Raw genomic sequence first — 40625 nt, forward strand, 5'->3', positions numbered from 1 at the left:
CCGTCCAGTGTTTCGGATTTTTTGGGTCGTCGGGGGGGCTGCCTTAATGGTGGGGCGGGGCCGGGGCTCGGGGTGGGGCCAATAATCCGGTGGGGGGGCCGGGGTTGGGGGGGGACTCGACCGGGTTTTTGCATGCGTCCTTAGCGGACGCTGGCGACCGCGTCGGAGCGGCCGTCGTTGATCGTTACCCAAGCGCCCGAATTCTGGCTCGATTGGCGCTTCAGGTAGGTGTAGTCGGTGGCGGTCCAGGACAGCACCCTGGTTTCCAGATTGTCGAGGATGAACTCTCCGAGGCTGGTGCGCACGGTCAGCACCGCGTGGCCGTCTCCGTTCGGCTGGCGCGCAACCGTCATCAGCAGGTCGCCGGCCGGAACGCCGATGCTCATCAGGGCGCGGCGCTTCGCCAGCGCATAGTCCTCGCAGTCGCCGAACCCGCTGCTGGGATAGGACCAGACTTCTTCCTTGCCCCACAGTTCCATGTCGGTGCGCGGTGCGATCTTGCTGTTGACCGAATTGTTGATGCTTACGATCTTCGCCCACAGCTTGCGGGTCAGTTCGATCGGCGCCTGCTTCGGCGTCCGCTGATTGCATTCCTGCGGAATCTGCTGACAGAACTCGTAATGGCCGACCGGCTGTGTGGTGCGGCTGCCGGTGTGCATGAAGGCAGGTCCCGCTGCGTACGCCGTTCCCCAGGCGGTAAGCTGCATCGCCATTGCCAAGAGCAACAGCTTGCCCCTCGTCTTCTTCATCGTCCAGTCTCCCCGTTTGAGGAGACAATGACACGATTGGATTTATTCGACGCAAAGGCACGAAGTAGACATTAAGTAAAACGCCTATAGAATAAACATAAAATTTGAATCGTTTCAGTATAAAATTGTTCAGGCGATTTTCGCGGGAGCCGTGTCGGTCAATGCAGGTCGACAAAAAACCGGCTGAAATGGATCGCACAATCGCTTGAGGCGACATCGACAACGGATCGCCTTCACGCCAATTGGACGCCATCGTTTGTCTGAAGCGATTGCCCTGAGAAATGGGCCGGTTTGCTGTTTGTCAGGTGCCGGATGCGTTGAATTCGGAATCGAGCGTTTCGGGCCGCTGGATGACGGCGAACTCGATGGCGACGCCGTCCTCGAAATGGCGCACCACCTGGCCGCGCATCGTGCCGAGCATGACCTGGATGCCGATTGCCGGCTTGACGTCGATCTCGACCGCGGCGCCCGAAAGCGACAGGTCGATGATGCGGCACTGGTACTGGCGCCCATCACTGAGCTGAAGCACGCTGGTCGGATTGCGCGGTGCCACGCGTTCGTGACGACGATCTTCCGGCAGATCGAGCTCGTGCTTGTTGGCGAGCCAGGTCAACTGCGCGGCAAGCTTGTCCTTCTTGCGTTCCGAGGCGATGACCGTCATCGCGAAACCATCCTGCAAGATGCGGGTAACGACGCCTTCGATGCGGCCGATGTGATCGATATAGGCGATGACTTTCTCGCCCGGCATGCCGATGCGCTCGGTGCGAAGCGCTACATTGCCCGGCGACATGTCGACTACCTGGCACGGGTGTTCGGTGCGATCCTCCAGCATGAAGCGTCCGTAGATCTTCACGCGAACGCGCTGAAAGTTACGCCTTTCAGCTCGGGACGGCGCGGTGTCGACCGCCGCTGACCTCATGACTGCCTACACCCCGTCTGGCATTCCGCGCGTTGATGCGAGGAACTTCGTCAGAAAGCTACAGCGAAGCGGGTTAACAAAGGGGAAAGCCTGACACCGCTACTTTAGGATTTTACATTATTCCCCGCGCCCGCCGTCGAACACGACCAGATGGCGGATGCGGCGCGCCTGGCCGAGCGCCGAAATCGTCTGGGGCGGATCGAGTTCCGACGGGACAAGCGAGGGAACGTCGATGGCCGGCCGGTTCTTGAGGAATGTCGGTTCATTCTCTGGATCGACCACACGGATCGTATCGATCATGGCGTCGGCGATCGGATCCGCGCCCAGCCAGAAGGGTTTTTCAGCGGCGCTTATCACGCCGAGGCAGCGCGGATTTTCGACGCCGCCGTCGAGCGGCAGGGCGAGCAGCTCGAACTTGCTGGAACGGTCGGTGCGGCTGAAACCTTCATAGGTGATGAGCACTACAGATTTCTGATCGAAGACGCCATGGATCAGTTTTGAGACAAGCCGCTGGTCCTTCTCGCGCCACAGCGAGGGAAAGGAAAACCCCTTGAGTTCACGGCCATAGACCGCGCAAAGCCTGGTGCCGGCGAGCCGGAATACCGCTTCGCCGCGTGTATCCTTTTCCAGGATGAATGTGTCGGCCAGCAGCGACTTGATGTCGGCCGGCTCGACTTCCGAACGCTTCGGGGCAGGGCGCCCGTCACGCAGCCGGTTCCAATAATGGAACAGCGTGATCGATCCGTTCTGGTTCATGTTATGCTGCTCCGCGCAATCTGTCGTCTGATGTCCCATCGGTGAACAGAAGGGCGCCCTCCGAGGACCTACATGCGTTGCGGAGCAGGATGCGTGCCAGCATCGTTAACACTTGTTCACGGCTCGGGGTCGTTAAGGTTAACAAGTGGTTTACGTTGCGCCCCGCCTACGCCCGTGGCACGCTAAAACCACTCCAGAAGCGGTCGTTTCGCAGCGATCGGCAGCAGTTCAGTCAAGAGTTTGGGGGAGCATGGGGGCTCGACCAGCCGTTCAAGGGCAACCTTGGACGGCTTCTTTTTGATTCGCGCCAATTTTGATTCGCCCCGGTTTTGAATTGCATGGGGCGATTCGCCCTTTGTGAATCGGGTGACTGTGATCTACATGCTCGCGAAGTCGAGTCCAGCGACTGAGTGCGAGCCATATGAGCGAACCAGCAAGCCCATCGGAAATCGAACAGGGCGAGGGCGGACCTGTCGGCGGCGAGCCGGAGCGTCGTCGCGAGCCGGTATTCAATATGCCTCCGGTTGTGCTGGCGCTGATCGGCATCTGCGTCGTCGTTCATCTGATCCGGTTCTACTGGCTCACCGAGGACCAGGATTTCTCCCTGCTGATCCGGACCGCCTTCATTCCGATCCGCTATTCCGGTCGCTTCGACCTCGATTTCTACGCGTTTTCGAGCCCCTTCACTTATGCCTTCCTGCATGGCGGCTTTGCTCATCTTGCCGTGAACATGGTGTGGCTGGCGGCTTTCGGCTCACCGTTGGCGAACCGCTTCGGCGCGCTTCGTATCAGCCTGTTCTTCGCGGCGACGGGGCTGGCAGCGGTGGTGCTGTTCTGGGCCGTGCATCCGCTCGGCCAGGCGCCGCTGGTCGGCGCATCCGGGGCGATTTCCGGCATGATGGGGGCCGCCGCCCGCTTTGGCTTCCGCACCGACCGCTCGTCCGGCAAAGCCGCCTTCGCCGGCGCGCCGCTGCCGATGGCGGCGGTGTTCCGCTCGCGCGGCGTTGTGACTTTTCTTGCCGTCTGGATGGTGATCAATCTCGCCACCGGCCTCGTTGCCTTCGCGCCCGGCATCGACAGCCAGATCGCCTGGGAGGCTCATATTGGCGGTTTCGTCGCCGGCTTTTTCGGGCTGCGCGCTTTTGATCGACGGCAGCAGCCGGATGAGTTCACGGCTTAAGGCTCGCCGCACTTGAAAAGCAATCGATCGCGGCGCACGATGTCTGGCACTATCGAAAGCCGGTCAGGGCAGGAACCGGCAAGTAAAACTGAGGAGGACGCCATGACTGTTAAGGCAATTCTCGAGCAGAAAGGCCATGACGTGTTGACGCTCGGGCCGAACGAAAAGCTGAGCGAGGCCATTCGCATCCTGGCCGAACACAGGATCGGTGCGCTGGTCATCACCAATGGCGATCACAAGATCGTCGGCATTCTTTCCGAGCGCGATGTCGTGCGGGTCCTCGCCAGGGAAGGAGCCGCCGCACTGGATATCGCGGTGCGTTCGGCAATGACGCCCAAGGTGAAGATCTGTAATGAGAACCACACCGTCAACGAGGTCATGGAGATCATGACCAGTGGCCGTTTCCGCCATCTGCCGGTGGAAAAGGACGGCCTGCTCGACGGCATCGTGTCAATAGGCGATGTGGTCAAGCGGCGCATCGAGGATGTCGAGCGCGAGGCCGCGGAGATCAGGGCCTACATCGCGACGGCGTGACGCCTTATTTCTTAGCCGGCCGGCTGGATTCGATGTGAAGCGTCGGCTTCGGCTTTGCGCTTGTCTCTTTTGGTGGTTTGCACTAGCGAGTGACGGAATTCACGTTGGGAATTGAATTCCGTCACCGATAACTCGCAGGCCATTATGACCCTCATCGATACCCGCACGCCCGACGCCAAACGCCTGATATCAGGCGCCACCGACGACTGGGAGATCATTATCGGCCTCGAGGTGCACGCGCAGGTGACCTCGCAAGCAAAGCTGTTCTCCGGCGCCTCGACGGCTTTCGGCGCGCCGCCAAACGTCAATGTCAGCCTCGTCGATGCCGCGATGCCGGGCATGCTGCCGGTCATCAACGAGGAATGCGTCAAGCAGGCGATCCGCACCGGCCTCGGGCTGAAGGCCGAGATCAACCATAAGTCGGTCTTCGACCGGAAGAACTATTTTTATCCCGATTTGCCGCAGGGCTACCAGATCTCGCAGTTCAAACAGCCGATCGTCGGCGAGGGCAAGGTGATCGTCTCCGTCGGCCCGGACCGGCAGGGCGAGTTCGAGGATATCGAGGTCGGCATCGAGCGCCTGCACCTGGAGCAGGATGCCGGCAAGTCGATGCACGACCAGCATGCGACGATGTCCTATGTCGACCTCAACCGCTCCGGCGTGGCGCTGATGGAGATCGTCTCCAAACCCGATATGCGCTCCGCCGACGAGGCCAAGGCCTATGTCACCAAGCTGCGCACTATCGTGCGCTATCTCGGCACTTGCGACGGCAATATGGACGAAGGTTCGCTGCGCGCCGACGTCAACGTCTCGGTGCGTCGGCCCGGCGGCGAATTCGGCACGCGCTGCGAGATCAAGAACGTCAACTCCATCCGCTTCATCGGCCAGGCCATCGACTACGAGGCGCGCCGCCAGATCGCCATCCTTGAGGATGGCGGCAAAATCGACCAGGAAACGCGGTTGTTCGACCCCAACAAAGGCGAGACGCGCTCGATGCGTTCCAAGGAAGAAGCGCACGACTACCGCTATTTCCCGGATCCCGACCTTCTGCCGCTGGAATTCGACCAAGCCTATGTCGATGCGCTGGCAAAGGATCTGCCTGAACTGCCCGACGCCAAGAAGGCGCGGCTGATCTCCTCGCTTGGCCTGTCGACCTATGACGCCTCGATCCTGGTGTCGGAAAAGGCGGTCGCCGACTATTTTGAGAAGGTAGCCGCTGGTCGCGACGGCAAGCTCGCCGCCAACTGGGTCATCAACGATCTGCTGGGTGCGTTGAACAGAGCCGGCAAGGGCATTGAAAATGCTCCGGTTTCGCCCGATCAGCTCGGCGCGGTCATCGACCTGATCAAGGAGGGCACCATCTCCGGCAAGATCGCCAAGGATTTATTCGAGATCGTCTGGAAAGAGGGCGGCGATCCGCGCCAGCTGGTCGAAAGCCGCGGCATGAAGCAGGTGACCGACACCGGCGCCATCGAAAAGGCGGTCGACGAGGTGATATCAGCCAATCCGGACAAGGTCGAGCAGGCGCGCGCCAAGCCGAGCATGGCCGGCTGGTTCGTCGGCCAGGTGATGAAGGCGACAGGCGGCAAGGCCAACCCGCAAGCGGTCAACGACCTCGTCAAGGCCAAGCTCGGGATCGAATAGGATGATGTTCGTCCGCACCGCCGGCGAGCGCGATCTTGCCGCGGTCCGCGCGCTGCTGGTCGAAACCTGGCACGCCACCTATGACGCCATCTATGGTGCTGCCAAAGTCACCGAGATCACTGACGAATGGCATTCGATCGCCTCGCTCCAGGCGCGGCTGACACGACCGAATTCCGAATTCCTGGTCGCAGACGACGGCAATCGCATCGGCGGCATGGCTTTCGCCGCAGCCACCACCGATGCCAAGATCGTCATGCTGAACCAGCTCTACGTGCATCCGGCCTGCCAGAGACAAGGGATCGGCCAGGCGTTGCTAAAAGAGGTCGAGGCCAGCTTTCCGGAAGCGCGGACGCTGCGTGTCGAAGTGGAAGAGGCAAACGCTTCGGCCGTCGCCTTCTACCGCTTGAAAGGGTTTTTGCCCGCCGGCAACACCGCCGATTGCGGCGGTGGTTCAGGGCTGCCGGCGCTGATTCTCGAGAAGGCGATCGGATAGATTTGCCTGCCCGGATATGTCGCAGTCGGTTGCGTTTTACGGGCAGCGCCGGTCGGTTGCGGCGCGTCAATGTTGTCCCCTAAGGACGACAAGATAGCCTCGCTCGACGTGAAGGCGGAAAGCGATTTGCTCCGACGTGCCAGGGTCTTTAGATTTGTCGATGACATAGCCGCCAGGATGCGAGCGCAGCCATTCCTCGGCATTGTCGGTGCTTTCCAACGGCTTCTGCAACCGGGCGAGGAAGCCGACCTCGTCCTGGTAATCGAAGGCGACAGCCCAGTCGGCATTCTTTCGCCCATCGATGAAGTTGGCCAGTGGCATGAGATCTTCGCGTTTGAAAGCTGTCGCTGATGCTACGGCATGACCGATGCCGAAAATGGCGAGCAGGGCGAAGGCCGAGTTTCTGAGCCTCGCGAGTGGAATCTCCGCCATGAAATATCCGAAAAGAATGGTCGCAAATGGCAACATCGGCACGACATAGTGAGGCTGCTTGCCGGATATCGCGCTGAAAACCAGTAAAATCGCGACGAACGAAAACGACAGCAGGCGCAGCGCGCGCAGGTCCGGCGATCTCGTATCGATAAGGCCACGTATCCGGGCGCCCAGCTTCAGCCGCCACATTTCGGGTATGAAGATCCACGGCATAAGCATGATCGGCAGCAGCACGACATAGAAATAGAACGGCCGGCCGTGGGAGTTGTGCAGGTTGCCGGTGACACGCCCTGCCGACTGGTTCCAGACGAGATCGTAGACGAAGTTGCCTTTCGTCTGGATGGTTGCCGGCACCAGCCAGATCGCCACTGGGATCAATGCGGCGAGAATTGCCAGACCCGCCCCGGCGAAGAATTTCGGCGTCGCCAGCCCGGCCTGCCGATCGCGCCAGAACGGATAGAGCAGGACGGGGGCGCCGACATGGATGAGCACCACCGGACCCTTCGTCAAAACACCCAGTCCGATGAACAATCCTGCCAGCACGGCGTGCCAACGGTTGCCGCTTGTGGCAAAGGCAAGCAACGACAAAAGCGCGGCGAGCACGAAGACCGTCAGCAGCATGTCGAACAGAATCAGCGTCGAATAAATGACGAAGATGGTGCTTCCGGCGACGAGCCAGGGGATACGGCTTGCGATGTCGTCGCGCCCGGGAAAGAGGGTTTTTGCCAGACGCGTCGTCAGCCAGATGACGAGCGACGAGACGACGAAGATGACGAGCATCGCGGCAACCCGGCTTGCGCCGAAAATGTCCCAAGCCAGATCGATAAGCCAGAACAGCAGCGGCGGCTTTTGCAGATAGGGCGCGAAATTCATCGTCGGAACGAAGATCTGCCCGCTCAGATACATCTCCCAGGTGACGCTGAGATATCGCGTTTCATCGACAGGCAGCAGCGGCCGGAAGGCGACCGCGATGCAGATCAATGCAAGCAGGAACAGATAGGGGAGCAGCCGCTCGACATGTGCCGGTATCAAGATTAGGGGTCCGCGCGCCAGGAATCGTTCTCTTCCAGCCGAGCACGATGCTGCGCTCCTGGAGCGCGCAGGACCGCACCATGATTTTGGCCGAATTGTAGCGGAGCCGACTTGGTAGCTTGGATTCTGAAGATGTCATCCACAAAGGTCTGAAAATATGCGGATTGCCTGAACTAGGTCGCAACCTCGAAGCTTGGAACTACGGTGACAGTGCACTTTTCTCAGCTGCCGTCCGCAAAACACACCCGCAGGCATGAATTCAGTAGTGGCAAACGCTGAGGCAAAAAAGGCATGGTGCGACGCACAAAAATATTGCAATGCACTGCAGATGCCGTAACGTCAGGCTGCTAGATGAACGAGACGGCTTTTCTACAAGGTCGCCCACCGCAAAGGATGGAAACTATGACCAAGACCGCTGATAAAACTGCTGAAATCATCGAGAACGCAGGAGTCCCGACCGAGGCAACCGATCAGTTCCGCGCTGTCGCCGAAAAGGGCGTCGAGCAGTCGAAAGAAGCCTTATCGAAATTGGCGACCGGCGCCGAAGCGACCCAGAAGGCTCTCGAAGCATCCTTCGAAACAGCCAAGACCGCTGGCAATGAGCTGTCGCTGAAGACCATCGCCGCGCTGCGCGCAAATGCTGAGGCCAGCTTTTCTCACCTCGAAGCCCTGGTTGCCGTGAAATCGCCCTCCGAGTTCATCGAACTGCAGACTGCCTTCCTGCGCATGCAGGTGGAAAAGACCGTCGAGCAGGGCAAGGAGTTTCAGGCGGCGGCGACGAAAGCCGCCGAAGACTTATCCAAGCCGATCAAAGATGTCTACGAGAAGGCGATGAAGGATCTCAAGGTCGCCTGATTGGCCTAATGCGCGTCGCGCAAAAGCATGCCCTCGGGCCTGACCCGAGGGTGCGCAGCGGTTTTGCAATAATGACATGCACAACAACAAGAACTTAAAGCGTGTCGCATGAATCCATCCAAACGCGACGCGCTTTAGGCTGAGGGAACTTCCACATTGTCGATGAGCCGGGTCTTGCCCAGCCAGGCGGCTGCGAGCAGGCGTGCGTCATGGTTCCGTCGCCACGGGGCAAGCGTCAGGCTTTCGCGCGCCGCGACATAGTCGACCTTGTCGAAGCCGGCCCTGACGAGCGCGCGGCTGGCCTCGGCGGTCGCGCTGCCTTCATCCGCGCCTGCCGCTAGTGCCGCCGCCGTCCGGCGCAAGATGGCGTTGAGCTGGCGCGCCACCTCGAGCTCGGCTTCGCTCAGATAGGCATTGCGTGAGGACATGGCGAGGCCATGTGCGTCGCGTACCGTTGGCGCGCCGATGATTTCCACCGGCAGATCGAGGTCGCGGCAGAGCTGCCTGACGACGCAAAGCTGCTGGTAGTCCTTTGCACCGAAGACCGCATAGTCGGGCGACGCCTGCAGGAACAGCTTTGCCACGACCGTCGCGACGCCGTCGAAGAAGGTCGGTCGGAAATCCGATTCCAGCCCGGCGGCTGGCCCGCCGACCGAGATCCTGGTGGCGAAGCCGGCCGGGTACATCTCCGCCACACCAGGGGTGAAAGCGAGTTGTGCGCCGGCCTCGGCCAGCCGGTCGAGGTCGCGGGCGAGCTGGCGCGGATATTTGTCGAGGTCTTCGCTCGGCGCGAACTGCGTCGGGTTGACAAAGATTGAGACAACGCAGCGATCGGCCTTTTCCAGCGCGATCCTGATCAGCGAGACATGGCCGTCATGCAGCGCACCCATGGTCGGCACCATGGCAACGCTCAGGCCATCGCGACGCCAGCCACGGATTTGCGCACGAAGGGCGGCGACGCTGTCGACGACGAGAGGCCGGCTCATGCTTCGTTCTTGTCGGCTGCGGCGGAAAAGACGTGGCCCGGGCCGGGGAATGTCCGGCTTCGCACCTCCGCTGCATAGCTGGCTGCCGCCTGCGATATGACGCTGCGCAGGTCGGCATATTGCTTGACGAATTTCGGCACCCGGTCGACGGTCAGGCCGACGATGTCGTCGATGACCAGGATCTGACCGTCGCAGTCGCCGCTGGCGCCGATGCCGATGGTTGGAATGGAAATATGCCGGGTGAGGTCGGCGGCGACGGTCTCGACGGTGCCTTCGATGACCACAGAAAACGCGCCGGCCTTCTCGACCGCGTCGGCGTCGCGATAAAGCGCCGTCACATTCTCCTCGGTCCGGCCTTTGATCCTGTAGCCGCCGTCGCTTTCCACCGATTGCGGCTGCAAGCCGATATGTCCCATGACCGGAATGCCGGCCGCGACGATCGCCGCGATTTGCCCGGCAACGGTGACGCCGCCCTCCAGCTTGACGGCCTGGCAACCGGTTTCGCCGGCGATCCGCCGCGCCGAGGCGACGGCCTGCGCGGCCGAACCCTCATAGCTTCCGGCCGGCATGTCGACCACCACGCAGGCCTTGGCTGAACCTCGCATCACCGCTTGTCCATGGGCGATCATCATCTCCAGCGAGGCGCCCAGCGTGGTCTTGTGGCCATGGAGAACCATGGCGACGCTGTCGCCGACCAGAAGCAGGTCGACATGCTCATCGAGCAGGCGAGCGACGGGATAGGTATAGGCGGTGAGGCAGACGACCGGGACGCCGCCCTTGCGCAGGCGAATGGAGCTGGCACTGATCCGCAGCTCAGGGTCGGATGCATCCGGGGCCATCTTTACCTCCCTCAACCGTCAATCAAGCTGGGTACCTGCATGGACGCGCAGAGCTTTAGAAAGACGAGGCAGCCTTGGCAAGGCATGCCTCGACAAGACGCGAAAGGCTTGCCACGGTGCATCGGTTTTCCGACGGCCATTTGCGCGGCTCTTGCGGCAAAACCCTTGCCTTAGCGATGACCTGACGCCATAAGCAGGAAACAGGCGCCGCTGCTGCCGCCGCGAGGATTTGGATGAAGACTTTCCTTCTGCAGTTTTTCACCTGGTGGAACAGCCAGACGCTGGGCACGCGCTTCCACACCTGGCGGCATGGCAAGAAAGTCGGGCAGGACGAGGCCGGCAACGTCTACTACGAGGGTGGTGTCGATTCGGAAGGCCGCACCCGCCGCTGGGTCATCTATCGGGACTATTCGGAAGCCTCGATGATTCCGCCAGGCTGGCATGGCTGGATGCATCACCGCGTCGATGCCGCGCCGCCGAGCGAAAACTATCAGCCACGCGACTGGCAGAAGCCGCATCAGCCGAACCTCACCGGAAGTGCCGCCGCCTATCGCCCCAAGGGCTCCATACTCACCAATCAGCACCGCCCGCAGGTGACGGGCGATTACGACGCCTGGACGCCGGGGTCGTAACCGCTCGCCGAGGCGGATCGGTCCTTTATCGCCACAATTGGCGTTTAGCTGCTTGCCGATCTGACAGCAGCGACTAGCCTTGGGCGCGACAGAATCGCCCCGGCGCAAACCACCGGACCCTTGCATGAGCATTTTCAGCCGAATCTCGATGGGCGGACTGACGATCGCCGCCGCTTTTGCCGCTTGCGCCATGGCCGCCGCACAGACGCTTGAGGCGCCAGTGGAACCGGGGGCACCGATGGAGCTGGAGGCGCCAGTGGAACCGGGGGCACCGATGGAGCTGGAGGCGCCAGTGGAACCGGGGGCACCGATGGAGCTGGAGGCGCCAATGGAACCGGGGGCGCCAGTGGAACCGGAGGCGACAGTGGCGCCGGCGGCACCGGCGGCACCGGAACGCATCACCAATCCCGTCGCCGAATTCGCCGGCATCGACAAGATCACCGGCCGCATCATCACCTTCGATGTTTATATCGACGAGACGGTGCAGTTCGGTGCTTTGCAGGTGACGCCCCGCATCTGCTATTCGCGGCCGCAAACCGAAGAGCCGAAGACCGATTCCTTCGTCGAGGTCGACGAGATCACGCTGGATCGCAAAATCCGCCGCATCTTCACCGGCTGGATGTTTGCCGAAAGCCCCGGCCTCAACGCCGTCGAGCACGCGGTCTACGATGTCTGGCTGAAGGGCTGCAAGCAGAGGTCGGAGGTGCCGGCACCCGACGCGGCTAAATCCAATTAGAGCGGGCGCGCGGGGATCTCCTGTTCGGGATCACATACTGAGCCTCCGGAACCGCCTTATTCTCCGTGCGTTGGTCATGGCTGGCGGTACGGAGATGTTCCCATGATGGCCAACAAGGACGAACTGCTCGACCTCGAAAGAGGGTTCTGGACCGGCGACGCTGCCTATTTCAAAGCCAATGCCGACACCGAATGCCTGGTGGCTTTCCCACAGATGGCGCAAACGATGAGTAACGCCGATCTGGCCGAAACCGCGACGGACCCGAACCGCTGGCGCGATCTCGACATCAACCTCAAGGGCATCATCGAGCCGGGCAGCGACATTGTCATGCTGACCTATGAGGCCCATGCCACTCGCGAGAATGGCGAGCCTTATGCGGCGCTGGTCAGCACCGGTTATGTCCATCGCGTCAATGGCTGGAAGATGATGTTCCACGCGCAGACGCCTCTTGAGCCTGCCGCAAAAAACTGACCCTGGCGCAGATCATGGGAAAAAGACCGCTTCGCCCTTCAGCGCGTCGGCCAGCATCTTTTCATACTTGCCCCTCGGCACGTCGACCGCGCCGAAACGTTTGAGGTGCTCGGTGGTGAACTGCGTGTCGAGCAGCGCAAAGCGCCGTTCCTTCAGGCGCTCGACCAGATGCACCAGGCAGACCTTCGACGCGTCCGTTTCCCTGGCGAACATGCTTTCGCCGAAGAACACCCGGCCGAGCGACACGCCGTAGAGGCCGCCAACCAGCCGACCCTCGCGCCAGGCTTCGACCGAATGGCAATGGCCCATCCGGTGGAGTTCGACATAGGCCTCGCGGATCGGCGCATTGATCCAGGTCGACCGGCGTTCCTCGCGCCTCTCGGCGCAGCCATCAATGGTCGCCTCGAAGTCGAAATCGAAACGGATATCGAACAGGTTTTTCCGGATCGCCTTCCTCAGGCTTTTGGGCGTATGAAAACCATCGAGAGGGATGATGCCGCGCGTCTCTGGCCGTACCCAGAACACTTCGGGATCGGTGGCGCTTTCGGCCATCGGGAAGACGCCCGAGGCATAGGCCTTGAGCAACAGGTCGGTCGGAATGCGATAGCCTGGTGCGTAGGGACGGGTCATCGCGACATTATATTCTATAAGTTCACGACCTAATCCTCTTCGGCCAGATATTTTTCCAGCCAGTGGATGTCATACTCGCCATTGGCGATGTCGGCATTGCCGACGAGATCGCGAAACAGCGGCAGCGTCGTCTTGATGCCGTCGACGACGAATTCGTCGAGCGCCCGCCGCAGCCGCATCATGCATTCGACGCGGTTGCGGCCGTGCACGATCAGCTTGCCGATCAGGCTGTCGTAGTAGGGCGGGATCCTGTAGCCGGAATAGACGCCGGAATCGACACGGATGCCGAGGCCGCCCGGCGTGTGGAAGTGAGTGATCGTGCCGGGCGAGGGGGTGAAGGTGCGCGGATCCTCGGCATTGATGCGGCATTCGATGGCGTGGCCCTGAAAGCGGATCTCTTCCTGGCGCATGGAAAGCCCACCGCCCGAAGCGACGCGGATCTGCTCATGCACGAGGTCGATGCCGGTGATCGCCTCCGTCACCGGATGCTCGACCTGCAGGCGCGTGTTCATCTCGATGAAGTAGAACTCGCCGTTCTCGTAGAGGAATTCGATGGTGCCGGCGCCGGAGTAGCCGAGATCGGCGATAGCCCTGGCACAGACACCGCCGATATGCGCGCGCTCCTCGGCATTGAGCGCCGGCGAGGGCGCCTCTTCCCAGACCTTCTGGTGGCGGCGCTGCAGCGAACAGTCGCGTTCGCCGAAATGCACGCCGCGGCCGGCACCGTCACCGAACACCTGGACCTCGATGTGGCGCGGCTTTTCGAGATACTTCTCGATGTAGACGGCGTCGTCGCCGAAGGCCGCACCGGCTTCCGAGCGCGCCGTCTGCAGCGCGACGACAAGATCGGCTTCGCTGCGCGCCACTTTCATGCCGCGTCCGCCGCCGCCGGCCGACGCCTTGATGATTACGGGATAGCCGATCTCGGCGGCGATGCGCCTGGCTTCCTTTTCCTCGGTGACCGCGCCGTCGGACCCGGGCACCACCGGAATGCCGAGACGCTTTGCGGTGCGCTTGGCCTCGATCTTGTCGCCCATGATGCGGATGTGATCGCCGGACGGGCCGATGAAGGTGATGTTGTGCGCGGCGAGAATATCGGCGAACTTGGCGTTCTCCGACAGGAAGCCGTAGCCCGGATGCACCGCGTCGGCGCCGGTGATCTCGCAGGCCGCGACGATCTGGTGGATGTTGAGATAGCTGTCGCGCGACGGCGGCGGGCCGATGCAGACGCTCTCGTCGGCAAGCCGCACATGCATGGCGTCGGCGTCGGCGGTCGAATGCACCACCACCGTCTGGATGCCGAGCTCCTTGCAGGCGCGCAGTACCCTCAGAGCGATTTCGCCGCGATTGGCGATGAGGATTTTCTGGAACATTTTGCGGCTGTTCCCGGCTCTACTCGATCACGACGAGCGGCATGCCATATTCGACCGGCTGCGCATCCTCGAACAGGATCGCCGTCACCGTGCCGGCACGGGGCGAGGGGATCTGATTCATCGTCTTCATCGCCTCGATGATCAGCAGCGTCTGGCCTTCCTTGACCTGCTGGCCGACCTCGATGAACGCCTTGGCGTCGGGCGACGGCGCCAGGTAGGCGGTGCCGACCATGGGGGAGGCCACCGCATTCTTGGACACGTCGGCCGCTGCCGGGGCGGCTGCGGCAGCCGGCTGCGCTGCCGGCGGCGCATAGGCGGGCTGCGGTGCGGCGACCGCATGGACGGCCGGCGCCTGTCGCGACACGCGCACCTTCAAGTCGCCCAGCTCGACCTCGATCTCGGTGAGGTTGGTGTCGTTCAGTATGCCCGCCAGATCGCGGATAAGTTGCTGGTCAACACCATTCTTCTTTATCGACATTTTCGAGCCTTCTGTTTGTTGGCCGGTCATAGGCGTGCGGCCAGCGCCTGCAGCGCCAGTGTGTAGCCGAGCGGCCCGAACCCGCAGATCATGCCGACGGCGACCGGCGAGACCATGGAGACGTGGCGGAATGATTCCCGCGCATGGATGTTGGAAAGATGAACTTCGGCGACGGGTAATGGCGCGACCGAGCGGATGGCGTCGTGAATGGCGATCGAGGTGTGGCTGTAGGCGCCCGGATTGATGACGATGCCGACAGCCTTGTCAGCGGCTTCCTGTATCCAGTCGACGAGGTCGCCCTCATGGTTCGACTGACGGAAATCGATCTCGAGCCCAAGTGCCGCACCTGCCTGCTTGCAATCGTCGGCGATCGAGGCAAGCGTCTTGCCGCCATAGATGCCCGGCTCGCGCTTGCCGAGCGCGTTAAGGTTGGGACCGTTCAGGACGAAAACCGTTTTCAAAATGCCGACCTTTCCCAGTGTGATTTTGAATCCGAAATTCGCAATACCTTGGAGCAGCGCTTTGAACGAATTTCGGATTCAAAGCCACACTGGCAATTTATACATTTCTGATGTGGTGGATTTGAAGTTCCTGAACGCTGATGCCACCAAAGTAGCAGGAACTTCAAATCCACCACATCAGCGCCGGCATCAGTCGGCGCGCCGGTCCTCTATAATGGGCTTAGACGCCTGCGAAAAGAGCGCAAGTGGGTTCTTTCGCTGTCCACAACAGGCGGAAAATGGCTTGCGCCGAAAGCCAGCGGGCGATCAGAGTGCGGCCTTGGCCGCCTCGATCTTCTCCGCCAGCACTTCCTGGCCGAGCGCCCCGAACACCACCTCGTTGCCGACCACATAGGAGGGCGTTCCGGTGATGGCCAGCTTGTTGGCAAGGTCATAGGTCTTGGAGAGGGCCTCGGCGATCGACGGGTCCTTCATCTTCTCGCGCAGCGTTGCTTCGTCGGCGCCGAGCGAAAGCGCTACCTTGATGGCCGCCGCTTCGGTGGCGCGTCCCTGGGCGCCGAGCAGCGCGTTGTGGAACTCGCCGTATTTCTCCGGCATCATTAGGTGGAAGGCCATCGAGACGACGCTCGCCTTCTGCGAATCCGGGCCGAGGATCGGGAACTCTTTGAGCACGAAGCGCAGGTCCGGATCGGCTGTCGTCAGCGTCTGCATGTCCTCCATGGCGCGTTTGCAGTAGCCGCAATTGTAATCGTAGAACTCGACGATGGTGACCTTGCCGTTCGGATTGCCGACGACGCCGTCGAAGGCCGAGTTGAAGATCTGGTCCTTGGCATTTTTGATGATGGCGAGACTGGCGAGGCGCTGCGCCTCCTTCTGCTTGGCCTCGAGCGCTTCCTGAGCCTCCAGCAGCACTTCCGGGTTCTTCAGGAGATAGTCGCGGATGATGCCTTCGACTTCGGCCCGGTCGATCTTGGTGTCGGCGGGCGCCGCCTGGGCGATCTGCACGGCATCGGCCTTTGCCGTCTGCGGACTTCCGGTCACGAACCCGAAACCCAGCATGGCGAGAGCCACCGCCACTCCCGTGGTGCCCAGCAGAATTGCCTTGTTCATCGTCCCTAATCCTCTTGCCTGGTTTCCGGCCCGACCCGATTGGCCACTACATGTCGCCGCGCACGGCCGGAAGGTTCACTTTTTCTTGCCGGATGGTGCGTAGTTTATGATGTCCTGCGCCCGGATCCAGCCCGGCTCGCCGCGCTTCATTTTCATCTGTGCGCGCATTGCGAAGATCTTGGCATCCTTGTAGGCGCCGGAATAGAAATGGCCTTCGGCGGTTGCAAGATCCGCGGCCGGGATGTTGCCGAGTTCGCCATAGGCCTGCGCCAGATGGCGGTAACCGACGGCGTTTTCCCGGTCGCGCCCGAGGCCCTTGTTGATCTGCACTACCGCTTTCTCCAGGGAATCGGGCGTGCCAATGGCCATCAGCGCCTGGCCGTAGGAGACCGACAGCAGCCCGGATCGCGCCGGATCGAGGCTGACCGCCTTGGCATAGGCTTCGGCGGCAGCCTTCGGTCTGTTCGCCTTCATCAGGATGTCGCCGCGCAATTCCTGGAAATAAGGATTTTTCGGCTGTGCCTTGATCAGCGCGTTGGTCTTGGCGAGCGCCCCGGCCAGATCGCCGAAAAGATAGCTCGTCTGCGCGTCGCCATATTGCGAGGCGAGGCTGCCCGGGTTCTTGCGCATCAGCCGCGATGCGGCGGCCTTGCCTCCCATATAGGCGGCGATCTTGATCCGCATCATGTCGTGCCGCTGCTGCAGTGCCGGCGTATCGACCTTGTCGACGTAAGGGCTCTGCTTGACCAGCACTTCGAGATTGGCGATGCGTTCCCGCGGCAGCGGATGGCTGATCCGGTAGGGATCGACCTGCGCCCCTGACAGCGAGAGCGCGCTCTGAAAGCGGCCGAAGGTCTTCAGCATGCCCAGGCCGGATTGGCCGGTGGCATTGAGATAGGTTATCGCCGAACGGTCGGCGGTCATCTCTTCGGTGCGCTGATAGGCGAGGATACTGCGCTGCGCCATCTCGCCCCCGCCAGCCGCGACCCCCATGCCGGCGCCGGCGAGGCCCCGGCTTTTGGTGGTGGCGCCGGCAGCGATGGCACCAGCGCCAAGCAGCGTCGCGATGATAGCCATCGTTTTGGCGCGTTCGATTTGGTTGCGCAACTTTTGCTGGTGCCCGCCGGCAATGTGGCCGGCTTCATGGGCGATGACGCCGATGATCTCGTTGGGCGTCTCCGCCGACATCAGGGCGCCGGTGTTGATGAACAGGCGGGACCCGGCAACGAAGGCATTGAAACTCTGGTCGTTGACCAGCACGATGTCGACGCCATCTTCCGGCAGGCCGGCGGCCCTGAAGATCGGCCGCGCATAGTCGCGCACCAGCGCTTCGATCTCGGCATCCCGCACCACCGGCACGTTTTGCGCGAAGGCGCTGGCCGTGGCGGTCACAGCGACCGTCGCGGCAAGAGAAACCGTCGCGAAGGCGCGCGCTGCCCTGGCTATCATCGATTTGGGTCGGCTCAACATGGCAGGTCCACTGGTAGACGAGCGGGCGAAGGATGAAAAGTCGGCACTGAAACTTTACCGAACTTGTGATCCTCACATCAATCGGGCATTTGTGCGGCGCGGGACGCCAAGCTCGGCGCCGGCAGCCGGCAAGGGCCGACCCAAGGGCCGACAAGGAACGAGGTCAAATGGTTGTATCGCTTTCGCGTCGCGGCGACGTCGAGCCGTTCCACGCCATGGACATTCTGGCGGAAGCGAATCGGCTGAGGGCAAAGGGCATACCGGTCGTTTCCATGGCCGTTGGCCAGCCGTCCGATCCGGCGCCGGCTGGGGTCAGGGAAGCGGCGACGAACGCTTTGAAGATGGGGCGCATCGGCTACACCGACGCATTGGGTCTTGCGAGCCTGCGCGAGGCCATCGCGCAGCACTATGCGGACCACTACGGGCTTGACGTCTCGCCCAGCCGGATCGCCGTCACCACCGGATCGTCGGCCGCCTTCAACCTGGCCTTTCTGGCGATGTTCGATCCAGGCGATCGTGTCGCCATCGCCGCGCCCGGCTATCCGGCCTATCGCAACATCATGGCCGCGCTCGGTATCGAGATCGTCGAGATCGAGCTCCACGGTGATGCCTATCTCCACGCCGAACATCTGAAGGCCGCGCATCGCGAAAAACCGCTGAAGGGCGTGTTGTTCGCCAGTCCGGCCAATCCGACCGGGGCAATTATCCCCGCCGACGAGCTGTCGGCGCTGGTGACGACGGCGCAAGAGCTCGGCATCGCCGTGATCTCCGACGAGATCTATCACCGGCTGGCTTACGCTGCGCCTGACACCACGGCGCTTGCCTACGACCAGGACGTGACGGTGATCAATTCCTTCTCGAAATATTACTGCATGACCGGTTGGCGCATCGGCTGGATGGTGCTGCCGGAACCATTGGCGCGGCCGGTCGAGCGCATCGCCCAGAGTCTCTACATCTCACCGCCGGAACTGTCCCAGATCGCTGCGATCGAGGCGTTCAAGGCGACCGGGGAATTGGAGGCGGTGAAGGCGCGCTACGCGGGGAATCGCGAGCTTTTGATCAAACGCCTGCCCGAACTCGGCTTTGCGCTGGCGGCACCGATGGACGGGGCGTTCTACGCCTTCTGCGATGTCACCAGGCACACCAACGACAGCATGGCCTTCGCGCGCAAGATGCTGGCCGAGGCGCATGTGGCTGCAACGCCCGGCCGCGATTTCGATCCGCTTCAAGGCCATCGAACCATGCGCTTTTCCTATGCCGGCAGCCACGATGAGATGGTCGAGGCGATGATGCGCCTCGAACGTTGGCTGAAGTAGCGCGAATGCCGGAACTCGAACAGGCTTTGACCGAAATTGCCGCCGAAATGGCGGAGCGCACGGATCGCGGCGAAGTCGCGACCTACATTCCGCAACTCGGCAAGGTCGATCCGAAAAAGTTCGGTATTGCCGCTGTGACCAATGACGGTCGCGTGCTGATGGCGGGCGACGCCGATGAGCCGTTTTCGATCCAGAGCATTTCGAAGGTGTTCACGCTGACATTGGCGCTCGGCAATGTCGGCGACGCGCTGTGGCAGCGTGTCGGGCGCGAACCTTCGGGCAACCCGTTCAACTCGATCGTCCAGCTCGAGCACGAGAACGGCATTCCGCGCAATCCGTCCATCAATGCCGGCGCCATCGTCATTTCCGACATTCTGCTCGCCGGCCACCAGCCGCGCGAGGCGATCGGCGAAATCCTGCGCTTCATCCAGTTCCTGGCTGACGACGAGACCATCATCATCGACCGCGAAGTCGCTGCTTCGGAACGCGCCACCGGTTTTCGCAACTTGGCGCTCGCCAACTACATGAAATCCTTCGGCAATCTCAACCACGCGCCGGACCTGGCGCTGGGCGTCTATTTCCATCATTGCGCCATCGCCATGAGTTGCCGGCAACTGGCTTTGGCAGGACGTTTCCTCGCCAATGGCGGCAAGAACCCGGCGACCGGCCATTCCGTGGTGTCAGCCGAGCGCGCCCGCCGCATCGGCGCGATGATGCTGACCTGCGGTCACTATGACGGCTCCGGCGATTTCGCCTTTCGCGTCGGCATTCCCGGCAAGAGCGGCGTCGGTGGCGGCATTTTGGCGATCGTGCCGGGCGTGGCCTCGCTTGCCGTCTGGTCGCCCGGCCTCAACGCCAACGGCAATTCCAGGCTGGGGTCGATTGCGCTGGAAAGACTGGCGAAGATGATGAACTGGTCGGTCTTCGCGCCGTAAAGCTTGTGGCGCTTCAGACAAGAAAAATCCCGCGCTGTCGACAGGACAGCGCGGGATTCTTTGGTCAAAACATCAGGCTAAACCGCCGAAAAGCTTAGAAGAAGCCTTTCCGCTGCCACCAACCGGCACGCTTCGGCTTTTCCTCGGTCTTTTCCTCTTCGGCAACAGTCGAAGACACGATCGGCTCAACCGGAGCATCTACCGGCACAGGCTTGCGTCGCGATGGGCGGACCTTCGGTTTGTCGTCGACGGCGGCGACGGCTGTTTCCTCCGGAACAGGTGCGGGAGCCTCGGTAGAGGTTTCCGGCTCGGCTACCGGCGTCTCGGCGATGACGTCCGCCGCCGCCTTCTTCGGCTTGGCGGCGCGGCGCGGCTTCTTCGGCTTCTCGACGCCCGGCGTGTCGTCATTGGCCGGAGCAAGGTCCACAGGCTCTTCGACCGGCGTTGCTGCTACCGGCTCGCTGGAGACGGCTACGCCCTCCAAGACTTCGCCTTCAGGGCTGTCAGCCGATTCTGCAGTGCCTGTATCGACCTCGCCTTCGCCGTCTTCACGGCGATTGCGCTTGCCGCCGCGCTTGCCGCGCCGGCGCTTCTTGCCCTGACCTTCATCCGCTCCTTGACCGTCATCCGACGTTTCCACCGCCTCGATGCCGACCGGTACCTCGTGCTGTGCTTCGACGCCTTCATCGCTTGAGGCTTCGGAGACGCCATCGGCACTGGCCGAGAGGGACGCGCCTTCCACGGGGGCGCCATGCTCGCGGTCGCGATCCTTGCCGCCGCGCCGTCTGCGGCGCTTGCGGCGCTTGCGGTCGCGGCCTTCGCCATCCTCGCTTGGCCTTGGCTGCTGTGGCTGCTGAGCTTGGCGCGGTTGCACCGCCGGTGCAACGGCCTCGTCTTCTTCCTCCTCGACGACGATTTCGTCGGCGGGCTCTTCCGGCTCGACATAGGCGGGCAAGGTGCGCACCTCGACGAAGCCTTCAGGCTTTTCAGCCAGCGCGCCGCGGAAGATCGCATAGTGTTGGGCGCCGACCGTGTCGTCGGCTTCGACGGTGATGGTCAGGCCGAAGCGGCTTTCGAGTTCCACCAGCGTGCCGCGCTTGTGGTTGAGCACATAGAGCGCGGTCGCCGCCGGCGTCCGCACCGTGATGTGGCTGCGCGAGTCCTTGAGCAGGAATTCCTCGATCGCCCGCACCACCATCAGCGCGACAGACGAATCGGACCGCACATGGCCGGTGCCCCCGCAATGCGGGCAAGGCTTCATCGTCGATTCCAGCACGCTGGCACGGATGCGCTGGCGCGACATCTCCATCAGGCCGAAATGCGAGATGCGGCCGACCTGGATGCGGGCGCGGTCGTTCTTGAGGTGATCCTTCAGCCGCTTCTCGACGGCGCGGTTGTTGCGGTTCTCCTCCATGTCGATGAAGTCGATGACGATCAGGCCGGCAAGATCGCGCAGCCTCAGCTGCCGTGCGACTTCTTCGGCCGCTTCCAGGTTGGTGTGAAGCGCCGTGTCCTCGATCGAGTGCTCCTTGGTGGAGCGGCCCGAATTGACGTCGATGGCGACCAGCGCTTCGGTCTGGTTGATGATGATATAGCCGCCGCTCTTCAGCGTCACCTGCGGCTGCAGCATGCGGTCGAGCTGCGCCTCAATGCCATTGCGTACGAAGATCGGCGTGGTGTCGCGGAACGGCTGCACGACCTTGGCGTGGCTCGGCATCAGCATGCGCATGAAGTCCTTGGCCTCGCGATAGCCCTCTTCGCCGGAAACAAGGATCTCGTCGATGTCCTTGTTGTAGAGATCGCGTACCGAGCGCTTGATCAGGCTGCCTTCCTCGTAGACCAGGGCAGGGGCCGTGGACTGCAGCGTCAGATTGCGGACGTTTTCCCAAAGCCGCATCAGATATTCGTAGTCGCGCTTGATCTCGGCCTTGGTGCGGCTTTCGCCGGCTGTGCGCAGGATGACGCCCATGCCCTGCGGCACTTCGAGATCGGCGACGACCTCCTTCAGCCGCTTGCGGTCCTGTGCGTTGGTGATCTTGCGCGAGATGCCGCCGCCGCGCGCCGTGTTCGGCATCAGCACCGAATAGCGGCCTGCAAGCGACAGGTAGGTGGTGAGCGCCGCGCCCTTGTTACCGCGTTCTTCCTTCACGACCTGCACCAGAAGGATCTGGCGGCGCTTGATCACTTCCTGGATCTTGTACTGCCGGCGCACCGGCTTGCGGCGGTCGCGCGCTTCTTCGAGTGCATCCTCGGCACCGACCGATTCGACCTCATGGTCGTCCGGGTGCGAGGACTGCACCTCTTCCAGCATGCCGCGATCATTGTCGGTGGACGTGGCTTCGCCGGCCGACTCCGCCTGCGCCACGGCTTCGGAAATCACATCCGCTTCGATGCTGGCGGCGATGGAACTGGGACCGCCTTCGGAAGGCCCACTCTCATCATGGCTCGTCTTGTCATGACTCGCCTCACCATGACTGGCGACATCCTCGAGATGTTCCGAAGTATCGGAGGGCGTGTCCACATCTTGGGAAATGGCATCGACGTTCTCCGCGACCGCATCCTCGCCGTGTTCGCCGCCCTCATTGGAACCGCTGTCGTTGGACTCGACAGAATCGTCCGAATCGGCCGCACCTGCATCACGCTTGTGCTCGCCTCGATCGCGGCTCTTGCCGCCGCGCCGGCGTCCGCGCCGCCCGCGATCGCGGCTCTGGCGGTCGTCGCTTTCGCCGTCCTCATCGTCCTCGTCTTCAGCCTCCTGCGCTTCCGCGCGCAGCAGCGCCTGACGGTCGGCGACCGGAATCTGGTAGTAGTCGGGATGAATTTCACTGAAGGCGAGGAAACCGTGACGGTTGCCGCCATATTCGACAAAGGCTGCCTGAAGCGAGGGTTCGACGCGGGTTACGCGGGCGAGGTAGATATTTCCTTTGAGCTGCTTCTTGTCCTGGGATTCAAAGTCGAATTCTTCAATACGGTTACCGCGAACGACGACAACACGTGTTTCCTCCGGGTGGGAGGCGTCTATCAGCATCTTGTTGGGCATTATTTCGTTTCCCCCCGGCAGCCGTCAGCCGCAGCTTGCGGGGCAACGCCCGCCGCTGTGAGTGTGGATGAACATGGGTGCCGGGCAATTGAATGTCCGCCGGCCGCTGCCTGAGCGCCATGGCGGTGCCGCCCGCAGCCATAATGGCGCGGTTTGCTGCGGACCTTTCCATGATTGCGCTTGAAGCCATCGTAACCAGCAGAACCTTTTTGAACCAAAGCCCGGGAAAACCGGACCAGCTTGTTTGCTCGTACAGAGCCGGCGCGGGACAATCCCGGCCGTTTTCCTCACGCAGGCGCTTCCCCCGCCACGGGCTCGCACCTGCGAAATTCGTCGCGATCACCTGATACCTTTTTCGCCTGAAGCGAAAGGAGCCATCGTTCATCTGAGCTGTAGCAGGAAGCTGCGGAGAAGGACGGTTCCAGGATTGCAGTGATCCACCATCGCTTTTATGATTTGGCGGGTTGGAAGGCAACCCCGATTTCCGATGCCGGCAAAAAGCAGTTCCGCAACGGAAGCACGGCTTTAAGCGTTGCATGAAAAGGCTTGGTTAACCTTCTCTGGATACCAATCGTTAATTGAGTTCGCGGCCTAACCGGCACTTCGACAAGGCGCCGACACTCCGACAAACAAGATTGGCCGACAAACAAGATTGGGCGCCTAGCGCCAAACCGGAGCGACTGTAAGAGATGGGACTGGCAGTCTTCACGCACAAGGGTGGTCGCGCCGGAGGCACTTTCTTCTACGTCGCCTACTTCCGCGCTGCCCAATTCCGCGATGCTTGTCTGCTGTCGCTGGTTGTCGCTTGCCTGGCTTTTTCGCCGGTTTCCTTTGCTGCCGACGCGCCGCTCGCCGCGACGAGCTACAAAATGGCGGGTGACGCCACCAAGATGCGCATCGTCATAAATTTCGATCGCGAACCCGACGTCAAATGGTTCCTGCTGCGCGGCCCCCACCGTCTGGTCGTCGACCTGCCAAGCACAAAATTCGCCATCAATGCCAAGGATGTAAAGGCGCGCGGCCTGGTCAGGAGCGTGCGCTACGGCGATCTCAGCGAGGGGGTTTCGCGGCTGATCCTCACAAGCAAGGGCCCATTCGCCGTCGACAGGTTCGACGTGCTCAAGAATGATGACGGCAACGGCTACCGCATCGCAATCGACATGTCGGCGGCGTCCGTGCGGGAGTTCGACGCCGCTCTTGCCAATCAGGCGCTGACCACCGGCTCGACGGTCTCCTCCGACAAGGGCGGCAGGGTCGGCACCGGCCCGGTCTCCAATCCAGGCCATCGCTTCACCGTCGTCATCGATCCAGGCCATGGCGGCATCGACGGCGGTGCCGAGGGTCTGAACGGCACGGTCGAGAAGAACGTCACGCTCGCCTTCGCCACCGAATTGCGGGAAAGACTTGCCGCAGTCGGCAAATACGATGTGTTCATGACGCGCGAGACGGACCAATTCCTGCGGCTGGACGACCGCGTGCGCATAGCCCGCCAGCACGAGGCCGATCTGCTCATTTCGATCCACGCCGACACGATCAGGGTCAAGGGCCTTCGTGGCGCAACCGTCTACACCGTCTCCGACAAGGCTTCCGATCCCGAAGCACAGGCGCTCGCCGACCGTGAAAACCTTTCCGACCAGTTCGCCGGCATGGAAATCAAGGACGACAACAAGGAAGTGACCGACATCCTGATCGACCTGATTCGCCGCGAGACGCATAGTTTCTCGATGAGTTTCGCCCAGACTTTGGTCGGCCAGCTTTCCACCAGCGTCGGCCTCATCAACAATCCGCAGCGTTCGGCCAGCTTCAAAGTGTTGAAGGCGCCGGATGTCCCCTCCGTGCTGGTCGAACTCGGCTATCTGTCGAACGCCAAGGACGAGGCGCAACTGCTCAGCGCCGATTGGCGCGGCAAGGCGGCCCAGAGCATAACCAATGCCATCGCCCTGTTCGCTTCAGCCAAGGCCGGAGCCGGAACCGGAGGCTGAGATCCCAGCCGCGCTACAACCAGAGGCAGCGTTGCACGACGACAACACCCTGCACTTATTTCGGCCATTCGAAGCCGAAATTCCAAGCTGCCGCATTTTGCCCACATGGTGGCGACATGGGTTTTCGATTACCGGTCGGGAACGTCTCGAAAGCTTGCGCGAAAGGCGGCTTCGGTTAGGCAATTCCCGAACCAAGGACTGGAGCGGGCATGATTCGTCTCATTGGCTATTTCTTCGGCATCGGCACGGCGCTGGCCCTTTTGGTCGCGGCGGGCGTGGCGATCTATATCAGCCATTTGTCGAAGGATCTGCCCGACTACGAGGTGCTGGCCAAGTATGAACCGCCGGTGACGACCCGCATCCATGCGTCCGACGGTGCGCTGATGGCCGAATATGCGCGCGAGCGGCGCCTGTATTTGCCGATCCAGGCGGTGCCGGATCGTGTCAAGGCGGCCTTCCTGTCTGCCGAGGACAAGAACTTCTACAATCACCCCGGCGTCGATATGACCGGCCTTGGCCGCGCAGTCATGGTCAATCTGCAGAATTTCGGCTCGGGCAAGCGCCAGGTCGGCGCCTCGACGATCACCCAGCAGGTGGCGAAGAACTTCCTGTTGTCCTCGGACCAGACCTACGAGCGCAAGATCAAGGAGATGATCCTCGCCTTTCGCATCGAGCAGGCCTATTCGAAGGATCGCATTCTCGAGCTCTACCTTAACGAGATTTTCTTCGGGCTCGGCGCGTATGGCGTCGCCGGCGCAGCGCTCACCTATTTCGACAAGGCGGTGAATGAACTCACCGTGGCGGAGGCAGCCTATCTGGCGGCTTTGCCGAAGGGTCCCTCCAACTATCACCCCTTCAAATATGCCGACCGCGCCATCGAGCGCCGCAATTGGGTCATCGACCAGATGGTCGACAACGGCTACGTCACGCAAGAGGAAGGCGCCAAGGCCAAGGCCGAGCCGCTCGGCGTCAAGCCACGCCGCTCCGGCACCTATCTGTTCGCCGGCGAATACTTCACCGAGGAAGTGCGTCGCCAGATCAGCGCGCGCTACGGCGAGAATGCGCTCTACGAGGGCGGCCTGTCGGTCCGTACGACGCTCGATCCCAAGATGCAGCTCATCGCCCGCAAAGCCATGCAGAACGGCCTGATGAAGTTCGATACGCTGCGCGGCTATCGCGGGCCGGTGAAGACCATCAGCGTATCCGGCGACTGGGGCGTTCCTTTGAGCGAAGTCAAGGGACTGGACGACGTGCCCGAATGGTCGCTCGCCGTCGTGCTCGACAGCTCGGAGAGCGGCCTGTCCATCGGCCTTCGGCCGACCCGGCAGATCTCGGGCGAACTTGTCAAGGATCGCATCGAAGGCACCGTCAGCCGCGAGGACATGAGCTTCGCCATGCGTCATGTCGTCGGCGGCAAGACCGTCAAGGCCAAGTCGCCGGCGGACGTGCTGAAGCCGGGCGATGTCATCTTCGTACAGAAGAAAGAGGGTACGGACGGGGCCTATATCCTGCGTCAGGCCCCCGAAGTGGAAGGTGGCATGATCGCCATGGATCCGCATACCGGCCGTGTTCTGGCCATGGTCGGCGGGTTCTCTTACTCGCAATCCGAATTCAACCGTGCCACGCAGGCCATGCGGCAGCCGGGTTCGTCGTTCAAGCCGATCGTCTATTCGGCCGCCCTCGACAATGGCTATACGCCGGCTTCGGTGATCATGGACGGCCCGATCACCATCAAGAGCGGCAACACGACTTGGACGCCGAAGAACTACGATGGAAGGACAGCTGGCCCGGCGACTTTGCGGTCCGGCATCGAGAGGTCGCGCAATCTGATGACTGTGCGCCTTGCCAATGACATGGGCATGAAGCTGGTCGCCGAATATGCCGAGCGCTTCGGCGTCTATGACCGTCTGGCACAGTACCTGCCGATGGCGCTGGGTTCGGGCGAGACCACCGTGATGCGCATGGTCTCGGCCTATTCGATCATGGCCAACGGTGGCAAGTCGATCAAGCCGACTCTGATCGACCGCGTCCAGGATCGCTACGGCAAGACGGTGTACAGGCAGGACGAACGCGGCTGCGAAAATTGCAACGCCGCCGAATGGCAGAACCAGCCTGAGCCGGAACTGGTCGACAATTCCGAGCAGGTGCTCGATCCGATGACCGCCTATCAGATCACCTCGATGATGGAGGGCGTCGTCGAGCGCGGTACCGGCGCCACCGTTGCCGAACTCGGCCGCCACATCGCCGGCAAGACCGGAACGACAAACGACGAGAAGGATACCTGGTTCATCGGCTACACGCCCAATCTCGTTGTCGGCCTTTATATGGGCTACGATCAGCCGAAAGGTCTTGGCAAGGGGGCGACCGGCGGCGGCCTTGCCGCGCCGATCTTCAAGGACTTCATGCGCGTGGCGCTGGACGGCACGCCCAATGTCGATTTCCAGGTTCCCGAAGGCATGAAGCTGATCGCCATCAATCGCAAGACCGGCATGGCTGCCAACCCAGGCGATGCTGGCGCCTTTATCGAAGCTTTCAAGCCGGGCACCGGCCCCGCCGACAGCTATTGGGTGATCGGCATGGGTGCGGACGGCTCCAACGCCTCCGGCGGCGCGCTGTCGCCACAGGCCAACCAAGCCATCCAGTCCGGCGGCGGCGGGCTATATTGATATAGGACATGGTGTTCTGGGCCGGCTTTCGAGCCGGCCCATTTCGCTTTACAGGTGGCGGTGCGGTCCCTATGTATCGCGCCAACCCAGCTCTGTTTAAGCAACAGGGCACCATTTCAGCACAGGACAGAACGACCAGCCATGCGCGCGGAAACGCAGAACATTGTCGATGAAATCAGGCAGGCGATTACCCTGCTGAGGAGGCATCTTTGACTGGGATCAAGCCATAAAGCGGCTTGAATACCTGAATGTGCGTGCCGAAGATTCGAGTCTCTGGAACGAACCGCTGGAGGCGCAGAAGCTGATGCGTGAGCGTCAGGGGCTCGAGGAAGGCATCGCCGCGGTCAAAGGCCTGACCCAGGCGCTGGAGGACAATATCGGCCTGATCGAGCTTGGCGAGGAAGAGGGCGACGAGAGCGTCGTCGCCGAGGCGGAAGCGGCGATCCGCTCGATGCGCGGCGAAGCAAAGGCCCGCCAGATCGAGACGCTGCTTTCGGGCGAGGCTGACGCCAACGACAGCTATCTCGAAGTCCATGCCGGCGCCGGGGGCACCGAAAGCCAGGACTGGGCCTCGATGCTTCTGCGCATGTACACGCGATGGGCCGAGCGGCGGCGCTTCAAGGTCGAGGTGCTGGAGGTGCATGACGGCGAAGAGGCCGGCATCAAATCCGCCACGCTGCTGATCAAGGGCCACAATGCCTATGGTTGGCTGAAGACGGAATCCGGCGTTCACCGTCTCGTGCGTATTTCGCCCTATGACAGCAATGCGCGCCGCCACACGTCCTTTGCCAGCGTCTGGGTCTATCCCGTCATCGACGATACGATCGAGATCGACGTTTCCGAATCGGATGTCCGCATCGACACCTATCGTTCGTCCGGATCGGGCGGCCAGCACGTCAACACCACCGATTCGGCGGTCCGCATCACCCATCTCGCCACCGGCATCGCGGTCGCTTGCCAGGCCGAACGTTCCCAGCACAAGAACAAGGCGAAGGCGTGGGAGATGCTGCGCTCGCGGCTCTATGAGGAAGAGCTGAAGAAGCGCGAGGCGGTGGCGAACGCCACCGAAGCGTCGAAGAGCGATATCGGCTGGGGCCACCAGATCCGCTCCTATGTTCTGCAGCCCTATCAGCTGGTGAAGGATCTGCGCACCGGCGTCGAGAGTACAAGCCCGTCGAGCGTGCTGGACGGCGACCTCGACGATTTCATGGAGGCCTCGCTGTCGCAGCGCATCGAGGGCGGCGCCGGCGAAGTGGTCGCCGATATCGACTGAAGCGCCTACGCGCCAAAGCAGCATGAACATCACGCTAGAGTAACAGGCTCTCACTCTAATTGAGCGGTCGCTTTATGGTATTGTTTTTACATCAAATTTTCCAAAACAACTTCTAACTTCGGGTTGGATGTTGCGGGCCTGCCGGCGCCAAGCCCGGAACCACTCCGAGCTGATTCTCGTTATCTGCGATCCCATCTGCCGGGGTTGATGAAGTCACTCTCGCCAGCCCGGCAGGCTGGTTCCGGTTGCAGATGTCGGCGCTCGGTTGCATAGCAATTTCTTGCGCCAACAAAGGAATCAGCCCAGCATCCGAAAGCTGGGGGAAAAAAGCATTTATGGCCGGACGCGGCGTATCTGCGACCTGACGATTCGGCCACTGGGAAGATGCGTTCCAAGAACGGGCAAGCGAAACGCTTGATAACTCGTTGATAGGAACTGCGCCCATGCCTGCTTTCACAACCCGACCGGCCTCAGCCGTCCAGACGGCGCGCCGCCTCCTGAATTCAATCATTGCGGTGGTGGCTCTGACGGCCGCCATCGCTGCATTTGCAGCGCCGGCTTTGGCGCACGACGCCACGCCGACTGCGGCGAGGCCGCAGGGCTGGAGCTACCCATTCTCCTGTTGTTCTGGCTATGACTGCCGCGCGGTCTCGCAGACGTCGATCAGCGAGCGCCCGGAAGGCTACGTCATCAAGGGGACAGGCGAGGTAGTGGCCTACAGCGATGCACGGATCAAGAATTCGCCGGATGGCGAATATCACTGGTGTTCGGTCGCTGGCTCCAATGACGGAAAGACCATCTGCCTGTTCGTGCCACCCTCGTCGTTTTAATGCGTGGCGCCCAAAAGCTTGCCCCAAGGGCCTGAGCGATGGCGTGACCCCCGAGGGTGCGCAGCGGTTTTGGGATAACGACAGGCATCAGAAAGATTGAAGCGCGCCACGCGTCCGACGTCTGCTGACAGACGGTTGTCAAGAGCGTCTCTTTATGTTGCCTTGCCGGAGGAAACGTGAGGGAGGCGTTCATGACAATAAAGGCAAGCTGCCACTGCAGGGCGACGACGTTCGAGGTTTCGCAAGCACCGCTAACCGTGACGCAATGCACCTGCTCCTTCTGTTCGAAACGCGGTTCGTTGTGGGCCTACTATACGCCGTCGCAATTCAAACTCACCAGCCCGCTCAAGAATGTCTCGTTCTACCGGTGGGGGTCGAAAACGATCAAACACGGTTTCTGCGCCACCTGCGGCTGCGGCACCTTCACCGAAACGCCGGACTGGTCGACCGGCGAGCCGGATTTCGACAATCCGAAAATCAGCGTGAATTCGCGCCTGTTCGACGATTTCGACCTCGATCAGGTCGAGGTCGTCGTCATCGACGGCAAGAATCTCTGGTAGCCGATAATATCTGGTAGCCGATCAGAATTGCGCAATACCGTGGCCGTGGAATTGACCGGGAAAAGCCATAGCCAGCCGCTTTTCCCGTTCCATTTTTCGCCGCATTTCATGTTACAAGACATTAGAGCGACGTGCGTCCACTTGGACGCACAAAGTACGCTCTAAAACTTTGAATCTAAATGCATCGTGCTTTCCGAAAATCGATGATTTTCGGGCCGATGCAACGGAAGGGCTGATGCGGCGCGCCACCGGTGGGACCGCGGACTGGAGAGGGACTACCCAATGAGAAAGACTGTGCTCGTCGCCGTGGCGACGGCTGTGCTCGTGAGCGCCTGCACCACAACCGATCCGTATACCGGAGAGCAGAAGGTTTCCAACACTGCGGCCGGCGCCGGCATCGGCGCGCTGGCGGGGGCGGGGCTCGGCCTGCTTGCCGGCGGCAACGATCGCCGCAATGCGCTGATCGGCGCTGGCGTCGGCGCGCTCGCCGGCGGCGCCATCGGCGCCACGATGGACCAGAACGAGGCCGAACTGCGCCGGCAGCTTCAGGGCTCGGGCGTCAGCGTGACCCGCACCGGCGACCAGATCATCCTCAACATGCCGTCCGACATCACCTTCAACGTCGACCAGGACGCGGTGAAGCCCGGCTTCTATCAAGTGCTGAATTCGGTCGCACTTGTGCTGAACAAGTTCCGGCAGACCACGGTCGACGTGTTCGGCCACACCGATTCGACCGGTGGCGACCAACACAATTTCGACCTGTCGCAGCGCCGCGCGCTGGCGGTCGCCAACTATCTGTCCGGGCAGGGCGTCGATTCTCGCCGCTTTGCCGTCACCGGCTTCGGTAAGACGCGTCCGATCGCTTCCAATGCGACGGCCGCCGGCCGTGCCCAGAACCGCCGCGTCGAGATCCAGCTTTCACCGCTCACCTGAGCTGGACCATGATCTCGGACCTTCGGGTTCGGAAAAGATCATGTTCAGATACGAACCCGGCATCGAACATGAAGACGGCCCCGCAAGGGGCCGTTTCCGTTTAGGTATTCTGGATCTAAAGGCGGACTGGCATTTGATCAGACCTTGGCGACGATGCGCATGAAGGCGGGCATGTCGTCGCCGAATCCGACGGTCGCGTCATTGTCTTCTTGGCGATGGCGGGCAGGGCGATTGCCGTCGCGCTGCGGCCTGGTGTCGCCACGTTCCGGCGCACGCTGTTCGTTGCGATTGCGATCGGGCGAAATCTTGCGTTCGGGGGAAGCTTGGCGCTCGCTATTTTCCGAGCGGATCGCTTCCTTGCGCGCGCGCCGCTCACCGCCATCGGCGACCGCGGTCTCGGCCACCATTGGCTGTTCCTCGCGCGCAACATCCGGTGCTGCAGCTTCGCTTTGCTTGGCGTGACGTTCGCGTGGCTTGCGTTCGCCCCTGTCCTTGCGGTCATCGTCCTTGCGCCCGGCGCGGCGCGGGGCGCCGCGGCCACGGCGGGGAGCATCGTCCTCTCCGCCCTCGCTGGCGACGACCGTCGACAGATCGCCATCATGCCACTCGATCTTGTTGCCGATCAGCCGTTCGATCGCATCGATGTATTTGGTGTCGGACTTGGTGGCGATGGTGAAGGATTTGCCCGAGCGTCCGGCGCGGCCGGTGCGGCCGATGCGGTGGACATAGTCCTCGGCATGGATCGGCACGTCGTAATTGAAGACGTGGCTGACATCGGGGATGTCGAGGCCGCGCGCCGCAACGTCCGACGCAACGAGGTAGCGCAGTTTGCCGTCACGGAAATTGGCCAGCATCTGCATGCGCGCGCGCTGGTCCATATCGCCATGCAGCGCGCCGGCGTCGAAATCATATTTCAGCAGCGAGCGGAAAAGCTCCGAGACCTCGATCTTGCGGTTGCAGAAGATGATGGCGTTCTTCAGCTCCGCATCCTCGGCCTTTATTAGATTGCGCAGCGTCTCGCGCTTGTCCCAGGGTTTCGAGCCGGATTTCACCAGCCGCTGGATGATGTTTGTGGCGGCGGACGCGGCCTTCGAAACCTCGACGCGCACCGGCGCGTGTAGGAATTTCTCGGTGAGCTTGGTGATCTCAGGCGGCATCGTCGCCGAGAAGAACAGCGTCTGCCTCGTGAACGGGATCATCTCGCAGATGCGCTCGATGTCGGGAATGAAGCCCATATCGAGCATGCGGTCGGCCTCATCGATGACCAGGATCTCGACGCCGTTGAGCAGAAGCTTTCCGCGCTCGCGGTGGTCGAGCAGTCGGCCGGGCGTCGCGATCAGCACGTCGGCGCCGCGCTCCAGCTTCTTGTCCTGCTCGTCGAACGACACGCCGCCGATCAGCAGCGCGATGTTGAGCTTGTGGTTCTTGCCGTATCTGATGAAGTTTTCCTCGACCTGCGCGGCAAGCTCGCGCGTCGGCTCGAGGATCAGCGTGCGCGGCATGCGGGCGCGGGCCCGGCCCTTTTCAAGCCGGGTCAGCATCGGCAGCACGAACGAGGCCGTCTTGCCGGTGCCGGTCTGGGCGATGCCCAAAATATCCTTGCCGAGCAAGGCGTGCGGTATGGCGCCAGCCTGGATCGGCGTCGGTTCGGTGTAACCGGCATCGGTGACTGCGGAAAGGACCTTCGGCGACAGGCCGAGGTCTGTGAAGGTCAACGCTTCTTGAGCGATCTGGGCGTCTGAGGACAAGTTTGGCTGTCTTTGGCTGGTTCGGGGGCGCAACATAAGCAGTCGCGGCAAGCGCCGCGCGCCTGCAAGATTGGTATTGCAGGTAGGCGCAAGCCCACGATTTGTCAACAGAAACGGGTGGGGAACGGTGTGATTGTGAAGTCGTAACCTTAATCGCGATGCTTAATCGAGCTGCCCGCCGCTGTACCGGCTCAGTAACGGAACTGTTCGGCAAGAATACGCTCGTTCCACGAGTGGCTCGGATCGAACAGCAGCGTCGCCGTCACCGTTGGCGATTCTCGCACCGTCACCGAGGTTACGGCCTTCACTTCGGTGTGGTCGGCGGCGGCGTTCACCGGCCGCTTTTCCGCCTCCAGAATGTCGAAACGAACGGTCGCCTTGTTGGAAAGCAGCGCGCCGCCGCCCCGGCGCCGGCGGCACCGGCTGGCCCGGGTCCGCGCCCGCCGCGGGGCGGCGGGGGGTAGGATCGGCCCGTGCGCGGACAGATTGTAGGCGGTCGAGCCGGCCGGCGTCGCGATCATCACACCGTCGCAATTCAATTCCTCCAGCCGCACTTGCCCGTCGACCGTGATACGGATCTTGGCCGTCTGATAGGACTGACGCCACAGCGCAACCTCATTGATCGCCAGCGCCGAAATCGTTTCGCCCTCAGCCGTCACCGCCTGCATCTCCAGCGGACGGATGGTCTCGGCAACGGCCGCCGCGATGCGCCCAGTCAAACCGCTGGCGCGGTATTCGTTCATCAGGAAGCCGATGGTGCCACGGTTCATGCCGTAGACTTTTTTTCCCGTGCTCATCGTGTCGCGCAAGGTCTGCAACAGGAAGCCGTCGCCGCCGAGGGCGACAACGATCTCTGCATCCTCGATGGATGCCTGGCCATAGCGCGCCGAAAGGCTCTCCAGCGCCGCCTTGGCGTCGGCGGTATCGGACGACACGAAGGCGAAACGGTTGGCGGCTTTGCTCATGGCTCCCCAATGGCGATGTTGGTGGCGACCGGTTGGTTGGCGACCGGTTGCTAGCGCCGCGCCAGCGCCGGGTTAGCATGGGCGGGCAAATCTGCAAAGGGAGGCATGCGCCCCTCGACACGGCGCCGGGAAGAGCGCCGGTCAGGCGGCTCGCGCACTGTGTCGAGTGACAAGCGAATGTGATGGTTAAGACAGGGATTAAACTCTCGTAAAGCCGGATCGACCATGCTAGCGGCCAGTGGATGGGCGGCGTGGGGGCCAGCTAGTCGGACCGATCTATTGCCGGTAACACGCCTGATTATCATCGTCCTGATGCTGGGAAGTTTTGCTCTTGCCTTTGCCCAACTGGTGCGCCAGTCGGAAGAGACGAGTTTGAGACCCCAACCCACGGCCTCACGCTGCGGCGATGCCGCCGGCACGCCGTGCCCGCAAAGAGCGTTGTGAATTCGCCAAGCACTTCCCGTGATGCGAGAGGCCGGTGCTTATCGCGCCTGCAGCAGATGGCAGCCGGCCTGCCGCTTCTGTGCGAGATACTCGTCGATAAGCTGGCGGTAGCGAAGCTTGCCGAAGCTCGGAAAATGGCCACCATGCACGACGGCAATATCGAGCTCGCGCATCCGCAACAGCGTTTCGACATAGTCGTCGACGGCGGAATGATAAACATCGTCGATCAGCGGGCCGTCATAGACGATGTCGCCGGAAAGCAGAATGCCGGTCTGCCTCTCGTAGAGCGCGATGCCGCCAGGTGAATGGCCCGGCGTGTGGATCACCTCGAAGGCGCGGTCGCCGAGATCGATCACATCGCCTTCTCCGAGCACGCGATCGGCCGGCGCCGGCAGGATCCGGTAGCGCGCGGCATCCCAACCCTGCGGCAGGCCGTCGAACATTGCGTCGGTAGCGTAGCGGTCGGCGACCGTCCATTCATTGCGCGGATCGGCGAGGATCTCAGCTTCGGCCGAGTGCACGCAGCGGTCCGGAAATTCGTGATGGCAGCCAATATGGTCGAAATGGGTGTGGCTCGCCACGCAAATGAGCTTTCGCTCCGTCACCAGCGGGACGTGGCGCCGCAGGCTGAAATGGCCGAGGCCGGTGTCGAAAAGGAGATCGCGGTCGCGACCGCGCACATGCCAGATGTTGCAGCGGAAGAACGGCTTGATCCACGGCTCGTGGATCAGCGTCACGTCATCCCCCATGCGGATGGTTTCATACCAATTCGGAGCGTCGATGACCGGAAGCGCGCCCATGACTCAACTCGCCAGAAGGATGATATCGCCAGCGTCGCACGAAACCGCAACGATATCGCCCGACTGGACGGCCGCTGCGGCGGGGACTTTGGCGATGAAGTGCAGCGCCGGGTCTTTCTCGGAGACAGCAAGCACGCGCTTGAAGCTGCCTTGAAACACCACGTCGCTCACCTTGGCCGTGCCGAGCCCTACAGCGCCAGCGCCAGCGGCCGAGCCGAGGACAAGGTGTTCCGGGCGGATGGCGAGGGCGACGGCCGTCCCGGCCGGCAATGTGCCGGGCAGCGAAAGCGGTCCGAGCTGTGTTGCGGCAGTGATCGTTCCGTCGTTCGCCGCCATTACCGCTCCTGAAACCAGCGTGCTTTCGCCCATGAAAGTCGCGGAAAAGCGCGTCGCCGGCCGCGCATAGACACGCTCGGGCGGCCCTTCGTCCTCGATGCGCCCGTCATTCATCACTACGCAATGGTCGGCCAGCGCCATTGCCTCTTCCTGGTCATGGGTGACATGGATGAAGGCTGTGCCGACGCGCTTCTGGATCGCTTTCAGCTCGTCCTGCATCTGCCGGCGCAATTTTAGGTCGAGCGCGCCGAGCGGTTCATCGAGCAACAGCACCGCAGGTTCGACGACAAGGGCGCGGGCCAGCGCCACACGCTGGCGCTGGCCGCCGGAAAGCTGGTGCGGCTTCTTGTCGAAGGCGGTGGCCAGCCCGACCAGCGCCAGGGCCTCGCGAGCCCGCGCGGTCCGTGTCGCGACATCGATGCCTTGCATTCGCAGGCCGAAGCCGACATTGCTGCCGACGCTCATATGCGGAAACAGCGCATAGTCCTGGAACACCGTCGTCGTCGGCCGCTTCGCCGGTGGCACGGCGGTGCAGTCCTCGCCGCGGATCAGCACTTTGCCTTCGCTCGGCGTGACGAAGCCGCCGAGAATGGACAGCAGCGTCGTCTTGCCGGAGCCCGACGGGCCGAGCAGGATCGTGTAGCTGCCCGGTTCGATCGTCAGCGAGACGTTCTTCAGCACGGTATGTTGGCCGAAGCGGTGCGAGACAGAGCTTATATCGACCAGTGGCGCGGTCATGCTGGCTTCCTCCGCAACAGCATCAGTTCAAAAAACACCACCAGCACGATGGAGACGGCAAAGACCAGCGAGCCGACGGCGTTGGTCTTGGGATTGAGACCTGAGCGCAGCAGGTTCCAGATCTCGACGGGCAGCGTGGTGTCGAAGCGCGTCAGCAGGAAGGAAATCACGAATTCGTCCCAGGAGAAGGTCATCGACAGGAAGAAACCGGCGAAGATTGCCGGCGCCATGACAGGCACGGTGATCAGCAGCAGCACCTTCCACTCGGGCGCGCCGAGGTCGCGCGCGGCGCGCTCGATATTGATCTGGTGGTCGCCCATCTGGCTGTAGATGATGGCAAAGCACAGCGGCAGGTTGATAACGACATGGCCGATGCCGGCGGCAAGCAGCGATTTTGGCACGCCGGCCCAGTTGAACAGCACCAGCAATCCCATGCCGATGATGAGATAGCTCACTGTCAGCGGCAGCGTGATCAGCCCGCGCATCAGGCCTGAGCCCGGCAGGGCGAAACGCGCAAAGCCCCAGGCAGAGAGGAAACCCAGCGCGACGGCTGCAGCTGAGGAGAGGATCGCGACCAAAAGCGAATTGACCAGTGCCGAGGTCAGCCGCGTGTCGGCGAGCACGGCGTCGTACCAGCGCAGCGACGGCCCGGTGAATGGCGGGATCGGAAACGACGTCGCCTGCAGCGAAAACAGCACCAGCACGACCACCGGCAGGAAGATGAAACCATAGATGGCGATCGCGTAAAGCCAAGAGAAGATACGGACAAGCGCGCGCATGGTCAGGCCCGCTCGATCTTCAGCCAGCGGGCGCAGGCGAGATAGGCAATGGTGACCACCGCCATCAGGATGATCGACAGCGCCGAGGCAAGCGGAAAGTCCCCGCGTCGGCCGATCTGCATCATCACGAGCTGCGGCATCAAAAGCTCGTTGTTGCCGCCGAGAATCTGCGGCGTGATGTAGTCGCCTATGCACAGCACGAAGGTGAGGAAGGCGCCGACCATGATGCCGGGCAAGGTCAGCGGCAGGACGACATTCAGGAACGTGCGCACCGGCCCGGCGCCGAGATCGGCGGCGGCTTTTCGGTAGCTGGGGCTGAGCTGCTTCAGATTGGCGAAGATCGTCAGCGTCAAAAGCATGACGAAGAAATGGACGAAGCCGATGATAGTGGCCAGCCGTGTGTTGGCCAGCTGCACCGGCTCGCTGAACAGGCCGGAGCCGGTCAGCGCACGGTTGATCACGCCGTTCTGCGCCAGCACCAGCAGCCAGGAGTAGGATCGCACGACATAGGAGGTCCAGAATGGCAGCACGGCCAGCATCAGCGCCAGCCGCTGCCAGCGCTCCGGAACCTGTTCGGCCAGGATCCAGGCGAAAGGGTAGGCGAGCAGCACCGAAATCATTGTAACGATGGCGGTGACCTGCAGCGAGTTCACCATCGCCTGCCAATAGGCCGGATTGTTGAAGAACTGGCTGTAGTTGGAAAGGGTGAAGCCGCCGCCGTCATGCGCCGTCAGGCTGGAAAACCCCATGGCCAGAAAAGGCAGGACGAAGAACAGCAGCGTCCAGCCGAGCGCCGGCGTGACCAGCGCCCAGGGCAGGGCACAGCCCGCCCGGGGCAGGGCACGCCCGCTGGTTGTGGCAGAGTTCACGACCGCGACCGGTCACTGCGCCTGCAGCATTTCGGTCCAGACGTCCTGCATCTTCTTGTCGAGATCGGCGTTCGGCGCCGGGTAGGGCTGGGCGCGGGCGAGGAAATCCGGCTGCTCGTCGAAGCGCAGGATCTTCTTCTGCTCATCGGTCAGAGCCGCCTTGGTATTCGCCGGCATTCCCCAATAGCAGGCCGAGGTGGCGAGCCGCGCCTGGCCTTCAGGGCTCATGATGTACTGGATGAACTTCAGCGCCATGTCCTTGTTTTTGGAATCCTTGAACATGGCCAGCGACTGCGACCACAGCACAGCACCTTCTTTCGGGATGGAGAAGTCGAGGGCAGGGTTCTCCTTGGCCAGCCCGGCCGTCACCCATTCGCCGCCGCCGACCAGTATGTCGACCTCGCCGGTCGCCAGCGCGGTCTGGCTGGCGGTCACCTCGCCGACCAGCTTGGCATTGGCCTTCATCTTAAGCAGCTCTTGCTTGATGGCGGGAAGGTCGGCTTCGGTCAGCTCGGCGGTTTTCTTGCCGATCGCAAGTGCGGCCATGCCGATGACCGGCAGATAGTAGTCGTAGATGGCGATCTTGCCCTTGTACTTGTCGCCGGTCAGCGCGGCCATCGACTGCATGTCGGCCGGATCGACCTTTGTCTTATTGTAGCCGATGGTGTTGTAGCCGAACTTTTCGGTGATGCCGTAGCGCTTGCCGTCGACGACGGTGGAACTGTCCATCTTCACCTGGGGAAAGAGGTCGGCCAGCGGCAGCTTGTCTTCCGGCAGCGGCTCGAACAGGCCTTTTTCGACACCGCGCGGTATGTCGATGCTGTCGATCACCATCACGTCCCAGTCGCCGGGTTGCGACTGTTCGACGATCGCCATACCGGCGCCGGTGCCTTCGAACTCCTTGACATTGACCTTGACGCCATTGGCCTCCTCGAAGGGCTGCAGCAGCGCCGGATCGGCATGATCGCACCAGATCAGAGCGTTGAGATCAGCAGCCTGAGCGAGGCTGCCCGTCGCCAGCAGCAGTGCTGTTGCAGCACACGCGGCGTGGAGATGGCTCTTCAGAACGGAAAGCGGATTCTTGGCAGTTGGATTCGGAGTTTTCAGATTAGTGCGCATCGAGTGTTCTCCCTTTGCCTTTTTGGCTTGTCGCAAAAATTGAACCAATTCTAAAATTGAGTCAATTCTGTTTTTATGGCAAATAGCCGATATGAGCGGATTGCGGGCAAGGCAAAAGGCGGATCGGCACCGCCGCATCATCGAGGCGGCGGCGGAGCTTTTCCGCGACGCCGGCTATGAAGGCGCCAAGATCGAGACGATCGCCGCGCAGGCCGAGGTCTCGGTCGGCACGATCTACAACTATTACCAAAACAAGGGCGATATCCTCGGCGCCATCGTGTCGATGGAGGTCAACGAAGTGCTCAACGCCGGGCAGGGCGTCGTCGCCAACCCGCCAGCCAATGTCGGCGATGCGCTCGATACGCTGCTCGGCATCTATATCGAGCATTCGCTGCACTATCTCAGCAAGGAGATGTGGCGGCAGGCGATGGCGATCTCGACGCAGCTGCCCGACAGCGCGTTCGGCCAGGCCTATACGGCGCTCGACCGGGCGCTGACCGAGCAGATCCGCGCGCTGATCGCCCGGCTGCAGGCGATCGGCCTGGTGCGCCGGGATATCGACGGGCAGGCGCTGGGCGAGTTGGTGTTCAACAACATGAATATGATGTTCATCGAGTTCGTGAAACGCGACAAGGCCAGGATTGCGGAACTGCGGGCGGCGATACGAAGGCAGAACCGGATACTTGTTGCGGCGATTGGGGTTTGAGAAGGTCTGCTGATGGATTTCAGGTCCGCTGGACGCACCTCTGCGCACGCTGCATAGATTTGGCTCTCGTATCCGTTAACAGGGTAGCATGCCGCTATTTGGCGTAACCCATGGGGCCTTGCCCCTTGCGGGCTGAGAGCCGTTGCTCAGGCCTAACTGGTTGACCATTGTTTAGAAAGATCTAAAGTAATGGCGCTACGGAAATACCGAGCAACAATCAATGGAGGGGAGTAGCGTTATGAGACGAATTCGTTCGGCAGTATTCCCTATTTTGGTCTTGAGTCTGGCAGCGCAGGTATCGGCCGCATCGGCCGACAATTTGCCCAAGACCGCCAAACCTATGTCGGCGGATGAAGTGCGTGCCGTCTATTCAGGAAAGTCCGCTGTCTGGGACGACGCTCGCGCTTTCTTTGCTCCGGATGGAAGTGTCATCGGTTACAATACTAAGGGGAAGGTTACTTTTTCAGGCAGTTGGAGTGTTTCTTCAAATCGAAATTGCATGAAAGTTGCCTGGAAGTCGATCAAGTCGGCCGATACCGGTAAAGCGTCCGATTGCTGGCAGTGGTACAAGGACGGAAAGAAGATCTGGACGCTATGGTCCACTCACTATGATGGCTCCAAACCCAAGAAGGATGATTATTACCAAGGCGAGTTGAAGAGGCTGAAAGCCGGAGACAAGGTATCCAAGGAATACGCCAAACTGACGAAATCCTAAGTGTCCGATCCAAAAAGGAGTGAGTGATTTCAGCAGGTTGTGATTCTGTCGGATTGCTGAGATTCGACGGAGATCACGATGCCTTGGACCG

The 40625-nt window shown here is 61.8% G+C and carries 38 protein-coding genes; 18 read left to right on the top strand and 20 right to left on the bottom strand.

What is annotated here, in order from left to right; genetic code table 11:
* Positions 1–140: 140 nt before the first annotated feature.
* The 3 genes from NKH12_RS18140 to NKH12_RS18150 all read right to left on the bottom strand — a co-directional run bounded on the left by NKH12_RS18140 (position 141) and on the right by NKH12_RS18150 (position 2424).
* Positions 141–749 carry a transglutaminase-like cysteine peptidase gene (locus NKH12_RS18140; protein WP_502910811.1) on the bottom strand — a complete coding sequence of 203 codons (609 nt, stop codon included), beginning with the start codon at positions 747–749 and terminating at the stop codon, positions 141–143.
* Positions 750–1050: 301 nt separating this feature from the next.
* Positions 1051–1668, bottom strand: coding sequence for a PilZ domain-containing protein (locus NKH12_RS18145; RefSeq protein ID WP_095492016.1), 618 nt, complete (start codon positions 1666–1668; stop codon positions 1051–1053).
* Between the two features lie 117 nt (positions 1669–1785).
* A complete protein-coding gene (locus tag NKH12_RS18150; RefSeq protein ID WP_352954391.1) occupies positions 1786–2424 on the bottom strand; it encodes a PAS domain-containing protein in 639 nt (212 codons plus the stop codon).
* Between the two features lie 421 nt (positions 2425–2845).
* On the opposite strand from NKH12_RS18150, the gene NKH12_RS18155 reads away from it, so the two are divergent.
* The 4 genes from NKH12_RS18155 to NKH12_RS18170 all read left to right on the top strand — a co-directional run bounded on the left by NKH12_RS18155 (position 2846) and on the right by NKH12_RS18170 (position 6275).
* Positions 2846–3604 carry a rhomboid family intramembrane serine protease gene (locus NKH12_RS18155; protein ID WP_352954392.1) on the top strand — a complete coding sequence of 253 codons (759 nt, stop codon included), beginning with the start codon at positions 2846–2848 and terminating at the stop codon, positions 3602–3604.
* 102 nt (positions 3605–3706) lie between these two features.
* On the top strand, positions 3707–4138 hold the full coding sequence (locus NKH12_RS18160) for a CBS domain-containing protein (RefSeq protein ID WP_023798170.1): 432 nt from the start codon (positions 3707–3709) through the stop codon (positions 4136–4138).
* Positions 4139–4282: 144 nt separating this feature from the next.
* On the top strand, positions 4283–5782 hold the full coding sequence (gatB, locus tag NKH12_RS18165) for an Asp-tRNA(Asn)/Glu-tRNA(Gln) amidotransferase subunit GatB (RefSeq protein WP_352954393.1): 1500 nt from the start codon (positions 4283–4285) through the stop codon (positions 5780–5782).
* A gap of 4 nt (positions 5783–5786) precedes the next feature.
* On the top strand, positions 5787–6275 hold the full coding sequence (locus NKH12_RS18170; protein ID WP_352954421.1) for a GNAT family N-acetyltransferase: 489 nt from the start codon (positions 5787–5789) through the stop codon (positions 6273–6275).
* Between the two features lie 66 nt (positions 6276–6341).
* Here NKH12_RS18170 and NKH12_RS18175 read toward each other — a convergent pair whose 3' ends face one another.
* The gene (locus NKH12_RS18175) at positions 6342–7739 is read right to left on the bottom strand and encodes an ArnT family glycosyltransferase (RefSeq protein WP_352954394.1); all 1398 of its coding nucleotides are present in this window, start codon (positions 7737–7739) and stop codon (positions 6342–6344) included.
* A gap of 402 nt (positions 7740–8141) precedes the next feature.
* Here NKH12_RS18175 and NKH12_RS18180 point away from each other — a divergent pair, with 402 nt between their 5' ends.
* A complete protein-coding gene (locus NKH12_RS18180) occupies positions 8142–8594 on the top strand; it encodes a phasin (RefSeq protein ID WP_352954422.1) in 453 nt (150 codons plus the stop codon).
* 134 nt (positions 8595–8728) lie between these two features.
* Here NKH12_RS18180 and panC read toward each other — a convergent pair whose 3' ends face one another.
* Both panC and panB read right to left on the bottom strand, forming a co-directional pair.
* Positions 8729–9580, bottom strand: a complete 852-nt coding sequence (gene panC / locus NKH12_RS18185) for a pantoate--beta-alanine ligase (protein WP_352954395.1) — start codon at positions 9578–9580, stop codon at positions 8729–8731.
* Positions 9577–10419 (bottom strand): 3-methyl-2-oxobutanoate hydroxymethyltransferase, encoded by an 843-nt coding sequence (gene panB, locus NKH12_RS18190; protein WP_352954396.1) that lies wholly within the window; start codon positions 10417–10419, stop codon positions 9577–9579. Before panB ends, panC begins: the two co-directional genes overlap by 4 nt.
* 233 nt (positions 10420–10652) lie before the next feature.
* Between panB and NKH12_RS18195 the strand changes: the two genes are divergently transcribed.
* From NKH12_RS18195 to NKH12_RS18205, 3 genes are all read left to right on the top strand, one after another.
* Positions 10653–11051: an NADH:ubiquinone oxidoreductase subunit NDUFA12 gene (locus NKH12_RS18195; protein WP_352954397.1), complete on the top strand. Its 399-nt coding sequence runs from the start codon at positions 10653–10655 to the stop codon at positions 11049–11051.
* A 328-nt stretch (positions 11052–11379) separates the two neighbouring features.
* Positions 11380–11787 carry a DUF2155 domain-containing protein gene (locus NKH12_RS18200; protein ID WP_502910812.1) on the top strand — a complete coding sequence of 136 codons (408 nt, stop codon included), beginning with the start codon at positions 11380–11382 and terminating at the stop codon, positions 11785–11787.
* A 102-nt stretch (positions 11788–11889) separates the two neighbouring features.
* Complete coding sequence (locus NKH12_RS18205; protein ID WP_352954398.1) at positions 11890–12258, top strand: hypothetical protein; 369 nt, start codon at positions 11890–11892, stop codon at positions 12256–12258.
* Between the two features lie 12 nt (positions 12259–12270).
* On the opposite strand, the gene aat is transcribed toward NKH12_RS18205, so the two are convergent.
* The 6 genes from aat to NKH12_RS18235 all read right to left on the bottom strand — a co-directional run bounded on the left by aat (position 12271) and on the right by NKH12_RS18235 (position 17780).
* Positions 12271–12888 (bottom strand): leucyl/phenylalanyl-tRNA--protein transferase, encoded by a 618-nt coding sequence (gene aat, locus NKH12_RS18210; protein WP_027154458.1) that lies wholly within the window; start codon positions 12886–12888, stop codon positions 12271–12273.
* A 29-nt stretch (positions 12889–12917) separates the two neighbouring features.
* A complete protein-coding gene (accC, locus tag NKH12_RS18215) occupies positions 12918–14261 on the bottom strand; it encodes an acetyl-CoA carboxylase biotin carboxylase subunit (RefSeq protein WP_352954399.1) in 1344 nt (447 codons plus the stop codon).
* A gap of 19 nt (positions 14262–14280) precedes the next feature.
* Positions 14281–14739 (bottom strand): acetyl-CoA carboxylase biotin carboxyl carrier protein, encoded by a 459-nt coding sequence (accB, locus tag NKH12_RS18220; protein ID WP_029353815.1) that lies wholly within the window; start codon positions 14737–14739, stop codon positions 14281–14283.
* A gap of 26 nt (positions 14740–14765) precedes the next feature.
* A complete protein-coding gene (gene aroQ / locus NKH12_RS18225; protein ID WP_352954400.1) occupies positions 14766–15200 on the bottom strand; it encodes a type II 3-dehydroquinate dehydratase in 435 nt (144 codons plus the stop codon).
* Positions 15201–15506: 306 nt separating this feature from the next.
* A complete protein-coding gene (locus tag NKH12_RS18230) occupies positions 15507–16310 on the bottom strand; it encodes a DsbA family protein (protein ID WP_352954401.1) in 804 nt (267 codons plus the stop codon).
* 75 nt (positions 16311–16385) lie between these two features.
* Complete coding sequence (locus NKH12_RS18235; RefSeq protein WP_352954402.1) at positions 16386–17780, bottom strand: M48 family metalloprotease; 1395 nt, start codon at positions 17778–17780, stop codon at positions 16386–16388.
* Between the two features lie 167 nt (positions 17781–17947).
* On the opposite strand from NKH12_RS18235, the gene NKH12_RS18240 reads away from it, so the two are divergent.
* Complete coding sequence (locus NKH12_RS18240; RefSeq protein WP_352954403.1) at positions 17948–19096, top strand: pyridoxal phosphate-dependent aminotransferase; 1149 nt, start codon at positions 17948–17950, stop codon at positions 19094–19096.
* Between the two features lie 5 nt (positions 19097–19101).
* Positions 19102–20031 (top strand): glutaminase, encoded by a 930-nt coding sequence (locus NKH12_RS18245; protein ID WP_352954404.1) that lies wholly within the window; start codon positions 19102–19104, stop codon positions 20029–20031.
* Positions 20032–20125: 94 nt separating this feature from the next.
* On the opposite strand, the gene NKH12_RS18250 is transcribed toward NKH12_RS18245, so the two are convergent.
* A complete protein-coding gene (locus NKH12_RS18250) occupies positions 20126–23071 on the bottom strand; it encodes an Rne/Rng family ribonuclease (protein WP_352954405.1) in 2946 nt (981 codons plus the stop codon).
* Between the two features lie 689 nt (positions 23072–23760).
* Here NKH12_RS18250 and NKH12_RS18255 point away from each other — a divergent pair.
* The 6 genes from NKH12_RS18255 to NKH12_RS18280 all read left to right on the top strand — a co-directional run bounded on the left by NKH12_RS18255 (position 23761) and on the right by NKH12_RS18280 (position 31315).
* Positions 23761–25053, top strand: a complete 1293-nt coding sequence (locus NKH12_RS18255) for an N-acetylmuramoyl-L-alanine amidase (RefSeq protein WP_352954406.1) — start codon at positions 23761–23763, stop codon at positions 25051–25053.
* Positions 25054–25262: 209 nt separating this feature from the next.
* Positions 25263–27719: a penicillin-binding protein 1A gene (locus tag NKH12_RS18260; protein WP_352954407.1), complete on the top strand. Its 2457-nt coding sequence runs from the start codon at positions 25263–25265 to the stop codon at positions 27717–27719.
* A 141-nt stretch (positions 27720–27860) separates the two neighbouring features.
* Positions 27861–28992 (top strand): peptide chain release factor 2 gene (gene prfB, locus NKH12_RS18265; RefSeq protein ID WP_192365009.1). Its coding sequence is split into 2 segments (ribosomal slippage): positions 27861–27926 and positions 27928–28992, totalling 1131 coding nucleotides; the frame shifts between segments, so codons are not numbered across the junction.
* 443 nt (positions 28993–29435) lie between these two features.
* Positions 29436–29822 carry a hypothetical protein gene (locus NKH12_RS18270; protein WP_352954408.1) on the top strand — a complete coding sequence of 129 codons (387 nt, stop codon included), beginning with the start codon at positions 29436–29438 and terminating at the stop codon, positions 29820–29822.
* 191 nt (positions 29823–30013) lie between these two features.
* Positions 30014–30382 (top strand): GFA family protein, encoded by a 369-nt coding sequence (locus tag NKH12_RS18275; RefSeq protein ID WP_352954409.1) that lies wholly within the window; start codon positions 30014–30016, stop codon positions 30380–30382.
* A gap of 282 nt (positions 30383–30664) precedes the next feature.
* Positions 30665–31315, top strand: coding sequence for a YiaD family glycine zipper/OmpA-like lipoprotein (locus NKH12_RS18280; RefSeq protein WP_352954410.1), 651 nt, complete (start codon positions 30665–30667; stop codon positions 31313–31315).
* 137 nt (positions 31316–31452) lie between these two features.
* Here the strand turns inward: NKH12_RS18280 and NKH12_RS18285 are convergent, their stop codons facing one another.
* The 7 genes from NKH12_RS18285 to NKH12_RS18315 all read right to left on the bottom strand — a co-directional run bounded on the left by NKH12_RS18285 (position 31453) and on the right by NKH12_RS18315 (position 39113).
* Positions 31453–33063, bottom strand: coding sequence for a DEAD/DEAH box helicase (locus NKH12_RS18285; RefSeq protein ID WP_352954411.1), 1611 nt, complete (start codon positions 33061–33063; stop codon positions 31453–31455).
* Between the two features lie 191 nt (positions 33064–33254).
* Positions 33255–34028 (bottom strand): NAD kinase, encoded by a 774-nt coding sequence (locus NKH12_RS18290; protein WP_352954412.1) that lies wholly within the window; start codon positions 34026–34028, stop codon positions 33255–33257.
* Between the two features lie 482 nt (positions 34029–34510).
* Entirely contained in the window at positions 34511–35272 is a 762-nt protein-coding gene (locus NKH12_RS18295) for an MBL fold metallo-hydrolase (protein ID WP_352954413.1), read from the bottom strand.
* 3 nt (positions 35273–35275) lie between these two features.
* Positions 35276–36346: an ABC transporter ATP-binding protein gene (locus NKH12_RS18300; RefSeq protein ID WP_352954414.1), complete on the bottom strand. Its 1071-nt coding sequence runs from the start codon at positions 36344–36346 to the stop codon at positions 35276–35278.
* Positions 36343–37125 carry an ABC transporter permease gene (locus NKH12_RS18305; protein WP_352954415.1) on the bottom strand — a complete coding sequence of 261 codons (783 nt, stop codon included), beginning with the start codon at positions 37123–37125 and terminating at the stop codon, positions 36343–36345. Before NKH12_RS18305 ends, NKH12_RS18300 begins: the two co-directional genes overlap by 4 nt.
* 2 nt (positions 37126–37127) lie before the next feature.
* On the bottom strand, positions 37128–37994 hold the full coding sequence (locus NKH12_RS18310; protein WP_352954416.1) for an ABC transporter permease: 867 nt from the start codon (positions 37992–37994) through the stop codon (positions 37128–37130).
* A 12-nt stretch (positions 37995–38006) separates the two neighbouring features.
* Positions 38007–39113: a polyamine ABC transporter substrate-binding protein gene (locus NKH12_RS18315; protein ID WP_352954417.1), complete on the bottom strand. Its 1107-nt coding sequence runs from the start codon at positions 39111–39113 to the stop codon at positions 38007–38009.
* A 91-nt stretch (positions 39114–39204) separates the two neighbouring features.
* On the opposite strand from NKH12_RS18315, the gene NKH12_RS18320 reads away from it, so the two are divergent.
* Positions 39205–39819, top strand: a complete 615-nt coding sequence (locus NKH12_RS18320) for a TetR/AcrR family transcriptional regulator (protein WP_352954418.1) — start codon at positions 39205–39207, stop codon at positions 39817–39819.
* Between the two features lie 238 nt (positions 39820–40057).
* Positions 40058–40534: a DUF995 domain-containing protein gene (locus NKH12_RS18325; RefSeq protein WP_352954419.1), complete on the top strand. Its 477-nt coding sequence runs from the start codon at positions 40058–40060 to the stop codon at positions 40532–40534.
* Positions 40535–40625: the final 91 nt, after the last annotated feature.

It is taken from the genome of Mesorhizobium sp. M1322 (genome assembly GCF_040318085.1).
Lineage (GTDB): Bacteria > Pseudomonadota > Alphaproteobacteria > Rhizobiales > Rhizobiaceae > Mesorhizobium.

Coding starts and splice junctions, on each gene's coding strand:
- NKH12_RS18140 (WP_502910811.1), bottom strand. CDS start 749: ATGAAGAAGACGAGGGGCAAGCTGTTGCTCTTGGCAATGGCGATGCAG.
- NKH12_RS18145 (WP_095492016.1), bottom strand. CDS start 1,668: ATGAGGTCAGCGGCGGTCGACACCGCGCCGTCCCGAGCTGAAAGGCGT.
- NKH12_RS18150 (WP_352954391.1), bottom strand. CDS start 2,424: ATGAACCAGAACGGATCGATCACGCTGTTCCATTATTGGAACCGGCTG.
- NKH12_RS18155 (WP_352954392.1), top strand. CDS start 2,846: ATGAGCGAACCAGCAAGCCCATCGGAAATCGAACAGGGCGAGGGCGGA.
- NKH12_RS18160 (WP_023798170.1), top strand. CDS start 3,707: ATGACTGTTAAGGCAATTCTCGAGCAGAAAGGCCATGACGTGTTGACG.
- gatB (WP_352954393.1), top strand. CDS start 4,283: ATGACCCTCATCGATACCCGCACGCCCGACGCCAAACGCCTGATATCA.
- NKH12_RS18170 (WP_352954421.1), top strand. CDS start 5,787: ATGTTCGTCCGCACCGCCGGCGAGCGCGATCTTGCCGCGGTCCGCGCG.
- NKH12_RS18180 (WP_352954422.1), top strand. CDS start 8,142: ATGACCAAGACCGCTGATAAAACTGCTGAAATCATCGAGAACGCAGGA.
- panC (WP_352954395.1), bottom strand. CDS start 9,580: ATGAGCCGGCCTCTCGTCGTCGACAGCGTCGCCGCCCTTCGTGCGCAA.
- panB (WP_352954396.1), bottom strand. CDS start 10,419: ATGGCCCCGGATGCATCCGACCCTGAGCTGCGGATCAGTGCCAGCTCC.
- NKH12_RS18195 (WP_352954397.1), top strand. CDS start 10,653: ATGAAGACTTTCCTTCTGCAGTTTTTCACCTGGTGGAACAGCCAGACG.
- NKH12_RS18200 (WP_502910812.1), top strand. CDS start 11,380: ATGGAACCGGGGGCGCCAGTGGAACCGGAGGCGACAGTGGCGCCGGCG.
- NKH12_RS18205 (WP_352954398.1), top strand. CDS start 11,890: ATGATGGCCAACAAGGACGAACTGCTCGACCTCGAAAGAGGGTTCTGG.
- aat (WP_027154458.1), bottom strand. CDS start 12,888: ATGACCCGTCCCTACGCACCAGGCTATCGCATTCCGACCGACCTGTTG.
- accC (WP_352954399.1), bottom strand. CDS start 14,261: ATGTTCCAGAAAATCCTCATCGCCAATCGCGGCGAAATCGCTCTGAGG.
- accB (WP_029353815.1), bottom strand. CDS start 14,739: ATGTCGATAAAGAAGAATGGTGTTGACCAGCAACTTATCCGCGATCTG.
- NKH12_RS18230 (WP_352954401.1), bottom strand. CDS start 16,310: ATGAACAAGGCAATTCTGCTGGGCACCACGGGAGTGGCGGTGGCTCTC.
- NKH12_RS18235 (WP_352954402.1), bottom strand. CDS start 17,780: ATGTTGAGCCGACCCAAATCGATGATAGCCAGGGCAGCGCGCGCCTTC.
- NKH12_RS18240 (WP_352954403.1), top strand. CDS start 17,948: ATGGTTGTATCGCTTTCGCGTCGCGGCGACGTCGAGCCGTTCCACGCC.
- NKH12_RS18245 (WP_352954404.1), top strand. CDS start 19,102: ATGCCGGAACTCGAACAGGCTTTGACCGAAATTGCCGCCGAAATGGCG.
- NKH12_RS18250 (WP_352954405.1), bottom strand. CDS start 23,071: ATGCCCAACAAGATGCTGATAGACGCCTCCCACCCGGAGGAAACACGT.
- NKH12_RS18255 (WP_352954406.1), top strand. CDS start 23,761: ATGGGACTGGCAGTCTTCACGCACAAGGGTGGTCGCGCCGGAGGCACT.
- NKH12_RS18260 (WP_352954407.1), top strand. CDS start 25,263: ATGATTCGTCTCATTGGCTATTTCTTCGGCATCGGCACGGCGCTGGCC.
- NKH12_RS18270 (WP_352954408.1), top strand. CDS start 29,436: ATGCCTGCTTTCACAACCCGACCGGCCTCAGCCGTCCAGACGGCGCGC.
- NKH12_RS18275 (WP_352954409.1), top strand. CDS start 30,014: ATGACAATAAAGGCAAGCTGCCACTGCAGGGCGACGACGTTCGAGGTT.
- NKH12_RS18280 (WP_352954410.1), top strand. CDS start 30,665: ATGAGAAAGACTGTGCTCGTCGCCGTGGCGACGGCTGTGCTCGTGAGC.
- NKH12_RS18290 (WP_352954412.1), bottom strand. CDS start 34,028: ATGAGCAAAGCCGCCAACCGTTTCGCCTTCGTGTCGTCCGATACCGCC.
- NKH12_RS18295 (WP_352954413.1), bottom strand. CDS start 35,272: ATGGGCGCGCTTCCGGTCATCGACGCTCCGAATTGGTATGAAACCATC.
- NKH12_RS18300 (WP_352954414.1), bottom strand. CDS start 36,346: ATGACCGCGCCACTGGTCGATATAAGCTCTGTCTCGCACCGCTTCGGC.
- NKH12_RS18305 (WP_352954415.1), bottom strand. CDS start 37,125: ATGCGCGCGCTTGTCCGTATCTTCTCTTGGCTTTACGCGATCGCCATC.
- NKH12_RS18315 (WP_352954417.1), bottom strand. CDS start 39,113: ATGCGCACTAATCTGAAAACTCCGAATCCAACTGCCAAGAATCCGCTT.
- NKH12_RS18320 (WP_352954418.1), top strand. CDS start 39,205: ATGAGCGGATTGCGGGCAAGGCAAAAGGCGGATCGGCACCGCCGCATC.
- NKH12_RS18325 (WP_352954419.1), top strand. CDS start 40,058: ATGAGACGAATTCGTTCGGCAGTATTCCCTATTTTGGTCTTGAGTCTG.